Origin of the sequence: Vibrio coralliilyticus, assembly GCF_024449095.1 — a bacterium.
In the GTDB taxonomy this organism is placed as follows: Bacteria; Pseudomonadota; Gammaproteobacteria; order Enterobacterales; family Vibrionaceae; genus Vibrio; species Vibrio coralliilyticus_A.
In genome coordinates this window covers 230,687-288,357 of sequence record NZ_CP024628.1, presented here as the reverse complement: position 1 = coordinate 288,357, position 57,671 = coordinate 230,687, and the positions used below count along the sequence as shown (strand labels likewise).

Here is a 57,671-nt window from a genome sequence, read left to right as displayed (position 1 = left end):
AACATTCCAGTGTTCTCGAATTATTCCTACGTTTGTCTTCCAACATATGAAAATAGGCCTTAAGAATGACAGGATCATAATGAATCTTTGATTTCTCTTTCATCACACTCTCAGCAACTGCTGGCAAACAAAGCTTTGTTCTATCACCATGATTCACTGTGAGATAATGATAATCCTTAACTACTCTTATGAGCCTTGCTAAAACAGGTATTTGCTCTCCTATTAATCCTTTGGCAAACCCTGAGCCATCAACATTTTCATCTTGATACTGTATACCTGAGAGAAGCGGCTCAAAGAAAGCATTAGAGGAAAACAGTTCCGCAGCTTTGGGGCCAAAACTACAAGGTCCGATATGATGTGCTTCGTATACCGGTGACGACTGCTGGTTCAATTGGCAAAACACCAATCCAATCGGGTGAAGTAAGGCCGCTCTATAGGCCTGATCACTAGAGACATCAGAAGATGACATGTAGCTGACCAACTCCTTGGCATGATTCGCTATGCGCAATAGATCTGGCTTTTGAAGATAGCCGCTATCTACAATAACGTTCACCAACAAGTTTAATGTGCTGTGCATTAACTCGTTATACTTATGGTTTACGCCTTTAGATTTCAGCTCTAGCCCATTAATATACTGACTCTTTTCCGCAAGTTGCCTTTTTAAACTCTCATTATCTTGCTGAAGCTTTGTATTAACGACTTCTTGATGCTTCACATACTTCTCAATCCCCCCCATCATCTCAAACTGGGACTTGAGTCGAGATAATGTCTTCTTTACCGCTTCGTTTTCCCAAGGTTTAGACAGTACATAACTGATACTTCCTTCGTTGATTAAAGCCATGAAATCATTATTAGCAACACGACTTGCCAAAGCGACTCGTACCGCACTAGGTTGAACGTGCTTAGCCTGAGAGAAGAATTTAGGTCCATTCATAGAAACCATATTCAAATCTGCAACAATGAGAGAAACTTCGTGATCATTAAGGTATGCAAGAGCATCGACTGGATTATTGAATGCCACAACACAGAAATCTTTTCTCAATAAACGTGAAAGCGCACGAGTTATCTGTACTTCGTCATCCACAATAACCAGTTTTACTAAACTCTCCTTATCCATACGGACTTCCCTTTCAATTGGTAGTTAGTTTGATATTGGCAAATGTACGGTGAACTTAGTCCCTTTACCGACTTTGCTCACAACATCAATTTTACCTCCATGGTTGTTCACGACACCATGACAAATAGATAACCCTAGCCCTGTATTGCTTGTCTCTGCTCGCGTACTAAAAAAAGGTTCAAATATCTGAGATATATTTTCTTCGGGAATACCAATACCACTGTCAACTATATGAATGATTAACTCTTTTTCTGAGTTACTTGTTATTACCTTAATTGCCCCCAGTTCATTGCCAATAGCCTGTAAAGAGTTCACAAGTAGATTCACGAAAAGCTGTTCAAGTTGATGAGAACTGCATGAAACCAGTGCATTTTCAGCGCCATAAGACTCAATAATCTGACAGTTAGACTCGATGCGTTCTGACAGGCTCTCAATCGCAGATGATAAAATGACATGAACATCTTTCAAATCAAACGGCTCATCACTGTAATCTGAAAACGTCTTGATATTGGAAAGGATACTATCAATTTTCAAAGCCCCTTCAGATGTCGCTTTAATCAGCTCATCACTATCTTCAAAGACAAAGTCCAGATCTTCCTCCGCACAAATTCGGTCTATCCGATTCAACACTTCCTTGGCGACTACAGGATGCGCAGATGCCGCAGCAGCAAACGTTTTGTATTCCGTCACTAAAGTTTTAAAAAAACGATTGTAATCTTTAAGCGTATTAATATTACTCAAGACATAACTGATAGGCCCATTGATTTCCCTCAAAAGTCCAGAGCTGACTTGACCTAAATTCGACAACTTTTCATCTCTCTCTAACCTCGCTTCCATCTCTTTAATACGCTGATTTGACTCAACAAGAGAATGGTGTTTTTTCGTCACTTTGACTAATGCATCTTCGAAGCGCGTTAACACTCGATTGTACTGGCGTGCAATCATTCCAACCTCTGACGTTGGGTCGTAGCTAATTCGTTGGGTAAAATCACCACTCGCTTCTTGATGCTGCATGACCGTCACTAAATCATAGAGCTCGCTACTGGCTTCGTGCGAAGAGATATTCAGCCCAACTACCTCTTCATCCTGCGGCACTCTCAAAGGAATCAACTTATTAATTAAGTAGAAAGCCAAATAACTGAGAGGAAAAACAAATGCACTGGTTACGCTAATGCCAAATATCTGAATCACGATTTGGCTGAGTCTGTCTTCAGCGACCAATAATCCTGAAAAAGCGTCTTGAGGAGCAAAAAAGGCGACAGCCAAAGTGCCCCAGATCCCATTCGCCAAATGAACCGGTATCGCACCTACTACATCATCGATCTTTTTGCGGATTAAAAAATGGTGGGCAAAGGTATAAATCACAGCCGCAATCATACCTATTGCCACCGCACTAGGGGCATTGACTAAATCACAGTTGGCAGTGATCGCCACTAAGCCCGACAAAATACCGTTGCAGAAATGGGGGACGTGTACTCGCTTAACCAAATACAATGAAACTAACGCTGATGTCAGCCCCCCCATCGCCCCGGCAAGAATAGTATTGAGGATGATATTAAAAGTATTGGCACTAAACGCGAGTGAGCTGCCAGCATTAAACCCTAACCACCCAATCCATAAGAACACGACCCCTGTGACGGTCTGTACTAAGCTACTGTGGTGGAAGGTTTTACCGTCCTTAAAACGATCTAATCTAGGGCCTATCACAATCACGGCAGCAAGTGCTGCCCAGCCACCCACTGCGTGAACAGCGGTTGAACCCGCGAAATCTACAAAACCGTATTGAGCTAACCATCCGTCGTCTGCCCAAATCCAGTGACCGACAGTCGGATAAATAAAAGTTGCAATTAAGACAGAAATCGCAATATAGCCCTTCAAGCTACCTCGCTCTGCAATCGCTCCAGAAATAATGGTGACTGATGTGGCACAAAAGACCATCTGATAGAAAAAAAATGCACCTTCATCGACAGTGTTAAATGCTGGGAGCATGAACTGACTGGTCCCAAGTAATCCTTGCCAAGAATCACCAAACATAATGCCGTAGCCAAGCAGCCAATACAGCCCCAAGACCACCGCTAGGTCGATTAAGTTTTTTGCAGCAACATTGACTGTATTTTTTCTGCGCACCGTTCCCGCTTCTAACAGCAAAAAGCCAACCTGCATCAATAAGACAAGTAACGTACACAAAAATACGAACAATGAATTCATAATACTTATATGTTTCCAGCTATTAAATTAGAAAGCTGAATCTACACCCATGTGATTGCATATAAATATTAATATAGTCGTAAATTCAACATATTGGCTCAGAATAGCGATTTAGAGTGGCTGGAGACAGAGAGAGATTAAGTCGTGGTATAAAAGCGTGTTATCTATATCAAATATCTTCTGAGCACATGGGAAGCTTGTGAGCGTTGGGCGAGTATGATTGCCCTGAAAGCAATCGTATCATTGCTCCTACCAAGGTGCTCGTAACAGAAATCAATAAGCTCATCCAGTAAGCGTTCAACCCAAACCATGTGGCTTTGAGTGTGAAATTCATATCCTCGGTGGTATCGATGATATAAGGCAGACTTCCGACTCACCTAACCATTTTCATAAGCGAAATAACTACTTGAAAGAACTTTTGTAGTAGGTATTTCAAACTCATTGGTGCCCCGAAATGAGCTAGAACTTATATGCTACAAATTCGGAGGCATTCGTTTACCCTACAAAAAGTACCAGATGGAATGCAAATCAAAACGTTTTTAACCTTCACTATGGTTATTTTTGCTGTCAAAGCAACCATTTGAGCAGTGAAATTATCACTGCTCATTACTGGTGATTATAAATCATTGAAAACATTGTTATAATCCTATTTATTTATCAGTCAAGCCAACTCCCATGAGATATGAATCCGCTCCTGTAGCGCCAGGAGTCAGACAAGAAACCACAAGAGAGCGTGCAGCACGTCAACATCTAGAACGTAAGGCTGAATTAACGTACTCAGAAAGTGATGAACAACGATGGGCAGAGAACCGAAAAAGAGTCATTTCTGAACGTGAAAAAGCAGCACAAGTCTTTGAACTTGGTTGGATGCAATCGCCTGTAACACAATCCCAAGAGGCGTTGTGGGCGAGCCTATTTACGGCAGAAACCAAAGAAGAACAAAAGCTGTATATCAAGCAGTGCAATACTCATTTGAATGAGCCAGTGCGTCAGGGGGAGATTGTTTTATTACCCACGGGAGAGCCAAAAACTTCTGATGATCAAAGCTTATTTGATGAATGGCTGGAACAAGCGAAAACTGCCAGTACTGAGCTAACCAAGCTAGCGGATGAAGAAGTCGCCACGCTCAATCGTCACTTTGATTTATTTTCTCATCAGTTGGATGAACGGATCCGTAATGATGGGTTGCCTACAGATTACTATGCACAAGTGGCAACAGGGGTGGGAGCCACATCAGCGTTGGTCGAGCAGAATCTGAAGAATATTCAGAATGTGCTGTTAGAAATTAATGAGCTGCATGTGAAGCATCTCGAAACCAAACGTAAAGAAGGCTATGTCAACAATAATCGATTTTTTGAACAGCGTGCCGCCTTGTTTAAAAAGCTGGATGGCTCCTTTGTGAGGTTGTCTAAACGAAGTGTTCAGCTTCCTATTCACACGCAAGTGAAGCGCAATCTCAATCTCTCCTCTAGGTCAATGATCCATAATGCCGATGAAATTCTCAAGACAGGGTTTGTCAAAGATTTAGGGAAACGGATCGGCAATATTGCACTTGGGATTTCAGCGTCGAGAGGCTTAGGTTACATCGGTCTCACTGTTGGAGCGGTAAGCGGAGTCGATAACATCTATAAAGCCTGTAAGGTGGATGGCTCAGGGAATTGTGGTAAAACCGCAACTCGTGAGATAGGCGGATTTATCGGTGGTGTGTACGGTGGAATTCAAGGTGGCAGTGTTGGCACTGGACTAGCCGTATCAGCCGTGTCAGGTATCGCTTTAGTAATTGGTGTGACTGTATCAGCTCCTGTCCTCGCGATTGCTGCAATTGGCGGAGCGGTTGCCGGTGGTGTAGTCGGTGGTGTTGCTGGTTCTACGGCTAGTAAATGGTTTGTGGATGAAATGTATGCGTGGGGCTCCGAATAGTGATTAAGGATATTGCATTTGTTTTTTTTTACTATGCAGTAGTGTGGTCTGTACCTGCTGTGGTAATGAATGCGGTTGTGTCTTTAGGTAGCTTTAGACATATTATTTTCATGGATAAGCAGCTTGCGAAAGATCTAAGCAAATATTATGACGAAAAAGGCTATATGCGCCCTAAATATCAACTATCTTGGGAGATAGGACGTCGGTGCTTTGATTACTGGGTTAAATATCCATTTATTCGTCATCGAGCGACAACCAAATCTACAAAGTTCAAATTGTTTATGTGGGTTAACGCATTAGGTATGTGGAGCTACATTTTCTCTTTTGGGTTGATGATCATTGGGAAGTATTTTATTTAACTATCCCCATCGCTTCTTTGCAATCATCGGTGGTGGGTATGCAGGTGTTTATCTATTCGAACTTGCTGTTGGTGGTGCGGCTGGCTCAACCACTGGTAAGTGGAGTGCAGACTTTGCGTATGAGTGGGCTACTGAATGATAGAGTTTATTGAAGCAATATTGTTTTTTTCTCGAAAGATTATAGCTATTTATGCCATAGTTTGGTGCTTTCCATCAGTGTTTGTATTGCCTGTGATCTCGTTAGGTAGTTTTAAACACATTATTTTCATAGATAAGCAATTAGCTAAAGATTTAAATAAGTATTACGACGATAAAGGTTATATGCGACCAAAGTATCAAGCATCTTGGGATGTCGGAAGTCGGTTTATTAATTATTGCATTGCTTATCCTTTTATTCGGCATCGTGAAACAACGGATTCTAAAAAGTTTAAGGCTTTTATGTGGTGGAATGCTTTGGGATTTTGGAGTTGGATAATGGTTTTCTTTCTGGCTTTCCTCGAGAAAGGTCTAGGTATTGGGCTCTGACTGAACATAACTACATTATCCGCACCCCAACCAAGCCTGTTCGATAGTGCGATTTAATTCGTCGCACTAACTCGTCACAACTAGCTTTGCCATACCAATAGTGATTAGTTTTTGTAATTTACTGAAGGGGGCTGGCGCGTTTTTGTCCAAAAACCTATCACAAGCTGTGGTCAAGAAAATCATAAATACCTTGCGAGTAGTGAGCTTTACGAGCATCAGGAGTGGCTTTATGGTTTTATCATCATTTCCTTTTAACTGGATGGTAGTTTAACGCAGTAAGTCCATCGTCTTGCTAAGCCTTAGGGATCAAAAAAACGTACACACCATGATACCTAGTATGTACGTTTTGAAGAGCCACAATAAGCATTGTGAGTAAAGGCTATCAATCACACGCGAATGATATATTCTTTATTCCCAATGGATAGACTTTTAGATAGTTACTTGTCTTGATCTTGTGCATTTTCAGGGCTAAAGCTAGCCACAATATCGACTTCATCAAAGTTGCGGTAACCACGAATCATAATGTTGAACTCACCAGCTGGTTTGTTAAACACACACTGTTCGTTGCTGCCATTCTGGAACGGACGACAGTCATATTCTGTTTTCGAAACAGGACCTTCATAGGTCACGTATAGATCCGCATCGCCACTGCGTGGGCCTGTAATGGAAATCGTTACTTCGCCCGGCTCTGTAGTGCGGAAAACAAAGAACTGTTCATCGAAATAACCGGATGTTAAGTTCTCCACTGGTGTACCGTTTTCCAGCTCCTTCACTGGCGACTCTACGTCATCCAAACTGGTTTCCACCAAGTACGCAATAGCTAACTTAGCAAACTTAGTCGCATGGCTTGCGGTTGGATCGGAGTTCTCCAGCGTGTCGTGCTCAGTGTGAATATGCGGGTTGTAATCATTGAACATGGTTTCAAACGGCATCGCTGACGGGTAACCCGCGTTATGCCAAGAAGCGTGATCCGAACAAGCGTAACCACAGCGGTCAAAATCATAAGTAATTTCACTCGCATAGGTATCAATCAACTCGCTGAGAAATTCGGTTAAATTCGCATCTGTGTAATCGCTGATGAAAGTAATATCATGAGCCGAACCGTTATAGTTGGTCATATCCAGTTGCAAGGCAGAGACCACATCCGCCTGCTCGCCTTTCAGCGTTTGAGCGATGTCCTGAGAACCTCGCAAGCCCACTTCTTCTGCAGCATAGCCGTAAAACTTGATGGTGCGATCTGGCTGGATACCACTAGCAATCATAAGACGCAACGCTTCTGTCACGGTTGCAATACCCGAAGCGTCATCATCGGCTCCCGGTGATATTGTACCTTCGGTTGTCCATGACCCAACTGTTGAATCTAGGTGACCACCCACCACAACAATCTCGTCTGGATGCTTGGCACCGACTAAAGTTACTTCAACCGATTTCTGTGGGTAATCACTGTGTGAGATTTGCTGAGCTGAAGCATAAGGTACATCCTTAATCTCTTCTTGCCAGCGCTCTAGCAACCAGTCCGATGCAGCGATACCCGTAGAAGTGGTATAAAAACGGTTAGTAAAGCTGGTTAGGTTTTCAATGGTAGTCACCATGTTGTTTGGCTCGACCTGTGCAATCAACGACTCGACCGTGTCGTGGTGGCTGATCACCGGCTTCTCAAACGTACTCATCGACAGTGGCATACCCGCCGCTTTCATTGCGCTTGCCTTGTCTGCATGCACCATATAACCACCACAACGGTGCTTTGCTTCATGCATATGGCTGGAGAGTGCCGCTAACTGTTTTTGATCAATTTGAGCGACTACGGCATTTGAATTAGCAGCAAATCCGCTGTACACGGCTGCACCATGCTGCGTGATCAAATGCTGAGCATCTGCATCCGTGGTAATCCATACTTCACCATCTTTAAGTACGTTAGCATCTGATGCTGCAAAGGCTGAAGCGCTCCCAAATAGAGCTAAAGCTAATAATGTCTTTTTCATAGCAGAACTGAGTTCCTTGTAAATTCTGTAGACGTGATACAAAGCAGGGCTCCATTCGGAGCCCTGTCGTTTTTAGAATGGATTAGTTGGCTTTGATGAAGCGGTAGCGCTTCGTCTCAGAACAAACGTCACCTGAGGTACATACTTGGTACTCAACATCAATCGTGCCGTTGTGACGGAACTTATCGACGTAAGAAGTAAATTCAGTTGCACCCACCACTTTGCCGTTACGCTTCACAACAAAGTAGTCGTCTGTTAGGTATTCCCAAGCCAGCTTAACGCGTGCCTTGCCATTAGGCTGCTTGTTACCAAATTGCAGTTTGAGTGGGAACGCGTCTGTTGCCGTATCTTCAATTGTGATGGTCTTGTTGGCCGTCGTTGCAGCACCTGCATTATCCGTTACCGTCAGAGTCACAACGTAATCACCAGCTGCCGCGTAAGTGTGGCTAACCACTGCACCTGACTGAGAGTTACCATCACCAAGGTTCCACTGGTAAGAAACAATGTCACCATCGCTATCACTACTTGTGCTGGTTAGGTCAACTTTCTTGCCTGTGACAACATGGTCGAATGAAGCGACTGGTGGAACGTTAGTGCTACCAGAGTCAAACGATGCTTTCAGGTTTGCATCGGCATATTCTGAGTAACCGAACACGTTGACGGTATAGCGTCCTGCCACTGGATTTTCAATGACACAGATTTCATCAGTTACCGACTCACTCTTACAGATGTTTTCCTGCGAGTTTGGCGCATAATCAAGGCCAACATAGATGTCTGGATCACCCGTTGAAACACCAAGTTCTACCGTTAGCTTATCTTTACCTTCAGGCACTTCGATGTCGAAGTAGGTCTTCGAACCTGTACCACCAGCAACAGTCACGGCTTGGCCATTTTCTAGACGTTGGTACTCTGGCTCTGGCGGAAGCGGTGGCTCTGCACATGGTTCTACGCCTACAATATCAAATGCTGCGACAACATCGTCAGAGTTGTAGCCTAGGTCATTTGCGGCATTTTTCACGCCACATGCACCTTGCCAGAAGTCGCTGTCTTCTGCCCAGTAGATCTGGTTCGCCAGAACAAACAGTTCGAACGCTTTTTTCGTATCCCAGCCTTGAGTAGTAGCGATGTGATAGAAAGCTTTATTGAATACACCAGAACTGTAGTGAACGTTCAGTCCGTCGTAGTAATCAGAAGCGTGGTTGATAGAAGATCCATCACGTGAAGGATCGTCCATATAACGCAGTGCACCGTCTGCTTTGAAGATGTCACGACCGACCATCCAGTCGTTCGTCCCTTTCATGTAGTATTCAGCAGCTTCACCAGCGATATCAGAGAAGGCTTCATTCATACCACCAGACTGATTCGCGTAGATAAGACCTGAGTTTTGCTCAGTGAAACCATGGCTGACTTCGTGCGCAGATACATCCAGGCTCACCAATGGATAGAAGTAACTTTCACCGTCACCGAAGGTCATCGCCTGACCATCCCAGAAGGCGTTTTCGTAGCCGTTTCCGTAGTGAACACGCATCATCAGTTTGAATGTCAGCGGCGCTGTATCAAACCAATCTTTGTACATGTCGAATACAACGTTACCGAAGTAATGTGCATCGTTCAGTGGTGAAAAAGCACCGTTGATTTCTTTGTGCTCGTTGCGCGGACATTCGTAGGAATAAGGCGTTGTACCTGATGTCGCACCGTTTAGATCCACAGTGACAACGTTATCGGACTCCATCACACACTCGGTGCCGTTTTCCGTCACATCAAGATAGTGGTAATCGGTACCGTATTCGTACTGACCTGTTTTCTCGTTACCACCAGGGCCGGTACCGATTTGGGCATGGGCAATACCTTCCCAACGGTCGATGATTTCACCGCTGTGCGCATCCAACATAGTAAACGGACGCGATGGGTGTGCTTGACCTTCAATCAGGTAAGAGATTACGTAAATCAGACGAGTTTTATCACCGTCTTGATACACGTAAAGATCGTCTTTGGCGTTCGCTAAAGATGGGCTCGCAGCGACACCTGCTTTAAGATCTTTGCTTGCCAACTCAAGTGCTTGTGCGCGATTTAAAGAAGGCTTTACGAACTTGCGATCAACGCCTGCCATCTTCACGTATTTGCCCTGAACGGCTTTTAGGGCACCACCTTGGGCACTTTGCGTTGCGTTTAGGTAGTGGCCCCAAACAGGCACTCCCCAGATGTTTTGCTGGACTTTAACTTTGTAGATGCCACGCTTCTTCAGATTCACTTCTTTTACCATTTTGAAGCTGGAAGCATTGTCGACACCAAGCTGAGAATTCAGCCCAGAAAATGATGTAAAGTTGATTGGTTTGCTTAAATAAACTGACTCACCGGCATGTGCAGATAGTGACATCGCACTGGCTACGGCTACTGCCAAAAAATGCTTGGCTATTTTCATTATGATTCTCCTTATCGTGGCATTTTATAAATGCCGAGGAGAAACATATCATTAACAATTAAAATTAATACTCACCATTCTTAATAATTATTTAATAAACCAAACAAGCGCACAATATAATTAGCATTTATTTTATAAATCATAAAATAAATCAATTAAATTCAACCTAAAATCAAATATTGTTAAATATGTAAATTAAAACCTCACAGTAAAAATAACGGTTATTTGTATAATACAAATAACCGTTATTGACTTAATTATTTAATTCCAATTTAATCAATTAAATTAGCAAATTATTGAATGCATCAAGAAATTAAAATGACAAACAGACATTTATTTAAATAGCAAACTTATTAAAAATAAGTGAGTAAAATAATATTTATAAGCACGTAATTAGAAGACTGCATTCAAAATATAAAAATCAAAAATATTGATGTTCACCTAATAAATCGAACTCGGCTGAATAATAATATTAGCGCGACCAAAAGCTGAAGTGTAAAGCATGAAACGAACACCGCTTGCTCACCAAAACTAGCAACCATATACCCTGACGCTGCTAAACCAAACGGCATGAGCAACTTAAACAACGAACCCGTAATTCCCGTCAGCCTGCCGAGGCATTGCTCATCGAACGCTTCCTGGCGGTAACTCCAGATGCAGATCGAGCTGTATAAGCCAATGGCAGAGATCCACAAGAAGGCAAAGACCAGACTCCACACTCCGGGAAGCACCAGAGGAATGAGGAAACCAAACGCCTCCAACGCAATTGAGGCAATCAATAACTGGCCTAAACCAAACTTGGTACGTATTTTATCTGCGGTAAATGAACCCAATAAGCCACCCACACCCGAAGCGGCAATCAAGTAGCTCACTTCAACAGAATTCAGACTGAGAGTGGATTTCGCATAGAAGATCGACTGAATCCAGAATATTGCACCTGTAGTGTTAATCACCATCACGGCCAAGGTGATGTACCACATATTGGTTTCAGCACGCAGTATCGCCCACCCTTCCGCCAATGCTTTTAGCACGGGTGGGTGCGGTTTCGGCTCTGGCTTCACTACAGCTAACTTTTCCAGTTGCCAATAAGCCAGCACCAACATTGCCGCGACACCAAGAAAGACATGATGAATAGCCGACAATAGCATCAGCGCACCAGAAAGTACCGGTCCGACCGTTTCCATAAAACTGCTCAACGAACTCATGCGTGCAATAGCGGTATTTTGCAGTTCATGAGGAATACCGTTTTTCATCATCGCTATACGTGCATTGTGATAGCCGTAATTACACGCCATCATGAAAAACGCCGATGGGAAAAGAACCCAAAACGGATTATCCAACCATTCCACCGCAAAATAACAACTCAATACCATCAGCAACTGGCCTAACAACATCACTTGAGACCAGCGCTTTTTGTCGACTCTATCGACCCACACACCAATAAACAGCGCCAGCAATAAGTTAGGTAGGAATTCAACTGCTCGCATCAAGCCCATCATCTGAGATGACTGAGTCAATTCATACACTAACAAAGGCAATGCCAAATTATAAATCTGGGCACTAAACGCCACGAACAATGCACTGGAAAAGAGCACCACAAACGATCTATTTTTCCACACTGAATTTTGAGGGTGAGATAACGTCTCCATCGAATAATCCTTTCTTCCTGATAAGAATCCACTATTATCCGAATAAAAAGATGAAGAAAAATAGAAATAGAAAAAAGGAATTTCACCTTTATGCGTTACTGGAAATCCCTCGCGTTCTGCCGTGATAATCTGCAGCTTGAGCAGTGGCGGCCAATGTCCTTGGATAATTTCAGCCAATCACTGGACTGCACAAGACGCAATGCCCAATTGCTCATTAAGCGATTGATTAAAGAACGCTTCCTGGAGTGGCAGCCGGGGGTAGGCCGAGGTAATTTACCCAATGCAAAGCTATTGAAGTGCCCAAACGAACGATTGGAGCAACAAGCTTTTCGTCTATTAGAAGAAGGAAAAGTCGCGCAGGCTCTATTGCTGGTCAAGGATTCACATCGTGATAATTTTTTGGAAAACTATCTCGCTCAGTTTCAGCCGAAAGATGCGTCAAAACATATACTAAAGATCCCTTTCTACCGCGGCACCCATTGCCTAGATCCCGTCTTTATCACGCGGCGAACAGAAATCCACCTTGCACGCTATCTTTATGCCAATCTGCTTATCATCAATACCGATAATCTCGGCGTACAAGCAGATCTGGCACACTCATGGAAACTGAGCGGCCACACACTTGAAATAACCTTACGCAAAGGGCTTAAATTTCAAGACGGCAGTCCTTTGCTGGCTCAGAATATCAAAGCTCACTTTGAGCGCTTGATGAGCTCAGACGCTGGCTGCAAAGTTCTGTTCGAATTTATTGATGACATCGTCGTAATCGATGACCTATCTATTCACTTTGTCAGCCATTCAATGCCGAACCTACTGCCTAAACTGCTAGCACACTCTGCTATGGGCATCACCAAAACAACCAAAGATGCAATAGTTGGTACTGGCCCATTCTGCTTAGAAGAGCAATCTGAGTGGCGAACACTGATGACCGTTAACCCGCACTATCACGGATTCAGACCTTGGATAGACGGTATCGAGATCTGGAACATGGGCGATAAAGCTAAGAACTTTGACCTTAACAGTCATGTCGTACACGGCAGCCATATACGTGAAGAACACGCATCTGGCTTCCGTGCACAAAATCAATGGGAGGAAGGTTGTGTCTACGCAACATTCAACGTGAATCGTAATGGATGGATGGCCAAACGAGCTCATCGGGCTGCGCTGCAAGAGGTTTTATCTCATATGGGCGCACCGCATTCACAACAGTGTGAAGCGCTCGCTGGAGCGAGCGGTATGATGTCTTATCCCGAGTCACTCAGACCATTAGCGTTAGATTTAATTGCAGAACATATTCGTTCGCTCCCTAAGCCGGAAGCGCCTCTCTCTGTCGTCACCTACCAACTTGCAACCCATATAGAAACCGCTCAGCTAGTTGTCGAATCGCTAGAAAAGTTAGGCATAAATGCCAAACTGATCGTTCATGAATACCCCGTGTTTGACCAACTCAGCACCTTATCTCAAGCGGATGTCATCATTTGTGGCGAAGTGTTCGGTGAAGATACTGAAATGTCTTGGTTAGGATGGCTATGTAACACCAGTGCCCTTACCGCCTGCCTGACCGATAAAGAACAACATTGGATCAAGCAGAAATGTACTCAAGCAATGGCACAACCCAAGCTAGCTACGAGACTCAAACAGTTTGAAAAGATTGAGAAAAGCTTAATCAGTAAAGGAATTTATCAACCACTCTTTCATGTAGAACAGGACCTCAATATCTCAGACACAGTGACAGCGCCCGCGCTGCTCGCTAACGGCTGGATAGACTTCAATCAGGTAGTGATGAAATAGGTGACTCGCTGAAGGTTATGAATCATTTGATAGCGATACAAAACATTAGAAAGTTTAGTTGTGCGCCAACCAGTCAGATAACGCTTTGACCGAGTCATTCGGCTCTTGATTTGCCGAAAGCAAAAAGTAACTATTGCCAGAGCGGATACGTTTATCAAATGGGCAGAGCAAGCGGTTTGACTTAATATCCTGATCCGCCAAGGTCACATCCCCCACGGTCATCCCAAACCCCTGCTGTGCCGCATTCATTGCTTGATCTAAAGTTGCAAATGTCTGATTGCCCGTTCCTTTCAATGCCGATTCATTGCTGCTGTCGCACCACAAAGCCCAGTCTGATTGCTCTTGATTTGCATGTAACCACATAAAACGATTAACCAAGGTATCTTGTACTGGTTCATCCTCCTCAACACACTGCGACCACAATTGAGGCGAGCAAACGGGCGCTAAAATTTCATCAAACAACAAGGTTTGCGAAACCTGCTTGCTTCGAGCTGGTTTACCATAAACGATCACCATATCGAAGCTATCAAAATCAGGGTGCAATTGATGTTTAGTAGTTGAAGTCAACTCGACATTCACATCTAGGTTAGCTTGCTGAAAGTTTGCCAAGCGAGCCAGTAACCAGGTGGTAATACAACTCGGGGCAAGTAATTTGACCCGGTTGGCACTTTCGGACACTTCCCTAACTGAGCGTTGTAAGCGCTTAATGATGTCTTGCGCCAGCGGAAGGAATAGACTCCCTTCAGGCGTCAAAGCAAGTCCCCTAGAGCGTCGATAAAACAGGCTAACTCCCATAAGAGATTCCAGTGATTGGATCTGTCGGCTGACCGCACCCTGTGTCATGTTGAGCGACTCGGCGGCATGGGTGAGATTGAGGTACTCAGCGGTAGCCAAAAATGCCTGCAAATTTTTCGTCGAAGGTAATCTCATTTTTCACCACCCCATAAGCCATGCATTTATTGCATAGCAAGTATGCCTTTATTTCGATTCTCCTCAAACAAAACTTTGACTACCTTTTTATAAAATAAGAAATTCTAGTTATAGATCTAACTTTAACTAGATTAGTTATGCAGTAAAGGAATAGAAACATGATGTCGCTGGCAGATAAAATTGCACCCGATAATATAAAAAAATTAATACCTTATCAGTCAGCAAGACGAATTGGTGGTTCTGGTCGACTGTGGCTCAACGCCAATGAGTTAGAACAACCACTTCATTTTAACGAACAGCAAAATGCGTATCACCGCTACCCTGATTTTCTACCTCATGATATCGCCTCCGCCTATCAGGATTACTGCCAAACCCGAAACCCTGCTCTTGCTGTCAGAGGCGCTGATGAAGCCATCGATCTACTTGTGCGTACGTTCTGCCAACCGGGTAAAAGCCGTATTGCTATCTGTAGTCCGACTTATGCAATGTATGAGTTTTGTGCAGATTCACTGGCCGTTGAAACGATCGACATCCCTTTGCTTGCACCAGACTTTGCTCTGGATGTTGAGGGGGTAGTTAAGGCTGCCGAGTCAGCGAGTTTAATTTTTCTCTGTTCACCAAATAATCCAACCGGACAATTACTGAAACGACACGATATTTTATCCATTCTTGAGCAGACACAAGAACACGCTCTGATCGTCGTTGACGAAGCATATATTGAGTTTGAGCTTGAAGAAAGCGTTGTCAGCTTAATCGAGCAATACCCTAATCTGGTTGTTATTCGTACTCTCTCTAAAGCCTTTGGCCTTGCAGCCGTGCGCTGTGGTTTCATCATCGCTGATACATCCGTGATGAACTACCTCAATAAAATGCTACCACCTTACCCAATGCCGGATAGCTCAGCAGAAATCGTATTAAACGCACTAAGCTCAGAGGGTTTGGCCCAAGTCAGGGCGAATACCAAGAAGCTAATCGCTACCAAAGAGTGGTTTGTAGAACAGATTCAGTCATTTGAATGGATTGAGAAAGTGTACCCTTCTGCTACCAACTTTATTTTAATCCGTACGCGACCTGATGTTGACCTTTTCAACTATTTGCTTAATGCCGGAGTTGTGACCCGTAATCAAGCCCATGAACCGAGCTTGAAACACTGTGTACGGATCACGATTGGTTCACAAGAATCTATGCAAGAAGTCGCTACCATCATTAGCCACTTATCAAACCCAGTATCAACGAAAAACAAAGACAAGGATTTCAACCATGAACAAAGTGCTTAGTGTGATTGCCTGTGCAGCCACTCTTCTGTCTACACCCTCTTTTGCAAAACAAGTGCGCTTGGCCTCTGATTTCACTTACCCACCGTTTAACTACAAAGATCCAAACGGTAATCCAGCAGGGTTCGATATCGAAATTGCCGATGCATTGTGTGCTGAAGCAAAATTAGACTGTACTTGGGTTGCTCAAAGCTGGGACTCGCTCATCCCGAGTCTGCTGGCGAGAAAGTCGGATGTGATCATGGCTTCGATGCGCATCACAGAAGAACGTAAAAAGCGGGTGCTATTTACCAACAAGTACTACCAAACACCAGCTCGGTTTGTCACTGCTACGGGCACTAAGATTGATATTTCGGAGAAAGGATTAAAAGACAGAGTTATAGGCGTTCAAGGTGGCACGATTCATGACCGCTATGTGACCGATAAATTCGGCGATGTCGCCGAGATCAAACGCTATACAGGTCAAGATGAAGTCTATATTGATATGGCCACCGGCCGACTTGATCTGACTTTTGGTAACTCTGATCAACTTGCCTTGGCATTTTTGGATAAAGACATTGGGCAGGGGTTTGAATTTGTCGGCAAGCCCGTGACCGACAAAGCTTACATCGGTGAAGGGACTGCTCTGGCACTGCGTCAGAAAGACAAACTGTTAGCCGATAAATTCAATAAAGCGATAGCCGCTATCCGCGCCAACGGTACTTACGACAAGATTGCGCAAAAGTACTTCTCTTTTGACATCTACGGCGAAGAGCTGTAAATCCATTTGGGCCTGTTATCAGGCCCCTTTTTATCACTTTGATGCCAGCTCCTGATAGCGGAGCATAATCGGGTTCTCAGGCTGGTAGGCCTCAATCAATGAAGACAGCTCTCCCTCAGCCTTCAACTTTTCAAAGCTTTGCCTCAGCGCTTCCACTACTTCAGGTGACGTTTGCTTACCTGTGACCAACCACAACGCTTTACACAATGGTTTTACTTTCATCACTTCAACAAAGTTACTCGGATCGAAGCCGTATTGCGCCATTCGGTAAGGATAGCTGACCGTCACTAAAGGGGCGTAGTCAACCCGATTAGCTCGCAACAAACGAATCGCGTCCTTACCGTAGTTCACTGGAATGATCTGCTTAAAGCCCAAAGACCGGATCAACTCTTCAAAAGACCCTTCTGTTTGAGCACCAAAGCGATAATCCTTGAGTGCTTGTAGTTGATCTGTTTTGAGGCTTGGACCATTAATGTGGCGAAAGATACTGACTTCATATGGCGAAACTTCACCAATCCAGTGAAATTTATCTTCTCGTATTGGTGTGCGTGACACAGATACAAGCAAAGCATTCTTACGAGTTTGCGTAATTCGCATTGCCCTTTTCCACGGCGTAAAATGGACCTGATGCAGTGTCATTGGGAGGGTTCGAGCAGCATCTTGTACCACAGCTTCGACAAATTTGATCACGTATCCTTCTGCCACACCATCGACTTCCACTTGTAACGGTGGAAAATCCTGAGTGTAGAGAGCCAACTCCACGGGATGGGGAGCAGCATAACTGGCAGTGGAGACGATCAAGCTTGACGCACTGAGGATAGTTTTCATCTTTGTTATCCAGCGCAGCATTGAGTGTTTATTCTATTATTCAGCAGCAAATCTAGCGCACTACTATAAATGACATTTATATCGGGTCAATGTCATACCAGTGCAATATGTCTGATTAGATTGTCTCTTTTATGGGAGAAGTGAAAGAGTTTCTTACTCGCCATCCAATATTGGGATCAAGAAAGCAGAAAGCCCCATTCGGGGCTTTCTTTATTTAGAATATTTTGCCATTGCAGCTTGCTCTTTAGGTACCACAGTTTTTCCAATTGGCGCCAATGAAATATACGCCAGTTTGAGGTGCTGAATCGCAAATGGGATACCAATGATGGTCACAAAACACGCCACCGCTGACAGGATGTGGCCTATCGCTAACCAGATACCTGCAAACACAAACCAAATGACGTTGCCGACCAAACCGAGCGGGCTGGTTCCAATGTCCATTTCATTGGTCAGTTCATCTCGAGCAATCGCCTCTTGACCAAACGGGAAGAAAGAAAAATTCCCCATCACAAAACACGCCCGCCCCCACGGAATACCCACGATACTAATGAAAGCCAGCAGGCCGAAGAACCACCACATCAGGCCCATGACAATGCCACCAAGCAAAAACCAAATTATATTGCCTATCGTTCTCATAACCTTATTTTCTCCTTTTAGAAAATCTTAGCCGAACACACTCTCATAATGTTCTACGGTCGGGAATGGATCATAAAAGTGATGTAACAGCGCTTTCCATTCCTGATACTCGGCAGATTGTCTGAATCCGACTTCATGGTCTTCCAAGGTTTGCCAATTCACTAACAAAATATAGCGCCTCGGGTTTTCTATGCAACGTTGCAATTGATGAGAAATATAGCCTTGCATGCTGGAAATAATGGCCTGAGCTTTTGAAAAGTTTTGTTCAAAATCTTTCTCCATATCCGGCTTCACATCCAGAATTGCGACTTCTAGTATCATGGTTTTTCCTTAACCTAAGATGAACATCAATAAAAATGGCTTATACCAAACCTTGCCAAACTGCCGTCGCACCACTGACGGTACACAGCATCAATGCTCCAAGACGAATCTTCTCTTTGGGTAGAGATTGAGTCGTTGCTAAAGCGAGTTTATAACCCAACCACGCAGCAGGCAGTAACGGAATACTGATCCACAAGTGGTGCATCGTCAAAAAAACCGCTGGCATTTGGATAATCAATGAAATGATTGAGCTGAAGACAAAAAAGGCCGACAAATTGCCTCTTAATTGATTTGCCTCCTGATGTTGTAACAGTAAAGCCATTGGCGGTCCACCAATCGCTGAGCTGGTGCCAAAAAAGCCAGAGAAGAACCCCGCAATACCCATACGGATTGGGGTCGGTTCGATACGAAAAGGAAGAAGGCTCACCGTAACTGCCAGCAGTACCAACAGACCAAGCCATAATGCCAGCAGATCGGTAGACACCATCACCAGCAACACACCACCCGCTATAGAGCCCGGTACACGACCAATTAAGGCCATCTTAAGCCCACCGATCTCGACATTAGCTCTATGTTTCAACGCGTTAAGAATAGAAATGTAAAGGGCGACTAAACAGATAGGCGCGGGAACATAATCAGGCGAAACAAGGAACAGCAGCGGTGCGGCAACAATCGCTAAGCCAAAACCTATCGCTGTCTGTACGAATGAGCCAAGGAAGATCAGAAAGGCAGCAGTCAATGCCTCTGCCGTTATCCATTCAGCAAACATATTGATAAAAACCATTGTAATCAAAGGCCTTCATCATAATCTAATTTGCGCTCTAGCACGTTTTTATTTTTCACAACACGCTGGCGATAGGGCTACAAAGTTTCAATATGCTCTAAATAATGCTCTGCTTTTTGCAAAATCTCACTTTGTGCCTGTTCCTCCAGATTGTCCCAAGAGCGATAAATAACGCCAATACGCGGATTTTGCGTAAGCATTTCTCTGTGTTTGTGCATGAAACGCCAATACAAGCTATTCAACGGGCATGCATTATCCTGCGTTTTTTCGCTATGGTTATAATGGCAACCTTTGCAGTAATCACTCATTCGATCGATATACGCGCCACTCGCAGCATAAGGTTTAGTTCCTACAATGCCACCATCCGCGAACAGAGCCATACCTCGGGTATTAGGCATTTCTACCCATTCAATCGCATCCACGTAGATACCGAGATACCACTTATCAACCTGGGCTGGGTCAATCTCCGTTAACAAACAGAAGTTGCCCGTCACCATAAGCCTTTGAATATGGTGCGCGTAGGCGAAATCCAACGATTGCCCGATAGCTTCCTTCATACATGCCATTTTTGTTTCCCCAGACCAAAAATACTTCGGCAAGTGGCGCTTAGCGTCGAAATGGTTGTGCTCAGCATAGTCTGGCATATTGGCCCAGTAGACACCTCGAATATATTCCCTCCAACCAAGTATTTGACGTATAAAACCTTCTGCCTGAGAAATATCAATGTCTGGGTTTGACTCATACGCTGACAGCGCACTATCAATCACTTCAAGAGGGTGAAGCATTTTGCTGTTTAAGGCGAAGGACAATCGACTATGGTAAAGCGACCATTTTGATTCATGCACCTGCGTCATTGCATCTTGAAACCGACCAAAGTTAGGTAGGCATACGGAGCAAAAGTGGGCAAGAAGCGTCAGACTTTGATTGCGGTTAATCGGCCATAACAACGGGCCTTCAAGTTGCCCTATGGTGCTGATATTGTGCCGCTCAAGCGACGCTCTAATCTCGGTGACATCATTACCAAACAACAGAGGGGTCGGCAAACGTTTTATATCCGCTGTTTTGAGTTTGTTGCGATTGTTCGCATCGTAATTCCACTTTCCACCTTTAGGTTTTCCATCATCCATTAAGATACTGAAATTTTTCCGCATTTTACGATAGAAGTGCTCCATCATAATGTGCTTTCCTTGAGGAAAGTGCTGCTCAATCTGCTCAAAGGGAAGAAGGAAGTGTTCACTCTCTGTACGTTGAATACGGCAGCCTTGTATCTCTATTTCATTAAGGAGCGTTGCTAAACGAAACTCATCTGGTCTTTGATACTCGAACACTGCTGCACCAGACTCTTTGACATAGTGATGAACAAGTTGCGAGACATCAGAGAATTCCAAAGTTTGGTCCAGATTGAGATGCAACACTTGGTGTCCGTCTTGCTGAAGCTCACGCGCAAACGCTCTCATTGCAGCAAAAAATGCACACACCTTTTGCACGTGATGCCTAACATAAGTAGCTTCTGGGTGAAGTTCCGCAATCAAATACAACACTGACTGGTCAACATCTTGAAACCAAGAGTGACGTGCATTGAGCTGATCACCAAGAATGAGACGGATAGTATTAAAGGTCATTTTACTTACCTCCTGATTTTTCTCTTCTCAGTGTATACGTGAAAAAACAGGAACTAAGACATACGTCGGATAAATTATTGCGCTATTGCAAGCTGTCGAACAGGCTTGTCGTTAATTGGCAGGTGAATAATCGCCGCAGCAAACGCGAGAACAACCGTCGACCACCAAATGGGCTCATAAGAACCGTAGTAATCGTAAATACGGCCACCAGCCCAAGCCCCTAAGAAGCTGCCGACCTGATGAGTGAAAAATACCAGCCCGTAAAGAGTCGATAGATACTTAGCGCCGAAGATCTGCCTCACTAAGCCAGATGTCAACGGCACCGTACCTAGCCAACAAAAGCCAATGGCCGCACCAAATATCGCCGCTGTGTGCTCTGTGACTGGCAACGTCACAAATGCGCCAATCACTATGGTACGCATCAGATACAGCGCAGACATCACATGGCGTTTGCTGAATTTATCGCCCATCACTCCCCAAAAGTAAGAGCCGAAGATATTGAAAACCCCGACGTAGGCGAGTGCCATCGCAGCCGTTGAGGCTGGTAACTGTTTGTCTGCCAAATAGCTAGGCAGGTGCGTCGCAATGAACATCACATGGAAGCCACAAACGAAGAAACCAAGATGGATCAGCCAATAGCCTCTATGAGAAAACGCTTCTTTTAACGCCTGCTTAAGCGTTAAATGATCTTCCTTTGTTTCACTGGCAGAGTTTCCTTGGCTGGCCGCTGTTTTCGGTGCTCGCATAAACAATGCAAATGCGATCATTGTTGAGCAAAGCATAGAAAAGCCCTGCAGTGCCCCTTGCCAACCCAAATCACTCAGCAACAATTGTGCCCCAGGAATCATGGCAAACATACCAAATGAGCCAGCAGCAGTGGTCAAGCCAAATGCTTTTGCTGCGTGCTCCGCTGGGACAACTTTAGCAACGGCGCCAAGAACAATGACATAGCTGGTTGCGCTCAAGCCTAAACCAACGAGAACACCAAGTGTCCAATAAAGTGTTGAAGGCTCGACAGCGATGGAGGTCAAATACAAGCCGACGCCATACGCGATAGCACCTGCAATGATGATGCGTTTAGCACCCAATCGGTCGGCAGCCATACCGACAAACGGCTGAAAGACACCAAAAAGCAAATTTTGCAGTGCAATAGCAAAGCTGAAAAATTCACGTCCTGTTTGAAAATAATCGGAAACCGGCATCATAAAGATACCAAATGATTGCCTGATACCCAGACAGATAACCAAAATGGCGATGCCTAACCAGACCATGGCTGGAAAACGGAAAATGCTCATGAACTTACCTTAATGATGGTGATGATGAGAATGGTCACCGGACATATCATGACTTTGCTGGTGGCAACCGCTATTGATCGCCTGCTCCGCTAACAGTTCCATCAGACGCGGTGACTGATGGACGGTCAACAGAGTTAGGCAAAGCAATATCGTCATTCTCACGAGCTGAGCAAAAAGTGATTGAGAAAACATAATTCATAGTCTCAGCAAGAAAACAAAAGAGCGCGAAGTGTATTGAGCCTCTCGTGATGACTCAAATGACATTTTCACAATGGCTCTATGCATGTTAGTCATAGAGTTATTGTGGATTCCTCAATCACCCGTTACGCCACTGTTTGGCTACTTCAATCGCATCGGTTAACCCGTGCCACTCAAGCAAGCTTCTTTGGTATTCCGCCGCTTTGCCTTGAAGAGAAAGGCCGTAACGTTCGAGGCGATAAGCTAAGATCGCATAGAAGGCGTCAACCATGGTCGGCTCATCGTACATAAACGGCAACCGAGCCTTAGCAAAAATGGTGTTGATACGCGTGAGATCAGAGGACAGCTCTTGCATAGGAAGTGGGTCAACATCCGGTTTATCCAGAGTAAACGCGCAATACGTTCTCAATGCAACAAAACCTGAGTGCATTTCACAGCATAAACTCCGTGCTTCTGATCGTTGAGACTCGCTTTGAGGTAACAATTTCCCTCCCGATAGCTCGTTTAAATACTCACTAATGGCAAGCGAATCATGGATTACACAGTTGTTATCAGTAGTGAGTGCTGGTACGAGCCCTGTCGGAGACATCAGTTTAAGCTGTTCTTTCGCCTCAGGTTTCGTTAGATCGATCACCTGAGTTTCCATCTCTATTCCTGCAATGTAAGCACATATCCAAGCGCGCAAAGACCACGTAGAATCTGTTCCAACCACTAAGCGCATATTTCAACCTCCTGTTTGACCAGATCAAACCCTTCATCAAGCCAGCCTGTGACTCCACCAATCATTTTTTTCACAGGTCTACCAAGTTTTGCCAAACGAATAGCCGCCTTCTCGGTGCCATTACAGTGTGGCCCCGCACAATACACCACAAACTGTGTGTCTGGTGGAAAGGCACTCAGGCTCTTTTCATTCAACCTCGGGTGAGGAATGTTAATCGCTCCCTTCACGTGTCCTTGCGCAAACAGCTCATCTCCTCTGACATCGAGCAACACAAAATCCATACGATCATTGCTGATGGCATGGTGAACATCCCAACAGTCTGTTTCAAACTCCAATAGCCGACTGAAATGCGCCAGCGCACGCTCGCTACTGGCGGCTGGAACTCTAGTTACTGCACTTGTCATAACATCTCCTTGTTTGTCTTTTGAATCATTATTGCGTTCAAATGAGCAACTCAACACTGGCCTAAAAGTCAATATTCGATAATAATCAGCCAAAGACTATCGCTCACTAACGAGTTTTCAGATGATCAAAGTTGCCATTCTTGCCCACTCTCACATCACCTTGTTTGAAATGTCCTGCGCTGCGGAACTGTTTGCCTTGCCTAGACCAGAGTTCGATCCTTGGTATGACTGCGAGATCATTAATATGGAGAATAAAGACTTTGAAAGCACAGGCGGTGTTACGCTCAGGACGAAATTCGTAGAGAGTTTAAAGAGTTACCACACATTGATCATTCCCGGCTGGCCGTCTGGAGACTACGCGATTCCTACCCTGATCCAGCGCGAAATTCGTCAGTTTGTCGCTGATGGTAAACGCGTTTTGTCGCTCTGTTCAGGCTCTTTTTTACTTGGGAAACTCGGACTGCTTAAAGGACGTAAAGCCACCACACACTGGATGTATGAAAACGCATTTCGTGAGCAGTTCCCTGATGTCGAATACCAGAAAGATGTACTTTACGTATTAGATGGACAGATTGGTTGTTCAGCTGGAAGTGCATCTGCCCTCGACCTTGGTCTGGCGATTATCCGTCACGACTACGGCTATCAGATTGCCAATCAGGTCGCGAAAAGGCTGGTCATATCTTCCCACCGAACAGGCGGACAAGCGCAGTTTGTTGAAACACCCATGCTCAAAGTTCCAGGCACATTTTCACAAGCTATCGCCTGGGCGTCTGCGAATCTGGATAAAGCCATCACTGTCGAAGACTGGGCTCAACAAGCCAGCATGTCTCGACGTACTTTTGATCGTAAATTTCGCGCCAGTTTCAGCCTTTCCCCTAAAGAGTGGCTGATCCAACAGCGCATCGAAAGGGCAAAAGGCTTGCTGGAAACTGAATCCCTACCAATCGAACAATTGGCTAACCAAGCAGGGTTTGATAACGCCGTTACTATGCGCCATCATTTTCGCCGCTTGGTGGGCGTTTCGCCGCAGAAGTACAGAGCGCAGTTTGGTCAAAACTGAGAGAGAAATTGACCTTAATCAAACGTATGGCGTTTCTATCCTTTGTGACGATGTGAAAACGACAACGCGCTGATAGCATGGCTGACGTCGTTCACCACCGAAGTCAGCTATGGATGCAAAAATGAATCAGGTGCTATTGGAAATAGCCCTCAACCTGAGCTCTAACCTCAACAGCGAAGCCCAGTATCAGCATTTGATTGATGGAATTGATCGGGTATTTCCATGCGATGCCAGCGCGCTATTCATTTTGGATCAGGATGGATTTCTCACCCCCGTTGCGGTGAAAGGCTTGTCCACCAGCGTCCTCGGTCGACGGTTCTTTCCTCAAGCGCACCCGAGGCTGGAAGCAATCATGGCAAGCAAGCAACCGGTTCGGTTTAGCGCCGATTGTGAGCTACCAGATCCCTTTAGTGGTGTACTACTCAGCGAAGAAGCAGAGCTAGATGTGCATGACTGTCTTGGTTGCAGCTTATACGTGGATGGACAACTGGTCGGCATACTGACACTGGATTCGCTCAACATCGGTGCATTTGACGCCATAGAACCAATGACCATTGAAACGTTTGCAGCACTGGCGGCTGCCACGTTACGCAATATTGGCCAAATTAAAGCGCTCAAAGCACAAAATCGCAAACAGCGCTCTGTCACACAAACCCTGATTCAGCAAGCTCGCTCAAAACAGGGTGAGATGGTCGGTCTTAGCCCTCAAATTCAACAGCTTAGAACCAATATTGCCACCGTCGCTCAATCAGATTATGCCGTTCTGATCACAGGTGAAACGGGTGTAGGGAAAGAGTTAGTGGCTCACAGTGTCCATGCGCAATCAAGCCGCCGAGACAAACCAATGATTTACGTTAATTGCGCCGCTTTACCTGAAGGCTTGGCAGAAAGTGAGTTGTTTGGCCATGTCAAGGGCGCCTTTACCGGAGCCAACAGCTCACGAGCAGGTAAATTCGAGCTGGCCGATGGTGGCACCATTTTTCTTGATGAATTGGGAGAGCTACCTTTAGTTCTGCAAGCAAAACTGCTGCGTGTGATTCAGCAAGGTGAGCTGCAGCGGGTGGGTAGTGACAAGCATTTACTGGTCAATGTCAGAATCATTGCGGCAACGAACCGTTCACTTGAAAATGAAGTCGAACAAGGACAGTTTCGCGCTGACCTGTTCCACCGTCTAAATGTGTTCCCAATTTCCGTTCCAGCGCTACGTAAGCGCGAGGGTGATATCCCTGTTCTTGCTGGTTATCTTCTGGAAAAAGTTCGCAGCCAGTTCAACATCCCTAACTTGCATTTACATCCAAAAGCACTGGTACTTTTGGAAAAACAGAGCTGGCCTGGTAATGTACGAGAGCTGGAGCATACGCTAACCCGCGCAGCGTTAAGAGCTATTCAGGAACAACAGCAGATTATTCACATCAATCACTTTGACGGCGGCTTCGAGAATTCGGATGTAAAAAGCACATCACATTACCTGCCGCAAAGTAGCCAAGGAATGAGAGATCTCGTTGAGTCTTATCAGAAAGACCTCATTGTACACGCACTGAAAAAATCGAATCGTACTTGGTCTAAAGCAGCAGAGTTTCTACAAATGGACCGTGGTAATTTGTACCGAATGGGGAAAAAACTAGGCGTTGACGCCTAAGTTCAATAACACATAGGTAGGCCCGCAGGCCAACCTGATCTCTCACAACCGTCTAACAAGACTAAGCCAAAGAAAGTGTCGCCTTCGAACAGCCCCCTTTCTGGTGTGATTGCCTTAGTTTTTCCTTAGATAAACAATGAGTTCATCAACAGCTACTTGAGTAATTGTCCCGTCCTCACGACATTTTATCGCTAGACTGTTTTCGGCTCGCTCTTTGTCTCTCACTGCAAGCACATATTTCAGCCACGTTGTTGAAATTTCAATCTCCCAACGACTGAGTTGTATCGATCATTTTGAGTGCCTGCTGATAGAACACTTCGATCAAAACTAGAATCGAGTCATGCTCTTGCCATGTAAACCTTGAGATACGACCTTGGTTTTGAATGAGTCCACACTGCTTCGAATATTCAATTGTAGGAAGTGAACACTCAATAAATTGATAAGGGCTACGCTTAACCGATTGATAGGAGAAAAGCAGTTGCTCTCCCAATGATTGACCTTCTAAGCCGCAATACGCAGCGACTGTCTTTTCATGTTTAGAAAACAAAGTTGATTTAGCCCAAACCAAAGGCAAAGCACCATCACAAAGTATCACTTCCCGAGTGTAAACCGGGCTTTGTCTAACCATACGTATTGGTTGAATCTGGAAATCTTCACTCGCAGAACGTAAAACCTGTGTCAGTGAGCCCAAGCCTTTCATTGCTTGAGGCACTACTGTTGAGTCAATCACGCGGAAATTCATGCGACGTCCTCCACAACCTTGTCTCTGAGGTCAGGGACTAACTTGAAGCACAATAGGCTTACTACACCAATTAAACTAGCCAGCAATAGGAAAAAACGCTCTGTGCCAAACAGGTTTTGCAAATCGAGCACGAAGGCGCTCAACGCCTGCCCGAGAAAATAGAACATCACAAAACCGCTCAGCACGGATGTTCTCAGCGCTGATATGCTCGTCTGAATAACTAGGTGAGTGAGCACTGGCAGCAATAATCCAAACCCAATACCTGTGCTGACTAATACTATGTACGCGCGCCAATCATATTGTGTTTGCGACAACGCCCAAAATGAGGTGGTGAAACACATGAAACAAAGTGCCATGACCAGTTTCTCACCATAGTTGATGACGCCATGTCTAAAGAAATACGCTACGAAGGCTGACAACAAACTCATTGCCCCCATCGCCAACCCCGTTTCAGAGCTGTTGAAACTTTGAGACGTTTTCAATAGATAAGGTAAGCCAAGCAATACTAGGTAGTATGACAACATACCCACACACCCAAGTAGATAAAACGGCAAGACCGACCTAAAGCCCAACCAGCCTAGTTTAGGCCGAAATTGAGTACGCACTTTTTTACTTGGGGGAATTCCTTTTAACGACAGTGCGAGTGTCAGCAAAGCAATCAGGTAAATAGTAAAAGGCAATCGCCAATGCAAAGAGGCTAACCAACCGCTGGCAACGACAAAAGCAATCCCTCCAAGGTTGACTGCAATGGCCTGTTGAGAGATGAAATGCACTCTTTCCTGACCTGAAAAGTAGTCGCTAATCAACTGGTTGATCACCGTCATGCAGATGACGATACTTGCCCCGAAAATGACTCTTCCAACAAGCAGCGCTGCTAATGAATCCAGCCACAAGCCACTACTACCCGCTACTCCATAAAATCCAAGCCCTAACATTAAGCTTTTCTTCTCCCCCAAGTGGTCAATCATACGACTCACAAATGGCGCAAAGCCAATGACCGCAATAGCGGGAAGCGTCATTAACAGTGAAACGCCGAACGGGTCATCAAACACATGGTTTAGTTCAGTCAAAGACGGCGCAATCGCAGCATTGGCCATAACGAGTAAACTGCTACCAAGTAGTAAACAGGCTCGGGTTAAGCTAGGAACTGATGAGGTTTTCATTATTGGACTTAAGTAGGGCTGACATAGGCCAAAGGTTAGAAGTTTTCACTCAAGCCAAATAGCGCAAAATTGGCAACACAGCGTTGCTTTGGATATAGGTTTCAATATGTTATTAAAGAATCAAACTGAGAGAAAAAGCGGATAACATGGACTGGAACCTAAACGATCTTCCGATATTTATTGCCGTCATCGAAACTGGCAGCGTTTCAAAAGCAGCAAAAAGGCTTGGCATTCAAAAATCCAGTGTCAGCCGAGGCATAAACAGATTAGAAGAATCGTTGAATATTAAACTGCTTGAGAGAAACAGCCGGCATCTGAACCTGACCTCAGACGGAGAACAGCTATACAATCAACTTAAGCCGCTGATGCAGAACCTGTCTGCAATCAAAGAGCAAGTTCCATCGCAAAGTCTATGCGGCAATCTCCGCATCGCAACTACGTTCGCCTTTTCTCGGGAAATATTGTCACCTAACCTTAAGGTCTTCACCGAACGTTACCCCGATATACAGCTATCTATTCGCAGCATGTCGCACCGTGCTCACTTACTGGAAGACAAACTTGATCTCGCGATTCAGCTCGGTGATTTAGCCCCTTCTGGTTTTTATGCCAAAAGGCTCACTGTTGTGAAATTACTCTGGTTCTGCACACCTGAATACTTGCTGGAGAATCCAGAGCTCCAATCGGCTACGTTGGACACTTTGCAGCAGCACGTCAGCTTTTATCACGATCAGGAAAACAATCAGTCGATGCTGTACTCAACAATGCCTGATGGCAGTAAACAAACCATAGAGTTTAAACATGCTAACCAACTGGATGATGTTCTTCTGGTACGAGATATGGTCGCATCTGGTAGTGGCGTTTCCCTGCTACCTGACATTTACTGCCGTCAATTATGTCGTGAAGGCAAGCTAGTACAAATCGCCCGTGAACTTAACGTTTTACCGCATGTGAATATTTCAGCCGTTTACGCTAGCAAAACCACCCATTCCCCTCGATTAAAAGCCATGCTCAACTTTATGGAGGAAATCACCGCACAGTACGCTGGCGAGTGTTAAACGTAAACTCGCTAAGAGCTAGGTATTGAGAAAACATCAAAAACGCCGACTATGTAACTAATTTCATTATATAAATCATGCCATAATAGTGCTTCACACCACCATTTTATGGACTGAAATGACTGCAACTCAATACCTCAAAGATCTTAACCAGCGTTACCTAGACGTTCATCGTACCAAAGAAGATTTGTTCTGGGACACCTACATGGGGATCAGCAACGAACATGATCGTTTTGCCACTGCGCAAACCGCATGGACTCACTTCCTGAGTAATGCCGATCAGATTTCTGACATCGAACAACAGCTCAGCACGCTCAATGAAATAGCCGACTTAGAAGAGCGTAAACAAACTCAAATAGGGCTTGAAGGCTGGCTAGCCACTTTCCGCTCACACGCTATCGAAGGAGATAAAGCTCAAGCACTCAAGACAGAACTGATAGCATTTGAAACGGAACTATTTGAGAAAAAACAAAATCATGCACTGGTTTACGTCAACGAAGGAGGAGAACAAGTTGACGCCTCTTTACCAGCACTACGCTCAACCATAATGGCAAACGATAATGAAGCCGTGCGCCAGTCAGCACATCAAGCATTGTTAGATCTTGAGCAATGGCTACTTGGCAATGGCTTTATCGATTTAGTCAAGCTGCGCAACCAGTTTGCCCGCTCGTTGGGGTACGACAATTTCTTCGATTACTCAGTACTGAAAAACGAAAAAATGACCACCGCTGAGTTGTTTGCCATTCTGGATGATTTCGAGCAGCGGACCAGGCAAGTTAATCTCACCAGCTTAGATAAACTCGCCAGTGAGAAAGGCCAAAATGCGCTCACAGGTTACAACTTCAATTACTCTTTTTCTGGCGATTCGATGCGTGAGTTGGATCCATACGTTCCGTTTTCCAAATCACTTAGGCGCTGGGTAGAATCTTTCGGTCGGCTGAACATTGATTACTCTGGTGCAGAACTCACTCTGGACTTGCTGGATCGTCAAGGTAAGTACCAAAACGGTTTTTGCCACGGCCCGATACCTTCGTTTTATGACGACGGGCGATGGATAGCAGCCAAGGTCAATTTCACCAGTAACGCAAAACCCGATCAGATTGGCAGCGGTTATGATGGCATCAACACCCTTTTCCATGAAGGGGGACATGCCGCCCACTTTGCTAACGTCAAGATGAACTCACCTTGTTTTTCTCAGGAGTTTGCACCGACGTCCATGGCTTATGCCGAAACTCAATCCATGTTCTGTGACAGCCTGCTGAATGATGCTGACTGGCTGAAACAATACGCTTTGGATGCGAATGGAAATCCAGTTCCAGACGAGCTCATCCAATCGATGATCAATAGCAGCCAGCCGTTTAAAGCGTATCAGGAACGCAGTATTTTGGTGGTGCCTTACTTTGAGCGAGCCTTGTATCAGCTTAGCGATGAGGAACTGACGGCACAGCGCATTACAGCATTGGCTCGTCAGTGTGAAAAGCAGATTCTGGGACTAGAATGCAGCCCTCGCCCATTGATAGCGATTCCACATTTGCTTTCTGATGAAGCGTCCTGTGCTTATCACGGTTACTTGCTTGCCAACATGGCCGTCTATCAGACACGCGCTTACTTCCTCGACAGATTTGGCTACCTGACTGACAACCCTGAAATCGGCCCTTTGCTGGCAGAGCATTATTGGCGTGCAGGCAATCACTTATCCCACAATGACACCATCAAGAGCCTGACGGGTGAAGGCTTCAATGCCAAGTATCTTGCCGAGGCATGTAGCCTCACCGCCGATCAAGCGTGGGAAATTCAGAAACAAAAGATTGCTGATTTAAACTCCCGTGAACGAACCGATACCAAACCGTTGAACGCAAAGATCAATATTGTTGATGGTGCTGATTGCTTAGCTGACAACGCTACCTCCGATGAGCTGATGTGTAAGCAGTTTGAGGACTACATAACAAAAACATACGGCTGTTAATCTTCCCCATGAGCCAGATTCAAGTCTGGCTCATCTCCCATTCAATGGAGTTGATGTTAAAAGCACATCGCACGCTCCAGCTCACCCCATCATGACAATTACCGTCTAACTATCTGTTTTACTCGCTTATCCTCAGCTCAAAATTCATACATTTTACTGACTATCTTATTTACTATTTGGCTCTTCTCGGCATTTATTGATGTATTATTTACATCACCACCGTTGTCATCTAGACAACAAATCCATATCCAAACAAGGGTAAACTCATTAAATATCAACTAGTTAAATAGTGGCACGCTCTCTGCAGTTATAGCGCTAAACAAATCCAAGCGGCGTGACCGCATAAAGACTATTACTGGAGAAGCGCAATGTTCTGTATTCAATGTGAACAGACTATTCAAACCCCAACTGTTAAAGGTTGTTCTTTCGCCCAAGGCATGTGTGGCAAAACATCTGAAGTTTCGGATCTACAAGATGTACTGGTCTATACCCTTGAAGGTGTCTCGTACTGGGCAGAACAAGCTCGTCGCTTTGACATTATTGATGACGAAGTTAATCAATGGGCGCCAAAAGCCTTCTTCTCGACCTTAACCAATGTGAATTTCGATCCTGAACGTATTCTTGAACTCGCTGCACAGGCTGCGCAGTTTAAATCCCGACTTAAAGAGCAGACACTCGCTGCGGCAAAACTGGCTGACGTTGAACTTGAGCCCGCACCTAAAGTCGCTAATTTCGAGTTACCAGCAAGTGCTGAAGCGATCCTCGAATTTGCTCCTCAGGTTGCGGTCAACCGTGGCTATCAGGAGATCAGTGAAGATGTGATTGGTCTACGTCTGCTGTGCCTTTACGGCCTGAAAGGTGCTGCCGCTTACATGGAACACGCACGCGTCTTGGAGCAAACCAATAACGATATTTACGCTGAGTATCATGAAATCATGGCGTGGCTAGGCACTGATCCAGAAGATCTTAACGCTTTGCTTGAATGTTCAATGCGTATTGGTCTGATGAACTACAAAGTTATGGAAATGCTGGACCTTGGTGAAACCACTGCTTTCGGCCACCCAGAGCCAACTCAGGTCAACGTTAAACCAGTTAAAGGCAAATGTATTTTGGTTTCGGGGCATGACCTGCATGACCTAGAGAAAATTCTTCAGCAAACCGAAGGAACCGGAATCAACGTTTACACCAACGGTGAAATGCTCCCTGCACACGGTTACCCTGAACTGAAAAAATACCCGCACCTGGTCGGCAACTACGGCAGCGCATGGCAAAACCAGCAGAAAGAATTTGCTAACTTCCCTGGCGCGATTGTCATGACGTCTAACTGTCTGTTGAACCCGAACATGGGCCAGTACTCAGATCGTTTGTTCACGCGTAGCATCGTTGGCTGGCCGGGCGTTGCACACATTGAAGGTGATGATTTCAGTCAGGTGATTGAGTGTGCACTGGCGCAAGACGGTTTCCAACACGATGAAATTGAACACATGATCACCGTAGGCTTTGGTCGCAATGCGTTGATGAGTGCAGCCCCAGCAGTGGTTGAGCAGGTCAAAGAAGGGAACATTAAACACTTCTTCTTAGTTGGTGGTTGTGACGGCGACAAAGCAGAACGTAGCTACTACACCGATTTCACCGCCAGCGCGCCTGAAGATACTCTGATCCTGACACTGGCCTGTGGTAAGTTCCGCTTCAACAAAAATCAGTTTGGCGACATCAACGGTATCCCTCGCTTACTGGATGTTGGTCAGTGTAATGACGCCTATTCAGCCATTCAGCTTGCCCTAGCATTGTCGAAAGAGTTTGACTGCGACATCAACGAACTGCCGCTAACACTCGTGCTGTCTTGGTTTGAGCAGAAAGCCATCGTGATTTTGCTCACTCTGTTCGCACTAGGTGTAAAAGGCATCTACACAGGCCCAAGCGCACCTGCATTCCTGACCGATAATCTCATCCAAATCATTCAGGATAAATTCGACATGCGCAGTATCGGCAATGTTGAAGACGATCTGAAAACTATCCTAGCAGCTTAATCCCTGCCTTTTGATAGCCCAGTCAGTTTGTATGGCTGGGCTCTTTTACTTGTGAGGAATTATGATTCGCGAATGGCAAAACAACCAACCCGCCCGACTTCGTTGTGTTGATAAATGGCAGGAAACATCAGATACCGTCAGCTTGACGCTGACCTCTGACACTCCCTTACCAAATGGATTTGATTTCAAACCGGGTCAGTTTATTTCGTTAGGTTTTGAGTTCGATGGCAAGGTGGAATACCGCGCGTATTCTGTTTCTTCGTTACCGGGGGAATCGCATCTTAAATTGACCGTCAAACGAGTCGAGAATGGCTTGGTATCCAACTACATCATTGACCACTTCAATTCCGGAGACAGCGTCTTGGCACTGGCGCCGACTGGACCATTCAACAGCATCGATTGCCCACCGAAACATAAAGTGGCTTTGCTCAGTGCAGGTTGTGGCATCACACCTGTCATGTCGATGGCAAAACATTGGCTGAAAACCAAAGCAGACGTCGAGATAACCTTTATTCACATGGCGAAAAGCGCTGCTCAGACTATCTACTTTGATGAGCTGGAGTCCATGGATGCGCAATACCCAAATTTCCACCTAAAGTTACTGCTTAAAGACAATACAGGCACACGCCACCCGCAAGGGCGGCTCGACAGAGAGTGGTTAGCCAAACTCTGCCCGGACCTTAACCAGCGCACAGTTTATCTCTGCGGACCAACTCTGTTTATGCAGGATATGGAGAGCAACGCGTTGGCACTGGGGGTTGAGGCGGCACAATTCCATCAGGAAAGTTTTACCCCTATCGAAGCTCATAATGAAAGCTCGTCGGATGGTGTTGTTCAGTTCGAAGTGCCAGCGTTTGGCGTATCAACAGAAGTCAGCCAAGGCGCTACCTTAGCTGACGTGCTGGAAGAAAACGGGGTGCCAATTATTATCGCCTGTCGCAGCGGCATGTGTGGATCCTGCAAATGTAAAGTGACTAAGGGCGAAGTCAGCCGCACCAGCACAGAAACGCTGACTGAAGAAGATCTCGCCAATGGTTATACCTTAGCGTGTTCTAGCCAAATTCAGTCAGATGTTGAAGTGGAACTGTGCTAGGAGCCATCAGCTTTGCTAGAGACAAAAAAACAGCCCGCTAAGTTAGACTTAGCGGGCTAATTCATCAAGCAATGTCAATCAAGGTATCAGAAGATCCAATGTGCGACCAATACAATGATTGGCAGCGTAACTAGAGTTCTTAGCAGGAAGATAGCTACCAACTCCAAAAAGTTCACAGGGACTTTACTGCTTAGAATCACAGAACCCGTTTCTGACATGAAAATCAGCTGAGTTACAGACAACGCTGCCACAACAAACTTGGTCAGATCAGCATTAATCGTCGACGCTGCGATGATCGAAGGTACATACATATCAGCAAAACCAACAAGCATAGTTTCTGCCGCCGCAGCCGCTTCCGGAACATTCAACGCGTTGAGCAGTGGAATGAACGGTGCACCCAGTAATGAGAATAATGGCGTCGTTTCAGCGACAACCAGACCTAAAGTACCGATCGCCATAACCACAGGCAGAACGCTGATTACCATATCCAGTGCATTGTGCACACCTTCTTTAGCAACCGCCCCAAGGCTTTTCACTTTGCTTGCTCTGTGCAGTGCCAACTTCAAGCCAAAGCCCATAACCGACTGACCCGCAGGCACCAATTCGTCATTACGATTAGGCTTAGTACCATCAATGTACAGGTCTTTCTTATACGATAACGGTGGCAGATACTGGATCACCATCGCGGCAATCACGCCAGACAAACAGATAGAGAAATAGAACGGGACAAAGAAATTCTCTAAACCAACCTGGGTTAATACCACCAGCGAGAAAGAAATCCCAACCGGAGAAAACATAGTCGCGACAACCGCTGCTTCACGCGCAGTGTATTTTTTATCTTCATATTGTTTACTGGTCAGAATCACCCCAACGGTGCCATCACCTAGCCAAGAAGACATACAGTCAATCGCAGCACGACCTGGCAAACGGAAAACCGGACGCATAAAACGGCTCAGAACAGTACCGAGCAACTCAAGCAAACCAAAGTTGAGTAACAGTGGCAACAGCAAACCGGCCAGGAAGAAAGTCACCAGTAAAGAAGGCAGAAGATCATTAAGAACCAGCCCACCCGTGTTGCCGTTCCAAATCACTTCAGGCCCGATCTGATGCAATGCCATCAGAGTGAACACCGCACCTAGAACTCGAACGACTAGCCAAACTGGCGTCAGAACAAACAGTCTTGTCATCAATGCAGATTGAGTCACAAAAGTTGGCTTGATAAGACTGGCAAGAATAGAAGCGACCGCAGAGAAGCAAATCACAGCGGTGACGGTTGGTAAAATCGCATCCCCAAGGACCGCTTTGACGCCTTTCGCCATCAGCGCTAGCGGAAAGGTGAAGTTGCCATCAATGGTTAACGGTGCAAGGAAAAAGAAAAGACCCAACAAAGACGGAATTGCAAACATCAATATGTTGCGACTGTTTTTGTGGTTCTCTTCGGCTAAAAGTGTATCGCTCATCTGACTGCTCCCTAGATGATTATATTTTCACAATTAGTGAATAAGTTCTCTTTGCCGTAATTATAACGACAAAGATTTCACACTCAAGCAAATAATGAAAAATAATTCACTAAAAACGCATAATAATATAAATCAATACGTTATGGAGCTAAGATAATTGGTGGCATTTTGTACGCACGTGCTTAACAATAACCACAAACTCTTTAATTACCCCCTTTTATATCGAGTGTGAATATGATTATTTATGCAACAACCATAAGAGAAGTTATTCGAGTAAGCTCGATAAATAGAGTTAGCGGATAATAGGTATCTGAAATGAAAACGTTGCCCCCCCTGTTAAGGTCAACTCAATATCGCGAACCATTTCAATCAAAAAAGCACTGCCATCAATTTCCAACTTCTGTTCGTCTACGATCTCAAACAGCGCTTCTAAAGCCGCACTGTAAGCAACATCAGAAATCAGATACACCTCAGCGCACAGGTAGTACCCTTCAGGAATCACAAAATCATAGAGAGCTTCATCGACTTGCCAATCACCAATGAAAGTCTCAATTTGGTCCCATACTTTTTCAAGTTGGTTAGTCGGCGTTGCGCCGAGTAGATTGACAGTTTTTTTGCCATAGATTTCGATCACTGAATCCCAGTCAGGATCTTCCAGAGCTATCTTTTTCATCCCTCGCTGAGGGTACCAAATCAACTCAGTCGGCATAGACTTGGCCAGCTCATTCTCAATCGACTGCTGAGCACCGGGATGAGCAAGCTTAGCGATAAAATCAGCGGTCTCTCGCGGTGTGGACTCATAACCCATTTTGCGAATTTGTTTCGCCGTCACTCCAAGCTCTCTCTTTAAAGCCTTGCCTAAGGCTTGTGAAGAAGAGAAACCACAATAGTGAGCAATCTCCATCACACTCCAGGGTTCATCATTGAGCAGCAGATTCACCGCGACTTGCAATCGTAATCGGCTAAGATACTGCCCCGGCGTCTCATGAAACAATTCGCTAAACTGACGATGGAAATGATAAGGAGATATAGCGCTCTCTGTAGCAATTTGCTCCCACGATCTGTGTTCTGCCAGTTCGTCATGCATCAACTTCAATGCGTGAGCAAAGCGCTTTCTAAGATGCTCTGGTAGTGGTTCTAATAACGAAATTTCGGGCACCAGTTTAAATGCTGGTTTCTCTTGCTGTGACATAGATACGGGCCTCACTGGGGCGACCAGATCACTATCGCCCGTCAACCGGATAAAATCAATCACGCTCAGCATTAGGCTCCCTTTAATGCTACTTCATCTTCGACAGGCTTTGCCGCTTTACGACTGGTCATCCCCAACAGTATTGGGATCAGAAGCAGGGTTACCGCCGTGGCAAATAGCTCACCAAACACCAATGAAACCGCCGCAGGTTTTAAGTACTGCGCTTGCTCAGCGGTCTCACTGAGTAGCGGCAGCAAACCACATACCGTCGTAATAGTCGTAAGGAAAATCGCCCTCAATCGACTGGTTCCAGCCGTCACTAAAGCCTGTTTAAGCGGCACACCGCTGCGATACTCAGCGTTAAAGCGCGTGATCAGTACCAATGAGTCATTGATCACTATGCCCGTCATTGCCATCATGCCAAACATAGACAGCAAACTGATTGGCAGATCCACCAAGTAGTGACCGAAGATAGCGCCAGCAAAACCAAATGGAATTACTGCCATGATGATGAACGGCTGCCAATAAGACTTCAGCGGAACCGCCAACAAGATGTAAATCAGCAGAAGGGTCAAAATCATTGCTGAGCGGAAGCCATCTGAGACTTCACCAATCTCTTCAAATTCGCCGCCTGCTTTGATCCGAACTCCTGGATACTGCTGATGCAGCGTTTTGATCTCAGAGCTGAGCTGAGCCATTGTCTGCTCAGGCGCCTGAACGTCTCGGTTCTGCTTCCAATAGAGGTTTACCACTTGCTCACGATTACGTCGGTAGAGTATCTGAGGCTCCTGCTCATGACGAAATTCAGCAATATCACCGAGTAAGACACTCTTTCCTTCAGACAGTAACACCATCGTCTGCTCAAGCTGAGCGAGGGTTCTACGTTCTAAACGAGGATACTGCAACAGCACCTTGGTTTCTTGGCCTTGTTCCAACAAGCGATGAATTTCTCGCTCACCAAATGCCTCACCCGCCAATCGCGCCAACTTGTCTTGCGTCAATCCGAGCTGCTGACCGTATTCATTCAACACTAGCCGCACCTGAGGCTGGCCGCTTTTACCGTCATCATATATATCCGCTACGCCAGGCAAAGCAGCCAGTTTGTCCTCCAATTGACTACTGACGCGCTTAGCAAGTTCACGGTCACTGGATGATATCGAGATGAATGTTCCACCAGCAGGCGCTTCAGCCGCACTAAACTGAACTGAATACGCTCCTTCAATGCTCCCAGTATGAGTACGCCAACTATCGGTCAGTAAATTACCCGGCAAGAGGCTCAGGGCTTCACTGGTTAGCTCGGCGGTCACTTCCACCTCTCCATAACCATCCGACCACGCAAGCAGGTTTACCACGGGTGGCAGGCTCAACGGGTAGTCTTGCATCAGCTCGTCTTCGACGTTGATCATCGCCTGTTCGATTTGATCTAAGGCTTTCTTTTGTAACGGCAAAGGGGCACCGTCTTCTAGCTCGACTTTCGCGGTAATGTATCGACCGGGGATTTCAGGGAAAATGGCACTTCGAATCGTCCCAGTCGACCACATGCCATACGCCAGTACGATCGCGGCGACAAAGCCTAGCAGTGATGCCAGTTTGTAATCCAACACCTTTTCCAAGGTGGGCTTGTACACTCTGAAATTGAACCACTCCAAACCGCCTTGAGCGACAGACTGAATGCGAGAGAAAATGCCATTAGATTTTTTACTCACGGACAACTGCGCTAGGTGCGATGGCAGAATGAACTTACTTTCAATCAGAGAGAAGATCAGCGCAAATATCACCACAGCTGAGAACCCAGCCAGAATCTTGGCAAAATCGTTGTTAATCCAAAGCATTGGCGAAAATGCCGCAATAGTGGTCAAAACACCAAATACCGTTGCAACGGAAACCGAGTGCACGCCGTGCCATGCCGCTTTGCGCCCGCTCGAATGTTTGCCTCGCTGCTCGTGAATGGCCTCGCCTACGACCACGGCATCGTCGACTAGGATCCCCAATACCAGAATAAAGCCAAACAACGTGATGTCATTGAGGCTGTAGTTAGCCAGTTGCATCGCCCCTAAGGTACCCGCGATGGCGACCGGTATACCTATAGCCACCCAGAATGCCAGTTTCAGCTCAAGAAAAATGCCCAGTAACACCACCACAATCAAAAGGCCTTGCCACGCATTATCACCGAGCCTGAACAGTTGCTCTTCAATATAGGGCGCCATATCTGCCATAGTGCTCAGCTCAATGTCTGAAGGCAGGATTTTGCGTTGCTCCGTCAAGGTATCCTTAATTGCATCGCTCACTTTGAGCAGGTTGTCGGTCTGGCTGGTGCTGATCAGTAGAGCGATTGCGTTGATGCCATTATTACGGACGATTGAGCCACTACGCTCATAGCCACGACTCAGCTTAGCGATGTCACCTAAATAGATGGTACCGGATGGACGAGAGACGATCGCCAGACGACGCAGCTTTTGTACGTCATCGGCGTAGCCATCACCACGGATGACCATTCGGCCCTTATCACTAATCAGCTCACCGGTGCGAGACTCGAGCGACATCTGTCCGATGGTGTTGGCTAAATCTTCCAGACTCAAACCCAGTTTCTTGAGCTGCGCTGGATCTGGCTCAATGATAAGTTGTGGCTTGCGACTTCCCCAGTTGGATACTTTAGAAATCTTGGGATTACTTTTTAGCGCTTGCTCGACCTGTCTTGCGATGGGTTGAAGCTGCTCATCGCTGCGTGGCCCCGAAACGACAACAAAGGCGGCCAAGTTAGTAAATTCATTTCTAACCACCTGCGGCTTTTCAGCTTGAGCAGGAAAACCATTGATCGCATTCACTCGATTACGTACATCATCCAGCAGCTTATTGAGGTCGGCGCTGCTGGTTTTGCGTACAACAACGCTCGACATACCAGCGCTAGACTGGCTGGTCACCTGTTTAATACCAGAAATGCCACTGATCGACTCTTCAATTCGCTGTGTAACACTCTCATCAATCTGTTTAGCTGTACCTCCTGGGTAGGCAACATTGATCACAATTGATGACGGCGCAATTTGCGGAAAGGACTCCACACGGAGTTGACCAAACGCCATAACACCACTGGCGATGATCGCGAGCATCAACAGATTCGTCCCTACCGGGTTGTTGATAAACCACTTAGTCAGCCAGCTCATTGATTACCCTCCTGCTTCGCGACTAATATCTGCGCAGCTTGAGGGGCGACTTTCTTCCCCGGTAGCATCGACAGCAGTGGGTATACCACCACCTTACGAGCCTTAGCGCTGTCCTGATCAAAGCGGGCATAAACCTGATTACGCGCTTGTCCTATTTGCGTAATCCACTCTTTCTGCAATCGGGTCTGCTCATCAATTGTCCAGACGTATCCATCTCGTGTGATCGCACTGAGTGGCAAGGTCACAATTTCAGGCCGTAAGCCGAGACTAACGATGACTTTCACCTGTTGATTAGGCAGTAAACGAGTCATTCCTTGATAAGGTTCGCGAACAGACAAAACCACTTGTCGCTGACGTGTGGTTGGATCAGCCTGCGGCGAGACATATCGAACCTGTGCCTGCCACTCGCTGCCATCTCGATTCACAATTTTAATCTCAGGTTGATTCAACGCGGATTGCACCTGTTGCCAGTGAAGTTCCGAAACAGGCAGCTCGACATCCAGTGAGTCGCTGGCGGCAAGTTCAAAAGTCACCTGCCCAGCTTCCAACCATTCACCGGGGCTGATGTTACGACGCATGATCACAGCATCAAACGGCGCTGCAATACTTGCTTCCTCAAGCAACTTTGCTGCACTGGTGTAAGCCTGTTTGGCCTGCGCCAGCTCTGCCTTGGCTGCCAACACCTGTGGCTCACGGCGAGCAAACGGTGAGCTTTTGGTCGGTGATAACATTTTTAACGCGACCGTTTGTTCGTGCTGTGCCTGTTTAAGGTTTAGCTCTGCCTGCCTAACGCTGCTGTTCGCCTGAGCCAGATTAGACTCTAAAGCGCTGGTGTTGAGCTTCGCCAACAAGGTCCCTTTTTTCACCAGTACACCCGGTTCGATATCGGGGTTGAACCACGCTAACTGAGCGCTGCTTGAAGCCTTAAGTTGAATCGGCCAACGCGCAGTCGTGGTTGCCAGCAAAGTCAAACTGGAATCGTGATCTTCCGGCGTCACTTGCAGTACTGAAACAGGGACTTTGATCGGCGCTTTTTGCTCAATCACAACTGGCTGAGGCTCTAAAACATCCACAATCACCAATGCCGCGAAAATTGCCCCGCAGCCAGCTAATATTGCAAGCGTCTTTTTAAATTTCATAGGGCTTCTCCTCTACAGCCAATTGAGCGGGGGTTTGATTTAATCGTTGACTGATCTCCATCAGGCGCGACAAGGTTTGCAGTGTGATAGGCAACATCACTGCCGTTTCCACGAATTCCAGTGAGTAAGTTACGATGGAAAAAACCTGACCCACAGTAGGATCAGTAAGAATGCTCACCATCCAAAGATTGGTTAGGACTGCGGCAAATAAGACAATAAAGATCAGCCCATACATCAGCGCTTCAGTGTCGGACAGCTTGATTTCACAGCGTTTCAAGCGTTCAAAGTGTGTTCTAAGCGCCGCGAAAGGCTGGCCGCTGAGTACGCGAACCTGTTGCTCTAACTGATCGTTTAACGCGCTGTTAAGTCGCGTAAAGGTTTGATGGAACAGACCACAAATCAGCAGCATGATCAGCCCCGCGACCAATACGCATAATGCAAGTTTGATATGAAAAGTGGCGAGAATGACAACGGTAGCAACCAACTGCACAACGGCCGTGATAAGAGATGGTAAATCGTCCTCTAGAAAATCTACCAGCTCGCGGGACATGGACAGTCTGGCATCTTTGACCGACACCGATTGGCCGCGTAAATTACGCTCAACCAAATTGGACAACCGCACTCGGATCCCGCCATAAACGCGAGTATCGTAAAAACGACGAGCGACACTGATGACCACCAGTACAAACAAGATCGCTGCGAACATAAGCAACGGCTGCAAATTTTGCTTAAGCACACCATCAATCGCAAAACCGATAAACAGCGGCAGCAAAATCATAAATACGTTCTCAGCCAGAACCATCAGCCAAGTAAACATGACTTTAATGGGACTCAGCCGGATAACGGACCGAAGTGTGATGGGTTGATTGAACAGCATTATTGACCCCACAAATGAATGTGGCGCCAGTATTACCAATTATTAACCAGAAAAAGTGTCCCAGATTGCTGTTTTGGGCAGCAAGCTTTTTTGTTTTATTTAATCATCCGCACAATCAATGATCCCGGAGCGCGCAAAGCTTCAAGGTTATAGCTAAGAACCGTGCCTGATTCTGGGGCGTGATAATGTGCGACGTCGAAACCCAAACTATTGTACTGAACCGCCAGAAGCTGACCTTTCTCAACTTGTTGCAGTAAAGATACCTGCGGCTCAACAAAACCGCCTTGCTCAGTCCGAATGCTGATGGTCTGGCAGCCTTCAATGCAAGGTGTTGCTTCAACGACTTTCCCAGACAGCACTTCGTAGTAACGCAATATGTTCAGCACTCCTTCAACTGCTCGTTCGACCATGTCTGCATCATGATATCGACCTGAACCCACTTCGACCGTAATACTTGGCACTTCATGTTCGTTCCATGTCGTTTCCAGCACACCAGACTCACCGGGATCATTGAGAATCACATCAGGATTCATGAGCTTTGCTAGCTTCATCGCTTGGTCAACCCGATAGTCAGCAAATACATAGAGAGGGTAACTGGTTCCTGTAGTCTGGGTGTGTAGATCTATCGCCACCTCTGCGTTTGGCTTTAGTAAGTTTTGCCATAAGTTATCAAGGTAACGTGCGGCTTCATTCCCAGCTTTGTCACCGGGGAAAAAACGGTTAAGGTTAGAAGAAGAGACATCCGGATCCACTGCCTGAAAGTCACGGCTGTGATGAAGAATACCACTCAGATTTATCGCAGGAACGATAGTGACGCACCCTATCAAAGGTTTGCCGGCCAAAGCTTTTGCCACTTTCAACGCCGTCACAATACCGTTTTGCTCATCACCGTGAACACCAGCAGTGATCATGATTTTACGACCCGGCCTATCACCTTTAAAAACTCGTACAGGCATTTTCTGCCAAAGCCCTAATGCATCCGTGGCAACCGAAAAAAGGAATGAATGTTCTCCAGCAGCTAAAGTGTCAACGTCAAGTGAATGAATAGTGGGGCAGTGTTCCATAAGAGAGGCAATTTCAGACATACTCAGAATTCCTTATACAACAGAAGCGAGTACCTGCTCGCCTTGAAAAACAGCTCACTCTAATCTTTGTTAGCAACCATGGATAGTAACAAGGTGGATTTTTGTTAGGTAAGTAGCGCTACCTGACCAGAGAAATAGGTCACGAAGAGATTACAAAAATAAAAGTAAGTTACTATTTAATATTAGGTTTAAATACTGTTCCGCTTCTGGTCAACCAAAAGATATAATCTATTCCTAACCGAAAATTATAACTAATCAATCAACCGGACAACCAATGATCCAGGCGCTCGTACCGACTCAACATTATGACTAATCACTGTAGCTTTGACTGGGGAGTAGTAGGTTTGAATTTGATCTCCGAAACTGTTGTACTGAGTCGCTAAGATCTGGCCCTTGTTGACAAGTTCCATCAATTCAACGTGACAAATGACAAACCCTCCCTGCTCAGCACGAACACTGGTAATCCGCTCTCCTTCAACACAAGGATGAGCCACCTTTACTACTTCACCTACAATGAACCGATAATCTTTGAAAATATTCAATACCCCAGTAACGGCGCGTTGCACCATGTCTAAGTCCGTATAGCGACCTACCCCTACTTCAATTGTGATAGAGGGAATACCAGCACGGTTATAGACCGTTTCCAAAATACCCGGATCTCCCGGATCGTTGAGGATAACATCTGGATTGATCAGTCTTGCCATTCGAATGGAATCATCCAGTCGATAGTCAGCAAATGCATAAAGAGGGTATACTGAACCACTGGTTTGAGAGTGAAGGTCAACCGCGAGATCGGCATTTGGTTTGAGTAAGTTTTCCCACAGGCTGTTGGCGTAGCGACTGGCGTCATCTCCATTCGGATTACCGGGAAATACGCGATTAAGGTTTGTCGATGAACTATCAGGAGCCGCAGAATGAAAGTCTCGACTATGTCTTACAATACCTGATAAATTGACCGCTGGTACGATAGTAATACAACCTGAAATGGCTTTGCCTTCCAGCTCTCGAGCCAACATTTGCGCAGTTAGAATACCATTTTGCTCGTCACCATGAACACCCGCAGTGATCATAATACGCTTCCCTGGCTTTGCACCTTTAAATACTCGTACGGGAAGCGTTTGAGGGTGACCAATCGCGTCCGTCGCAACCGCAAACCAAAACTTATGTTCTCCCTGTTCAAGTGTATCCACATCCAACGCTTGTATAGTCGGATACATAGGCACAATGCACTCATTCAACGGCTTCGTCATTGATCTTCTTTCCTTAAATAGCAGCGACCATCTTTTATAACAAACGAATGATTTCTCGTCTCGTTACGTTAGCGCATGCTTCTTAATTATGTATCAAAGGCTTGGGGTTAATCATTCACTATTACGTTGAAGATGGTAACCGATGTTGCCATAACTAGCACTAGTAAAACTCGAAGCTTAAGACCATTGAAGATAATCCCTATCGCATAGGGGGGAGGTAACGTTTAGCCCTTTTACTCTTTGAGCAAAGATGCTCAGCATGCTCGTGAGCTCAGTTACCAGTTTGAGGCAGTCACACTTGGCTATGCCACCATAGATATCCAGCATTTAGGTCACAAAATTAGCCTTAACCGATAATCAAAAAAGCGGACTGATAAGTCCGCTCTCTTCTAAGACTCTCGGGTAGATGTCACTACCACACTAAACAAAATTAGCGCCCCACCTATAACTTGTACTGGGGTTAATGATTCCTGTAACCAAGCCATGGCAAATATAGCACCAAATAATGGCTCGCTACCCATCAGCAAAGAAACCCGTGTTGGCGACGTTCGACGCACGGCATAATTCTGAACATAAAACGCAAATAGTGTACAAAACAGAACCAGATAACTGACCGTTAACCAAAACTCCATCGAAGTGGGAATCGAAAACTCCGCAGCGGGAAGATAGGCAACTGCAAATATAATCCCGATCAAAGCTACAACTAAAGACTGGAGAGAAGTTAAGGTCGATGTAGTGATTTCTTTGCCTTCCGTAAACCTCTTGGTCATAGTGACCATTAGGGCCCTCAAAACTGCAGCGATGAGGATAAAATAGTCACCACTGTTAAGTGAAAGCTCAAAGCCTTTGTTGCTGGTCAATAATAACACTCCAACAACACTACAAACCGTCAATATCCACAACGTGTTGCTGACCTTTTTCTTATTGATGAATAATTCGGCAAAAGCGGTAAAAATGACCGATAAACTGATCAGAAACGCAGCATTGGATGCAGAGGTTTGGGATACACCAAACACCTCACAGAAAAAAATCGCCGATAGAATAAAACCGGTGGGAATCGCTATTTTCCAATCCTTATTCAATCCTCGGCGAAAGTCTCGAATCACCACAGGTAGCATGCATAAAAAGGTGATCGAAAATCTTATGGAAATAAAAAGCAAAACACTGGTATAAGCCAACGCACTTTTGGTCAGGCCATAACTTGTCCCCCAAAAAATCGCTACCAGTAGTAGCAGCGATTCCGTAATAGGAAACCTTATATTTCCTTTCTTTAACGAATCAGCAGCCGTTGTCATTTCAATCCTCCATCCGTGTAAACGCTATGACGAGTACGTCCCTGTACGCGCATTTTTCCGAGCAAACTGGTGTAATCGGCGTAACTTCGTGCATTGTCTGCTCATCGTCCGCCATAACTAAATCAAAGGTTTTATCCAACATGATCTGTTCACGAAAACCCCCTTTAGCGTCAGTAATACTGGTTACACCACCAGCGATGTTGACTCGATTGATCATCAAAGACGCAATGAAAGTCACACCATCACGATGAAGCCCTTCCGGTGTGGGTTGCCCCTGCTGCGAGCTATTCGCGATGATCCGATACGGGTGCAGCCGTATATTCCAATTCACAGGGGTCCCCAGGGCATCGTCGTAGATGTCACTCATCATAAATAGCAACTTTGCTAGCAAATCTGATGTGACAAACTTATCGCTCAGTGGGGAAAAATGACGTTCAACATCACCGTTCAATGTATTAATGAAAGCCGGCTGAACATAAGGCTCATGCGGTAACAGGGTTATTTCACGCTGAGCAGCCAGCTTAGTGAATTGACCATAGCGCCGGTACCGATAGGTCCCGCCATCCGCCATATAATTGTCTCGTTCAAGTGAGCTCCAACACTGCTTAAAACGGATCACTTCATCGACATTGGTATCCAGCAGAGCGGTCATTTTTCGCCCCGACACAAAGACATAGTCTTCTTTGATAAGTGTGTGGCTGATGTCTGCCAGAGTCTTGGTGGCTGCGTCCTGAATAGAAGTCATCGGCGGTAGTTCCTATACCCACTGACGATTTGGTCTAGATTGACTATTGAACTTGAGCGCTCGTTGTGACCTTTGCTGAGCAATCTCAATTTCCCACTCGTCCCTATCACGTAGATACTTCGGCTCATCAGCCACTATCCCAGAGGGGATAAAGCTTCCTCTGGATAAGTTGAAAGAGACACTGCCAGAGATGGACTCGGCAGTGTGAGCGATGAACGCATAGCTTGCACACTGCAACATACTTCCCCAACGGCCTTCAACAGCCTCCTGAGTCCACATATCGTTATGCAATGCCTTCGCTTTGAGAACATCTGTAGGTAAAGTTGCTGTCTCCAGTAACTTATAAGCCTTTATCAGAACTAAGGCGGCGGGCGCTTCTCGCACCTCTAGTACCTTTTCATCCTGATCGAGATGATCGAACCCTACAAAACGACCAATCTCATACGCGCCAACGTAGTTGTTAATGAAGGCAATTAACTCTAGTAAATTAATCGGCTTATCATTCAGTGTGACAGGATAGCCCTTTCTGAAGCCGATCGTAATTTGATCATTGTCTAAATGTTTTTCTGGCTGCCACTTTGACCAGGTAAACAACGAATCTGAAACTACAAAATTTTCAGGGTCATCTAAAACCCCAGACTCGAATTCACGGCACCATAGATTTGAATCCCCGCTGACGTTTCGGGTCTTAAATCCCACTAAGCCTGAATGAAACAAAGCCTGTGCCTTATCTTCACGAGACAGTGCTGAGTACTCATAGGGGGAACCGTAATAACCATCAAAACCTGATGCTTCTATCGCACCATTAATACGACGCAAGCTATTTTGGGACTGGTTTGCTGTATGAATGATTGCATCACAATCTAAGCTCCCCGCCAACTCGACCGCCTTTTTCACTATGATAGGCCGTGATAAAGAGGAACTGACCGGATAGTCATTGAGGTACATTGCTTGCGCCTGTATTGCCGAGACTAAACTGTGTTCAACAAATTCCTGCCTTGCGTCGATAATCTTGAGATCAAAACCATAATGATCCGTAATTAACTTGAGTTTCGATTCTTCTATCCCATCGCCGAGGTTAACCGCGACTGCAGTGACTTTTACATCACTGCTTTTTAATAGCTCCAGCACATAGGAGCTGTCTAAGCCACCGCTAAATAAGGTCAAAATATGATTAGCAACTTTCGCGACGGCCTTAACATCACCGACGCTTCTTATTTTTTTCACGCGTCACGTCCTTGGATATTCTGGGATACTGTCAATTGACTTAATTAGTATCCATAAGTAACTTGAACGAAACAATATAGCTGAAATGCAAAGGATAATTGCACTGTGGACACAAATAAATTAATTCCTCTCTTATCTGAGATGGCAATTTTCGTAAATGTGGTCGAATCTGGGAGCTTTTCGAAAACCGCTCAGAGGCTTGGTGTGTCACCTTCATCAGTCAGTCGTTCTATCACTCGGCTGGAAAGTGCATTGCAAGAAAAGCTGTTGGAAAGAACGACGAGACAGATGCGTCTGAGCACCACAGGACAGGAGGTCTACAGCTTGTGCAGTGATATGATGAACTCGGCAAAAATGGCTATCTCTGCTGCCCAAGTAGATAAAACTGATGTATCAGGCGTGCTGCGTGTCGCTGCACCTAAAGCCCTTTCCCGGCAGGTTCTCATGCCAATGATCCTCAGTTTTATTGACCGTTTTCCCAACATTTCATTGCAACTGAAAGTCGCTGATCACTATATCGACCCTATTGGTGATGAAGTAGATGTCATCATTCACATTACGGATAAGCCGACTGAAGGTTTAATTGCAAAGCAGCTCAGTCAATGTCGCTTGGTCATGTGTGCCAGCCCTGCTTACTTTGAGAGGTGTGGTATCCCCACTCACCCCGAAGACATTTCCAATCACAACTGCTTGTGCTTAGGAGAAAATCCCAAGGATAGGGTGTGGGAGTTCACTAACAACAACAAAAAGCTATCAATGAACGTCGGTGGTTCATTCGCGGTCAACCATAGTGAAATTCGACGCGAAGCAGTATTGCGCGGTGTGGGAATATCGGTTTTCCCTGAGTTTGCAATTCAGTCCTATATTGATTCTGGGCAAGTGATTGAAGTATTACCTGACTGGCACGTGGGAGGAAACTATCAAGGAAAAATCATCGCCCAATATGCACAATCTAAGTACATTCCCAGTCAAATCAAAACTTTCATTGAGTATCTGCAAGATTGTTTTAATGAATAAGCCAATTAAAAGCCAGAGGCAAGCTCTGGCTTTGTTCTGTTGCTCGATTTTCAAGCATTAGCACTCATTATCAGTCGGGGAATACTCCAGAATATCTCCGGGTTGGCAATCAAGATGCTTACAGATAGCTTCTAAAGTCGCTAACTTGACCGCTTTCGCCCGACCATTTTTAAGCACTGATAGGTTTTGTTCAGTAATACCAACTAATTTTGCTAACTCATTGGAGCGCATTTTTCGCTTAGCTAACATGACGTCAAGGTTAATTACAATTGCCATAATTTTTCACTTAAATTGTCAGCTCACTTTCTTTTTGAAGCTCTGCCGCTCTTTCCATTACCACTGCAATGACGCGAACAATCAAACCAATAACAAACATTGTGATATCAGCGTCATTGACGTTAAAGGACATGCTCCAGTTTCCGTCATTGTACGACAATGCAAAGCTGAGAAGTATACCCATGATAAATTGAACGAAAGGTGTTGCCATCAGCAAGTAGCTGATCTTTTTGTAACATAGCGTGTTTTGACGCTCAAAGACCTGCCCTCTTTCATATAAGCGGAATAGAACTATTAATTGCCACAATAGAGCCATTGTCAGAAATGTTGTCAGCATACTTGGTAGAAAACCAATCAATGACCGCGTAAAACTCAAAGGCAACTCGACCTCTACTGGAAAGCTCGCCTCGAACCACTCCACATTCCATAGAGTTGCAGAAAACCAAAATACAGTATTCAACACAGCAGTAAAAATCAGAGAGAACCAAAATAGTACTAATAATTTTCGGCTGAATGTGCTTATCGATTGTTGTGTCATAAAACATCCTAGGTAGCATTAATTTGAGTTCACCTTAAAGTAACAAAAATCAATTATCAATAAAAAACCATCGTTTTACGATAATTTTTTATTGTCCTGCATTGTTTTTGCCTCTATTTTATAAAACACAATCTCTCAAACCCTTTTAAACAGGCACAACTGTGATCAAATTTTTATGCATGGCCATTTTGCTGGCCATTTTGCTGGCCTTTTCAACGAGCTTTGTAAATGCAGGAACTTTCCTTGATGAGATAACTGATGTTCTCCCCACCGAAAGTGTCAACCAGTGGCAATCATCTCCATACACGGAAGACGCTGCACCAATACAATCACACTATTCAGGTAGCGAATGTACCAATAAAACGCAGACACAATTAAATCGAGAAACGTCAAAGCAAAACGGCAACTCTAGTGAATGCTATATCAGTGAGTTTCCAGATAGAGGGATCGAAACCCATATTCAATCAACGGAACAAGGGGATTTTAGTGTGGGAGTAAAATGGGAAATAGATTAACCAATACCAAAGGATAGCAACAGGCTCAGGCTTTCAGAATATCAACCTTTTTTCTAAGGGGAAAAGCTCTTCTGTTATTACAGAAGAGCTTAGTAATTTGCTGATGTGAATTATGCCTTTTCTAGATCGGACACCATAGCCTTGGATAGGGCTTCAGCTACTTTGATGCCATCTATACCCGCAGAAAGGATCCCTCCAGCGTAACCTGCGCCTTCACCCGCAGGATAGAAGCCTTTGAGGTTTACACTCTGGAAGTCTTTGCCACGCTTGATACACACTGGTGAAGAAGTACGAGTTTCCACCCCTGTGAGCAAACCATCCTCAGATGCAAAACCCTTAATCTTCTTATCAAACGCCGGAATTGCTTCTCGGATCGCTTCTATAGCGAAATCAGGCAGCGCTTTAGAAATATCCGTAAGGTGAATTCCCGGCGTAAATGATGGTTGAACATCACCGAGCTCACTTGGATCGCGACCTTTTAGAAAATCACCTATCTTCTGTGCTGGTGCATCGTAGTTTTCACCACCCAGAACGTAAGCACCCGATTCAAGCTCACGCTGGAAGCGGATGCCTGCCAGTGGGTCACCTGGATAATCACGTTCTGGATCGATGCCAACGACAATAGCACTGTTCGCGTTGCGCTCTGAGCGCGAGTACTGACTCATGCCATTTGTGACCACGCGGCCTTCTTCAGACGTAGCGGCAACGACAGTACCACCCGGACACATACAGAAGCTGTACACGGTACGACCATTCTTACAATGATGCACCAGCTTGTAGTCGGCGGCGCCAAGAATTGGGTTGCCCGCGTTAGGACCAAAGCGCGCTTCATCGATCATTGACTGCTTGTGCTCAATACGGAAACCAACCGAGAACGGCTTCGCTTCCATGTACACGCCGCGATCGTGCAGCATTTCAAAGGTATCACGCGCACTGTGGCCGACGGCTAGAACAACGTAGCGAGATTTAATCTCTTCGCCGTTTGATAGTGTTAAACCTGTGATTTGCTCGCCATCCATGTGGATATCATCGACGCGCGTACTAAAGCGAATCTCGCCACCCAGTTCGATAATTTTCGCACGCATCTTCTCGATCATGGTGACCAGCTTAAACGTACCAATATGTGGCTTACTGACGTACATGATCTCTTCTGGCGCACCAGCTTCCACAAACTCCGTAATGACTTTTCGACCATAGAAATTTGGATCTTTTACTTGGCTGTAAAGCTTACCGTCAGAGAACGTACCTGCACCACCTTCACCAAACTGTACGTTTGATTCCGTGTTTAGAGTGCGCTTACGCCAGAAACCGAAGGTATCTTTTGTACGCTCACGGACCTCTTTACCACGTTCAACAACGATAGGTTTAAAGCCCGCTTGTGCAAGAATCAGCGCGGCAAATAGACCACATGGGCCAAAACCGATAACTACTGGACGCTCTGTTAGGTTCTCTGGTGCTTTCGCTACGAACTTGTACTCCATGTCTGGAGTCTCTTTTACGTGCGGGTCGCTAACGAACTGCTCAAGAAGCGCAGCTTCGTTTTCAACGATAACGTCTAGCGTGTAGATAAGTAGGATGTTGGCTTTTTTACGAGCATCATAGCCACGTCTGAACACATTGAAAGAGATGACTTGGTCTTCAGAGATGCCAAGCTTCTTGGTAATGGCAGCAGTCAGCGCCTCTTCCTCATGATCGAGAGGAAGTTTAATTTCAGTTAAACGTATCATGTTGATGTCTCGTATAGATAGGTGTCTTAGCCAAAACCGTCTGACAAACGGTCAGCTCACAATGGCGCGCATTTTACGAGAAATTAAATTGTCTGTCATACTAAATCAGACAGCATTAGTAACAATCACCGTGCTGGATATTGAATTTTAGCTTGGGATGAGTATCATCCCCATTCTTCGATTTTGACTAACTAAAAGAGCGGATCACCATGGCGTTCGTCGTAACAGATAACTGCATTCAATGTAAATACACAGACTGTGTCGCTGTATGCCCTGCAGATGCTTTCCACGAAGGGCCAAACTTTATGGTGATCAATCCCATCGAATGCATCGACTGTGGTTTATGTGTTGATGAATGCGACGCTAATGCGATTTTTCAGGAAGATGAAGTACCGGAAGATCAAACCGTTTACATTGAATTGAATGCAGAACTCGCCGAATTATGGCCAGTGCAAACCGAAGTAAAACCAGCTATGGATGGCGCTGAGAAGTGGAATGGCGTACCGGATAAATTAGGGATGTTAGAGAAGTAGATTCTCTATATTCAGATACAAGAAAGCGCAGTGGATCACTGCGCTTTTCTGCATTCAGGACTTTTTATTCACCATGCTGGCGACGTAAGTTATCTAAAATGATCCCCGTTGCCATCGCCACGTTAAGTGACTCAGCACCACCAAAAGCAGGTATGGTGATCTTGTCTGTGACAAACTGAGCGGCTTGCTCACGAATACCGTGAGATTCACTGCCCATCAGCAAAATACCTTCGGCTGCAAACTCGACGTTATGTACACTCTCACCTTCAAGAAATGCCCCATAAACCGGTAAGTTAGCTTGCTCTAAATAGCTAGGTAGGTCTAATTGGCTGACTGTGACACGACCAAAACTGCCCATAGTGGCACTAATGGTTTTCGGGTTATACGGGTCAGCACAATCATTACTGGCAACGATATGCTTAATACCATACCAATCTGCAACACGAATGATCGTCCCCAAATTGCCAGGATCCGAGACACCATCTAAAGCAATCATCAAGCCCTGAGCTTTGGGTTCGTCAACACAAGGGGTGTTCACTACCGCAATCGCCGCGTTATTGCTCACCAACGTACTTGCCTTCGTTAATTCATCTAATGGCGCTTCGATACATTCAAAATCGCTTAATGTTGAATGATGCTCTGCCAGAAACTCCGACGTAGCGAAGATCTGCTGTACCGTTAGTGAACTCTTTGCCAACTCAAGTACATTCTTCTCACCTTGGACCAAAAATAGACCATGCGCCTTACGTTGTTTCTTTTGGCCTAAGGCACGAAGTAATTTAAGTTGGTTTTTCGAAATCATAATGTATCCAAGGTGAAAGAGGGTGATACCCCACACTAAAGCGCGGCAATTATAGAGTAAAGCGCCACATAGCTAAAGGGCTGTCGCTAAACATCTCTTCACGGAAAAACGAAGGCTCTACCCTTGGCTTTTGCCTAACTCCAACGGAGGATACGCACTTCATTACCTTCTTCAGGTTTGGCCGGAATATTAAGCGATAGAAGAAATGATACCCCTGCCATCGCTGCGCCAATATAGAAAACCACTGAAGGCGAGATTAACCAGATCAAACCAAAAGAAACAGGAATGAATACCGCTGCGATGTGGTTAATCGTAAATGACACACCAGCAGTTGAAGCCATATCTGCAGGATCCGCTATTTTCTGGAGGTAGGTTTTGATTGCCAAGGCTAGCGCAAAAAATAGATGATCGATGACGTACAACGCCGCAGCCCATTCAGCGCTTTGTACTAAACCATAGCCTACGAAGATAAGTACCAGCCCAGTGTACTCGAACAACAGCGCCTTACGCTCGCCGACTTTACCAATGAATTTGCCTATTTTTTTAGCAAACAAGAAATTAAATAAATAGTTGATCAGAAACAGCATCGTGATATCAGCTGCTGAATAACCAAACTTTTCCACCATCAGGAAGCCAGCAAAAACGGTAAAGATTTGTCGACGAGCGCCACTCATGAAGGTCAGTGCATAATACAACCAATAACGCTTGCGTAAGACCAGTTTTTTATTTTGTTGGACTTGAGTTTGGAACTGCGGAAATGAAAAAGCCATCCAAACCACTAATAGAAAACCAATGCCACCAAAAGTAAGATAGACCCACTGGAAATCCATTTTCAGCATTTCCAGACAGACCCACAATGCGCCATAAGTCACCAGTGATGCTAACGCACCGACGGAAATAAACTTACCCAACATTTCCGGTGCTTCATCTTTCGAAAGCCATTGTAGTGAAAGAGATTGTTTAAGAGTCTCAAAATAGTGGAACCCTGTAGACATCAATAAGGTCGTCATTAACAATCCAAAAAGTGAAGGGAAAAAACCTGTCATAGCGGTGCCCAGAGTGAGAGCCCCCAATGCCAGCAACATAAACCGTTGTTCACGAATAAACATTAAAACAAACACTGCGGTAAAGGCTAAAAAGCCGGGAATTTCACGTACACTCTGCAAAAGCCCAATATCTGCGCCATCAAACTGTGCCTTTTCAATCACAAAGTTATTGAGTAGTGCCATCCAACTGGAAAATGCAATGGGAACGACGATAGAGATGATGATTAAGAAGTTTTGAGGGGTTTTCCAGCTAGCCGACTGTTCCATTTTGTTATTCCTTTTATTCGCTCAGAGACACCTTAATTCTTCACTAGTGAATAGACAAACTTATTTACAAATTAAACGTCCGTAGTACTCATAGCGTTCAACGTGCATCAGAGTAAAGTTTCACTTAATTAAAATAAGTTAAAACAATACTTTATCTTTAAGTCCTTGCTCGTTATTGTTGAGCTATGTTTAACCAGTCGAGAAGGTAATAATATGGAAATAACAATTCGTCCGACTCAAGTCAGTGATGCCGCCGCAATGTGTGAGATCTACTCTCAACCTAAAGCACAACGCGAAACTCTCCAATTGCCCAAACCCTCTGTGGCAATGTGGACACAAAGACTGGAAAACATGCCTACCGGTATTTATAGCTTTGTCGCGGAATTAGATGGCAAAGTGGTCGGAAACATAGGTTTTGAGCATTCTCAGCGGCCTCGTACCGCTCACAGTGCGACTTTCGGTCTAGGTGTTCATGATGACTATCATGGTATGGGTATAGCTAGTAAGCTGATTGAAACTGTACTTGATTTAGCAGACAACTGGCTGCAAATAAAGCGCGTTCATCTCGAGGTCAATACGGATAACGAAGCGGCGATCGCGTGCTATAAAAAATTTGGCTTTGAAATTGAAGGCGAAGCGAAAAATTCGGTTTTCAGAGAAGGCAAATACCAAAACACTTATTACATGGCAAGGCTCAAACCATAGCCGTGTAACGACATTATGTTAAAGGCTTACTTATAGGTAAGCCTTTAACATATCAATAGCCCGATGAGCCAAAGCTTCCGTATAAGCATTGATTTTCCAATGATCCGGGCTCCATCCTTTAACAAAACGATGGAAATCAGCCCAAGCAATAGCAAATAACGGTCGCCAAGTTTGCTCTACGTCAAACGCATCGGTTTCAGGCATTAAATCACTTATCGCTATTTTCAGGTGAGTAAAATAAGTATCCAAAATCCACTCCTCCATATCATTGCAATCTTCAGGCTGGACAGCACTACTCATAAAGAGAACGACATCCTTCATCGCGCAACCTCTACCCACATACTGGAAATCGACAGCCGCGGCCTTTTGGCCATCAGAAGTAAAACAGAAATTCGCTAACTTCGCGTCACCATGAACTAAGGTTTGATAAGGTGCATTACCAAGCACCTTATCAATATCTTTCGCAGCTTGTTTGAGTGACATATCATCGAGCGCCGCCAGTTCATCAGGACGAGTATCAAGGTGCCAATAGGTGCCTGTTTCCCACAATCCTTCCCCTTTCTCTCCGATATGTGAAGCATGAAACCATGCTAGCCACTTGAGCACCGCTTCCAAATGTACTTTTTCAGCCTTGTGGCACATCTCGTCATAACCAAGCTGATGTAAGTCTTCCATCACCAAAAGGTGCTCCATTCCTTTTTGATCCACAATAATGGGTTGTGGCTGCGGACAATGAACATGCGCACGTGCCGCAAAATGTCGATACCAGTGTAACTCGACATCATAAGACTTAAGTTTCCGCTGATGTGAAAGTGCTGTATTCCAGCCTCTGGGATGTTGATCAGGCTTAGGCAATTGAACATGTTTTATCACGATACTGGTTTGATCGACATACAACCTAACCAACTCACCGTAGCCACCCCACAAAGGTTGTAAAATCTCTCTATGTTCTAATTTTCTGTATCCCAAGCGCTGACATAACGCTTGATAATCATAGATTTGCTTCATGACGGCTCAGCAAGCAAGTGAGACCACTCTGGGTGACGTGACAAGTAATGGACAACATACGTACATATAGGGTTGATTTTCACTCCTTGTCGCTCAATCTCAGGCAAAATAGCTTCCATCATCACCTTACCGTACCCTTTTCCTTGTAACTCTTCTGGCACTTTAGTTGAAGTAATGACATAAACACTACCTTGCACATCAAACTTCATGATGGCGTCATGTTCACCCTCGAGGTGAACACGAAAAAGTGAGTTAGCCCTATCAAATGTGAGTTTATTTGACATATTGCCTTCTAAAAGTGATACATGTGCCGGAATTATTTGCTATTTTGATATTTAAATAGACAATAAATCGCACATAGAATTTTAACTACCCGAGAAATAAGACCCACTTCTCGGAAAGAATTAACCTGCTACTCAACATAACATGGCAGGAGTAATGGAGGCTAGATGAATAACCAAGCGGTTGCCAACCAAGATAAATCTGCACCTGCTGCTTCAAGGGAGAAAAGTGTTTCAACACTCAACAGTACTGATGCTTTGGCAATGCTTGAGCATGGTGGTGAACTCACCATGGGCATTACGACTCCCGTAGGGACCACATTCCGTTGTAAATCAACTTTTATAGGTGCTCACTCTAAAAACTTCGTTTTAGCTGAGTTACCTAAGATTTCTGACAATGATTTAGACTTCTTTTTCCAACCAGGTTTTTGGACCACTATACGAGCTATCTCTCACCGTGGAGAAGGTGCCATCGTTCACTTCAGAAGCCAACTAGAGCACGTTTTAACCGAGCCGATCCCTATGGTAGCGTTAGCCATACCTAATGCAATGCAAGTGACCCAGTTACGTAAAGAGCCGAGATATGACGTAAACCTTCCTGCCAGTGTTAAAGCGACAACTCATAAACTCGATTGTCAAATTCGTGATTTATCCAAAAGTGGTTGTCGCTTTGTTACCGCTCCACTGAGTCGTGCTTTTCAGATTGGCGATGAGATTGCATTGGAAATCCGTCCTAGCATAAAGAAATCTAACCAATTCGAACCTCTATTTGGAAAGATCTGTAACCTACAAAGCTCTCTACACTATGCTCGCTATGGCGTTCAGTTTGATGAAAATGGCACAGAAAACGCCAAGCAACTGCTAGCGAATCTCAAGTTTGACGGCACCAAACTGACACTACGATAACACGCATCAACCTTCGAATATAAAAAGGCTTGGTTCTCACCAAGCCTTTTTATTATCCAATCACATTTTAAGTACGATACTGTTTAAGAATATCAGCGAGAGAAATCGATGCTTTGGTCAGATTT

The 57,671-nt window shown here is 45.3% G+C and carries 53 protein-coding genes (2 of these 53 running past the window's edge); 18 read left to right on the top strand and 35 right to left on the bottom strand.

The features are described from left to right. Positions 1-1,117, bottom strand: the 5' portion of a protein-coding gene (locus CTT30_RS16910; protein WP_252037213.1) for an HD domain-containing phosphohydrolase. It extends 167 nt beyond the left edge of the window; only the first 1,117 of its 1,284 coding nucleotides appear in the window; the start codon lies at positions 1,115-1,117; its stop codon lies beyond the left edge, outside the window. 24 nt (positions 1,118-1,141) lie between these two features. After that, positions 1,142-3,325, bottom strand: coding sequence for an ammonium transporter (gene amt, locus CTT30_RS16905; protein WP_252037212.1), 2,184 nt, complete (start codon positions 3,323-3,325; stop codon positions 1,142-1,144). Positions 3,326-4,000: 675 nt separating this feature from the next. On the opposite strand from amt, the gene CTT30_RS16900 reads away from it, so the two are divergent. From CTT30_RS16900 to CTT30_RS16885, 4 genes are read left to right on the top strand one after another with little or no spacing between them, the layout of a single operon-like run. Then, on the top strand, positions 4,001-5,245 hold the full coding sequence (locus tag CTT30_RS16900; RefSeq protein WP_252037211.1) for a hypothetical protein: 1,245 nt from the start codon (positions 4,001-4,003) through the stop codon (positions 5,243-5,245). Beyond that, positions 5,245-5,604: a hypothetical protein gene (locus CTT30_RS16895; protein ID WP_370689724.1), complete on the top strand. Its 360-nt coding sequence runs from the start codon at positions 5,245-5,247 to the stop codon at positions 5,602-5,604. Before CTT30_RS16900 ends, CTT30_RS16895 begins: the two co-directional genes overlap by 1 nt. Continuing rightward, positions 5,585-5,743: a hypothetical protein gene (locus CTT30_RS16890; RefSeq protein ID WP_252037210.1), complete on the top strand. Its 159-nt coding sequence runs from the start codon at positions 5,585-5,587 to the stop codon at positions 5,741-5,743. Before CTT30_RS16895 ends, CTT30_RS16890 begins: the two co-directional genes overlap by 20 nt. Continuing rightward, entirely contained in the window at positions 5,740-6,129 is a 390-nt protein-coding gene (locus tag CTT30_RS16885) for a hypothetical protein (protein WP_252037209.1), read from the top strand. The genes CTT30_RS16890 and CTT30_RS16885 overlap by 4 nt, the downstream gene beginning before the upstream one ends. Positions 6,130-6,566: 437 nt before the next feature. On the opposite strand, the gene CTT30_RS16880 is transcribed toward CTT30_RS16885, so the two are convergent. The 3 genes from CTT30_RS16880 to CTT30_RS16870 form a co-directional block, all read right to left on the bottom strand. Next, on the bottom strand, positions 6,567-8,111 hold the full coding sequence (locus CTT30_RS16880) for a M28 family metallopeptidase (RefSeq protein WP_252037208.1): 1,545 nt from the start codon (positions 8,109-8,111) through the stop codon (positions 6,567-6,569). 82 nt (positions 8,112-8,193) lie between these two features. Beyond that, positions 8,194-10,533: a M4 family metallopeptidase gene (locus CTT30_RS16875; protein WP_252037207.1), complete on the bottom strand. Its 2,340-nt coding sequence runs from the start codon at positions 10,531-10,533 to the stop codon at positions 8,194-8,196. A gap of 437 nt (positions 10,534-10,970) precedes the next feature. Next, positions 10,971-12,182, bottom strand: coding sequence for an MFS transporter (locus CTT30_RS16870; RefSeq protein ID WP_252037206.1), 1,212 nt, complete (start codon positions 12,180-12,182; stop codon positions 10,971-10,973). 90 nt (positions 12,183-12,272) lie between these two features. Here CTT30_RS16870 and CTT30_RS16865 point away from each other — a divergent pair, with 90 nt between their 5' ends. After that, positions 12,273-13,973, top strand: coding sequence for an ABC transporter substrate-binding protein (locus CTT30_RS16865; RefSeq protein ID WP_252037205.1), 1,701 nt, complete (start codon positions 12,273-12,275; stop codon positions 13,971-13,973). 54 nt (positions 13,974-14,027) lie between these two features. Here CTT30_RS16865 and CTT30_RS16860 read toward each other — a convergent pair whose 3' ends face one another. Beyond that, the gene (locus tag CTT30_RS16860; RefSeq protein ID WP_252037204.1) at positions 14,028-14,903 is read right to left on the bottom strand and encodes a LysR family transcriptional regulator; all 876 of its coding nucleotides are present in this window, start codon (positions 14,901-14,903) and stop codon (positions 14,028-14,030) included. 158 nt (positions 14,904-15,061) lie between these two features. On the opposite strand from CTT30_RS16860, the gene hisC reads away from it, so the two are divergent. Both hisC and CTT30_RS16850 read left to right on the top strand, forming a co-directional pair. Then, positions 15,062-16,180: a histidinol-phosphate transaminase gene (gene hisC / locus CTT30_RS16855; RefSeq protein WP_252037203.1), complete on the top strand. Its 1,119-nt coding sequence runs from the start codon at positions 15,062-15,064 to the stop codon at positions 16,178-16,180. After that, positions 16,164-16,937 (top strand): ABC transporter substrate-binding protein, encoded by a 774-nt coding sequence (locus CTT30_RS16850; RefSeq protein ID WP_252037202.1) that lies wholly within the window; start codon positions 16,164-16,166, stop codon positions 16,935-16,937. The genes hisC and CTT30_RS16850 overlap by 17 nt, the downstream gene beginning before the upstream one ends. 33 nt (positions 16,938-16,970) lie before the next feature. Here CTT30_RS16850 and CTT30_RS16845 read toward each other — a convergent pair whose 3' ends face one another. From CTT30_RS16845 to CTT30_RS16805, 9 genes are all read right to left on the bottom strand, one after another. Continuing rightward, positions 16,971-17,765, bottom strand: a complete 795-nt coding sequence (locus tag CTT30_RS16845) for a substrate-binding periplasmic protein (RefSeq protein WP_239863664.1) — start codon at positions 17,763-17,765, stop codon at positions 16,971-16,973. 210 nt (positions 17,766-17,975) lie between these two features. Beyond that, on the bottom strand, positions 17,976-18,401 hold the full coding sequence (locus CTT30_RS16840; protein WP_252037201.1) for a YccF domain-containing protein: 426 nt from the start codon (positions 18,399-18,401) through the stop codon (positions 17,976-17,978). Positions 18,402-18,428: 27 nt separating this feature from the next. Continuing rightward, positions 18,429-18,722: an antibiotic biosynthesis monooxygenase family protein gene (locus CTT30_RS16835; RefSeq protein WP_252037200.1), complete on the bottom strand. Its 294-nt coding sequence runs from the start codon at positions 18,720-18,722 to the stop codon at positions 18,429-18,431. Positions 18,723-18,762: 40 nt separating this feature from the next. Then, positions 18,763-19,491, bottom strand: a complete 729-nt coding sequence (locus CTT30_RS16830) for a sulfite exporter TauE/SafE family protein (protein ID WP_252037199.1) — start codon at positions 19,489-19,491, stop codon at positions 18,763-18,765. 92 nt (positions 19,492-19,583) lie between these two features. Further along, on the bottom strand, positions 19,584-21,128 hold the full coding sequence (locus tag CTT30_RS16825) for a cryptochrome/photolyase family protein (RefSeq protein WP_252037198.1): 1,545 nt from the start codon (positions 21,126-21,128) through the stop codon (positions 19,584-19,586). Between the two features lie 74 nt (positions 21,129-21,202). Continuing rightward, a complete protein-coding gene (locus CTT30_RS16820) occupies positions 21,203-22,423 on the bottom strand; it encodes an MFS transporter (RefSeq protein WP_252037197.1) in 1,221 nt (406 codons plus the stop codon). A gap of 9 nt (positions 22,424-22,432) precedes the next feature. Then, entirely contained in the window at positions 22,433-22,615 is a 183-nt protein-coding gene (locus tag CTT30_RS16815) for a hypothetical protein (RefSeq protein ID WP_252037196.1), read from the bottom strand. A 124-nt stretch (positions 22,616-22,739) separates the two neighbouring features. Continuing rightward, positions 22,740-23,342, bottom strand: coding sequence for a glutathione S-transferase N-terminal domain-containing protein (locus CTT30_RS16810; protein WP_252037195.1), 603 nt, complete (start codon positions 23,340-23,342; stop codon positions 22,740-22,742). Beyond that, entirely contained in the window at positions 23,333-23,746 is a 414-nt protein-coding gene (locus CTT30_RS16805; protein ID WP_252037194.1) for a rhodanese-like domain-containing protein, read from the bottom strand. The genes CTT30_RS16810 and CTT30_RS16805 overlap by 10 nt, the downstream gene beginning before the upstream one ends. 121 nt (positions 23,747-23,867) lie before the next feature. Between CTT30_RS16805 and CTT30_RS16800 the strand changes: the two genes are divergently transcribed. Beyond that, positions 23,868-24,806, top strand: a complete 939-nt coding sequence (locus tag CTT30_RS16800; RefSeq protein ID WP_252037193.1) for a helix-turn-helix domain-containing protein — start codon at positions 23,868-23,870, stop codon at positions 24,804-24,806. Between the two features lie 109 nt (positions 24,807-24,915). Continuing rightward, positions 24,916-26,445: a nitric oxide reductase transcriptional regulator NorR gene (gene norR / locus CTT30_RS16795; protein WP_252037192.1), complete on the top strand. Its 1,530-nt coding sequence runs from the start codon at positions 24,916-24,918 to the stop codon at positions 26,443-26,445. Between the two features lie 259 nt (positions 26,446-26,704). On the opposite strand, the gene CTT30_RS16790 is transcribed toward norR, so the two are convergent. Both CTT30_RS16790 and CTT30_RS16785 read right to left on the bottom strand, forming a co-directional pair. Next, complete coding sequence (locus tag CTT30_RS16790) at positions 26,705-27,187, bottom strand: chorismate--pyruvate lyase family protein (protein WP_252037191.1); 483 nt, start codon at positions 27,185-27,187, stop codon at positions 26,705-26,707. After that, positions 27,184-28,350 carry an MFS transporter gene (locus tag CTT30_RS16785; protein ID WP_252037190.1) on the bottom strand — a complete coding sequence of 389 codons (1,167 nt, stop codon included), beginning with the start codon at positions 28,348-28,350 and terminating at the stop codon, positions 27,184-27,186. Before CTT30_RS16785 ends, CTT30_RS16790 begins: the two co-directional genes overlap by 4 nt. Before the next feature lie 146 nt (positions 28,351-28,496). On the opposite strand from CTT30_RS16785, the gene CTT30_RS16780 reads away from it, so the two are divergent. The 4 genes from CTT30_RS16780 to CTT30_RS16765 all read left to right on the top strand — a co-directional run bounded on the left by CTT30_RS16780 (position 28,497) and on the right by CTT30_RS16765 (position 34,494). Then, positions 28,497-29,405, top strand: coding sequence for a LysR family transcriptional regulator (locus CTT30_RS16780; RefSeq protein WP_252037189.1), 909 nt, complete (start codon positions 28,497-28,499; stop codon positions 29,403-29,405). A gap of 118 nt (positions 29,406-29,523) precedes the next feature. Next, positions 29,524-31,371: a M3 family metallopeptidase gene (locus CTT30_RS16775; protein WP_252037188.1), complete on the top strand. Its 1,848-nt coding sequence runs from the start codon at positions 29,524-29,526 to the stop codon at positions 31,369-31,371. A gap of 368 nt (positions 31,372-31,739) precedes the next feature. Further along, positions 31,740-33,401, top strand: a complete 1,662-nt coding sequence (hcp, locus tag CTT30_RS16770; protein ID WP_252037187.1) for a hydroxylamine reductase — start codon at positions 31,740-31,742, stop codon at positions 33,399-33,401. A 61-nt stretch (positions 33,402-33,462) separates the two neighbouring features. After that, entirely contained in the window at positions 33,463-34,494 is a 1,032-nt protein-coding gene (locus CTT30_RS16765; protein ID WP_252037186.1) for an FAD-binding oxidoreductase, read from the top strand. 86 nt (positions 34,495-34,580) lie between these two features. Here CTT30_RS16765 and CTT30_RS16760 read toward each other — a convergent pair whose 3' ends face one another. The 10 genes from CTT30_RS16760 to CTT30_RS16715 form a co-directional block, all read right to left on the bottom strand. Further along, positions 34,581-35,954, bottom strand: a complete 1,374-nt coding sequence (locus CTT30_RS16760; protein WP_040121942.1) for a YjiH family protein — start codon at positions 35,952-35,954, stop codon at positions 34,581-34,583. A 292-nt stretch (positions 35,955-36,246) separates the two neighbouring features. Continuing rightward, on the bottom strand, positions 36,247-37,218 hold the full coding sequence (locus CTT30_RS16755) for a helix-turn-helix domain-containing protein (protein ID WP_370689723.1): 972 nt from the start codon (positions 37,216-37,218) through the stop codon (positions 36,247-36,249). Beyond that, positions 37,218-40,307 (bottom strand): efflux RND transporter permease subunit, encoded by a 3,090-nt coding sequence (locus CTT30_RS16750; RefSeq protein WP_252037185.1) that lies wholly within the window; start codon positions 40,305-40,307, stop codon positions 37,218-37,220. Before CTT30_RS16750 ends, CTT30_RS16755 begins: the two co-directional genes overlap by 1 nt. Further along, positions 40,304-41,446, bottom strand: coding sequence for an efflux RND transporter periplasmic adaptor subunit (locus CTT30_RS16745; RefSeq protein WP_252037184.1), 1,143 nt, complete (start codon positions 41,444-41,446; stop codon positions 40,304-40,306). The genes CTT30_RS16750 and CTT30_RS16745 overlap by 4 nt, the downstream gene beginning before the upstream one ends. Continuing rightward, positions 41,436-42,323, bottom strand: coding sequence for an ABC transporter six-transmembrane domain-containing protein (locus CTT30_RS16740; RefSeq protein WP_252037183.1), 888 nt, complete (start codon positions 42,321-42,323; stop codon positions 41,436-41,438). Before CTT30_RS16740 ends, CTT30_RS16745 begins: the two co-directional genes overlap by 11 nt. Before the next feature lie 95 nt (positions 42,324-42,418). Beyond that, on the bottom strand, positions 42,419-43,408 hold the full coding sequence (locus tag CTT30_RS16735) for a succinylglutamate desuccinylase/aspartoacylase family protein (RefSeq protein WP_252037182.1): 990 nt from the start codon (positions 43,406-43,408) through the stop codon (positions 42,419-42,421). A gap of 251 nt (positions 43,409-43,659) precedes the next feature. After that, a complete protein-coding gene (locus tag CTT30_RS16730; protein ID WP_252037181.1) occupies positions 43,660-44,658 on the bottom strand; it encodes a succinylglutamate desuccinylase/aspartoacylase family protein in 999 nt (332 codons plus the stop codon). Positions 44,659-45,047: 389 nt separating this feature from the next. Further along, entirely contained in the window at positions 45,048-45,953 is a 906-nt protein-coding gene (locus CTT30_RS16725) for a DMT family transporter (protein WP_239863641.1), read from the bottom strand. Position 45,954: 1 nt separating this feature from the next. After that, positions 45,955-46,698 (bottom strand): 2OG-Fe dioxygenase family protein, encoded by a 744-nt coding sequence (locus CTT30_RS16720; protein WP_252037180.1) that lies wholly within the window; start codon positions 46,696-46,698, stop codon positions 45,955-45,957. Between the two features lie 12 nt (positions 46,699-46,710). Further along, the gene (locus tag CTT30_RS16715; protein ID WP_252037179.1) at positions 46,711-47,925 is read right to left on the bottom strand and encodes an argininosuccinate synthase-related protein; all 1,215 of its coding nucleotides are present in this window, start codon (positions 47,923-47,925) and stop codon (positions 46,711-46,713) included. A gap of 105 nt (positions 47,926-48,030) precedes the next feature. Here CTT30_RS16715 and CTT30_RS16710 point away from each other — a divergent pair, with 105 nt between their 5' ends. Then, positions 48,031-48,942, top strand: a complete 912-nt coding sequence (locus tag CTT30_RS16710; RefSeq protein WP_239863639.1) for a LysR family transcriptional regulator — start codon at positions 48,031-48,033, stop codon at positions 48,940-48,942. A gap of 57 nt (positions 48,943-48,999) precedes the next feature. Here the strand turns inward: CTT30_RS16710 and CTT30_RS16705 are convergent, their stop codons facing one another. Together CTT30_RS16705 and CTT30_RS16700 are read right to left on the bottom strand one after the other, a co-directional pair. Then, entirely contained in the window at positions 49,000-49,218 is a 219-nt protein-coding gene (locus CTT30_RS16705; protein ID WP_239835947.1) for a helix-turn-helix domain-containing protein, read from the bottom strand. Positions 49,219-49,228: 10 nt separating this feature from the next. Continuing rightward, positions 49,229-49,756 carry a DUF2975 domain-containing protein gene (locus CTT30_RS16700; RefSeq protein ID WP_239863637.1) on the bottom strand — a complete coding sequence of 176 codons (528 nt, stop codon included), beginning with the start codon at positions 49,754-49,756 and terminating at the stop codon, positions 49,229-49,231. Between the two features lie 161 nt (positions 49,757-49,917). On the opposite strand from CTT30_RS16700, the gene CTT30_RS16695 reads away from it, so the two are divergent. Further along, positions 49,918-50,271 carry a hypothetical protein gene (locus tag CTT30_RS16695; RefSeq protein WP_252037178.1) on the top strand — a complete coding sequence of 118 codons (354 nt, stop codon included), beginning with the start codon at positions 49,918-49,920 and terminating at the stop codon, positions 50,269-50,271. Positions 50,272-50,381: 110 nt separating this feature from the next. On the opposite strand, the gene CTT30_RS16690 is transcribed toward CTT30_RS16695, so the two are convergent. After that, the gene (locus CTT30_RS16690) at positions 50,382-51,998 is read right to left on the bottom strand and encodes an NAD(P)/FAD-dependent oxidoreductase (RefSeq protein ID WP_239874944.1); all 1,617 of its coding nucleotides are present in this window, start codon (positions 51,996-51,998) and stop codon (positions 50,382-50,384) included. Positions 51,999-52,207: 209 nt separating this feature from the next. On the opposite strand from CTT30_RS16690, the gene fdxA reads away from it, so the two are divergent. Then, on the top strand, positions 52,208-52,531 hold the full coding sequence (gene fdxA, locus CTT30_RS16685; protein ID WP_239835943.1) for a ferredoxin FdxA: 324 nt from the start codon (positions 52,208-52,210) through the stop codon (positions 52,529-52,531). Between the two features lie 64 nt (positions 52,532-52,595). Here fdxA and CTT30_RS16680 read toward each other — a convergent pair whose 3' ends face one another. Next, a complete protein-coding gene (locus CTT30_RS16680; protein WP_252037177.1) occupies positions 52,596-53,333 on the bottom strand; it encodes an RNA methyltransferase in 738 nt (245 codons plus the stop codon). Between the two features lie 134 nt (positions 53,334-53,467). After that, complete coding sequence (locus CTT30_RS16675) at positions 53,468-54,646, bottom strand: MFS transporter (protein ID WP_239863632.1); 1,179 nt, start codon at positions 54,644-54,646, stop codon at positions 53,468-53,470. Between the two features lie 213 nt (positions 54,647-54,859). Between CTT30_RS16675 and CTT30_RS16670 the strand changes: the two genes are divergently transcribed. Beyond that, the gene (locus tag CTT30_RS16670) at positions 54,860-55,351 is read left to right on the top strand and encodes a GNAT family N-acetyltransferase (protein WP_239863631.1); all 492 of its coding nucleotides are present in this window, start codon (positions 54,860-54,862) and stop codon (positions 55,349-55,351) included. Positions 55,352-55,381: 30 nt separating this feature from the next. Here the strand turns inward: CTT30_RS16670 and CTT30_RS16665 are convergent, their stop codons facing one another. Both CTT30_RS16665 and CTT30_RS16660 read right to left on the bottom strand, forming a co-directional pair. Continuing rightward, a complete protein-coding gene (locus tag CTT30_RS16665) occupies positions 55,382-56,359 on the bottom strand; it encodes a phosphotransferase (RefSeq protein WP_252037176.1) in 978 nt (325 codons plus the stop codon). After that, a complete protein-coding gene (locus tag CTT30_RS16660) occupies positions 56,356-56,643 on the bottom strand; it encodes a GNAT family N-acetyltransferase (protein WP_252037175.1) in 288 nt (95 codons plus the stop codon). Before CTT30_RS16660 ends, CTT30_RS16665 begins: the two co-directional genes overlap by 4 nt. Before the next feature lie 165 nt (positions 56,644-56,808). Here CTT30_RS16660 and CTT30_RS16655 point away from each other — a divergent pair, with 165 nt between their 5' ends. Further along, entirely contained in the window at positions 56,809-57,546 is a 738-nt protein-coding gene (locus tag CTT30_RS16655) for a flagellar brake protein (protein ID WP_252037174.1), read from the top strand. A gap of 67 nt (positions 57,547-57,613) precedes the next feature. Here CTT30_RS16655 and CTT30_RS16650 read toward each other — a convergent pair whose 3' ends face one another. Then, a protein-coding gene (locus CTT30_RS16650; protein WP_252037173.1) for a methyl-accepting chemotaxis protein crosses the window boundary here: on the bottom strand, positions 57,614-57,671 show its 3' portion. It continues 1,373 nt past the right edge of the window; the window shows 58 of its 1,431 coding nt (coding positions 1,374-1,431); its start codon lies off the right edge, out of view; the stop codon is at positions 57,614-57,616.

Coding starts and splice junctions, on each gene's coding strand:
- amt (WP_252037212.1), bottom strand. CDS start 3,325: ATGAATTCATTGTTCGTATTTTTGTGTACGTTACTTGTCTTATTGATG.
- CTT30_RS16900 (WP_252037211.1), top strand. CDS start 4,001: ATGAGATATGAATCCGCTCCTGTAGCGCCAGGAGTCAGACAAGAAACC.
- CTT30_RS16885 (WP_252037209.1), top strand. CDS start 5,740: ATGATAGAGTTTATTGAAGCAATATTGTTTTTTTCTCGAAAGATTATA.
- CTT30_RS16880 (WP_252037208.1), bottom strand. CDS start 8,111: ATGAAAAAGACATTATTAGCTTTAGCTCTATTTGGGAGCGCTTCAGCC.
- CTT30_RS16875 (WP_252037207.1), bottom strand. CDS start 10,533: ATGAAAATAGCCAAGCATTTTTTGGCAGTAGCCGTAGCCAGTGCGATG.
- CTT30_RS16870 (WP_252037206.1), bottom strand. CDS start 12,182: ATGGAGACGTTATCTCACCCTCAAAATTCAGTGTGGAAAAATAGATCG.
- CTT30_RS16865 (WP_252037205.1), top strand. CDS start 12,273: ATGCGTTACTGGAAATCCCTCGCGTTCTGCCGTGATAATCTGCAGCTT.
- CTT30_RS16860 (WP_252037204.1), bottom strand. CDS start 14,903: ATGAGATTACCTTCGACGAAAAATTTGCAGGCATTTTTGGCTACCGCT.
- hisC (WP_252037203.1), top strand. CDS start 15,062: ATGATGTCGCTGGCAGATAAAATTGCACCCGATAATATAAAAAAATTA.
- CTT30_RS16850 (WP_252037202.1), top strand. CDS start 16,164: ATGAACAAAGTGCTTAGTGTGATTGCCTGTGCAGCCACTCTTCTGTCT.
- CTT30_RS16845 (WP_239863664.1), bottom strand. CDS start 17,765: ATGAAAACTATCCTCAGTGCGTCAAGCTTGATCGTCTCCACTGCCAGT.
- CTT30_RS16840 (WP_252037201.1), bottom strand. CDS start 18,401: ATGAGAACGATAGGCAATATAATTTGGTTTTTGCTTGGTGGCATTGTC.
- CTT30_RS16835 (WP_252037200.1), bottom strand. CDS start 18,722: ATGATACTAGAAGTCGCAATTCTGGATGTGAAGCCGGATATGGAGAAA.
- CTT30_RS16830 (WP_252037199.1), bottom strand. CDS start 19,491: ATGTTTGCTGAATGGATAACGGCAGAGGCATTGACTGCTGCCTTTCTG.
- CTT30_RS16825 (WP_252037198.1), bottom strand. CDS start 21,128: ATGACCTTTAATACTATCCGTCTCATTCTTGGTGATCAGCTCAATGCA.
- CTT30_RS16820 (WP_252037197.1), bottom strand. CDS start 22,423: ATGAGCATTTTCCGTTTTCCAGCCATGGTCTGGTTAGGCATCGCCATT.
- CTT30_RS16815 (WP_252037196.1), bottom strand. CDS start 22,615: ATGTTTTCTCAATCACTTTTTGCTCAGCTCGTGAGAATGACGATATTG.
- CTT30_RS16810 (WP_252037195.1), bottom strand. CDS start 23,342: ATGCGCTTAGTGGTTGGAACAGATTCTACGTGGTCTTTGCGCGCTTGG.
- CTT30_RS16805 (WP_252037194.1), bottom strand. CDS start 23,746: ATGACAAGTGCAGTAACTAGAGTTCCAGCCGCCAGTAGCGAGCGTGCG.
- CTT30_RS16800 (WP_252037193.1), top strand. CDS start 23,868: ATGATCAAAGTTGCCATTCTTGCCCACTCTCACATCACCTTGTTTGAA.
- norR (WP_252037192.1), top strand. CDS start 24,916: ATGGATGCAAAAATGAATCAGGTGCTATTGGAAATAGCCCTCAACCTG.
- CTT30_RS16790 (WP_252037191.1), bottom strand. CDS start 27,187: ATGAATTTCCGCGTGATTGACTCAACAGTAGTGCCTCAAGCAATGAAA.
- CTT30_RS16785 (WP_252037190.1), bottom strand. CDS start 28,350: ATGAAAACCTCATCAGTTCCTAGCTTAACCCGAGCCTGTTTACTACTT.
- CTT30_RS16780 (WP_252037189.1), top strand. CDS start 28,497: ATGGACTGGAACCTAAACGATCTTCCGATATTTATTGCCGTCATCGAA.
- CTT30_RS16775 (WP_252037188.1), top strand. CDS start 29,524: ATGACTGCAACTCAATACCTCAAAGATCTTAACCAGCGTTACCTAGAC.
- hcp (WP_252037187.1), top strand. CDS start 31,740: ATGTTCTGTATTCAATGTGAACAGACTATTCAAACCCCAACTGTTAAA.
- CTT30_RS16765 (WP_252037186.1), top strand. CDS start 33,463: ATGATTCGCGAATGGCAAAACAACCAACCCGCCCGACTTCGTTGTGTT.
- CTT30_RS16760 (WP_040121942.1), bottom strand. CDS start 35,954: ATGAGCGATACACTTTTAGCCGAAGAGAACCACAAAAACAGTCGCAAC.
- CTT30_RS16755 (WP_370689723.1), bottom strand. CDS start 37,218: ATGCTGAGCGTGATTGATTTTATCCGGTTGACGGGCGATAGTGATCTG.
- CTT30_RS16750 (WP_252037185.1), bottom strand. CDS start 40,307: ATGAGCTGGCTGACTAAGTGGTTTATCAACAACCCGGTAGGGACGAAT.
- CTT30_RS16745 (WP_252037184.1), bottom strand. CDS start 41,446: ATGAAATTTAAAAAGACGCTTGCAATATTAGCTGGCTGCGGGGCAATT.
- CTT30_RS16740 (WP_252037183.1), bottom strand. CDS start 42,323: ATGCTGTTCAATCAACCCATCACACTTCGGTCCGTTATCCGGCTGAGT.
- CTT30_RS16735 (WP_252037182.1), bottom strand. CDS start 43,408: ATGTCTGAAATTGCCTCTCTTATGGAACACTGCCCCACTATTCATTCA.
- CTT30_RS16730 (WP_252037181.1), bottom strand. CDS start 44,658: ATGACGAAGCCGTTGAATGAGTGCATTGTGCCTATGTATCCGACTATA.
- CTT30_RS16725 (WP_239863641.1), bottom strand. CDS start 45,953: ATGACAACGGCTGCTGATTCGTTAAAGAAAGGAAATATAAGGTTTCCT.
- CTT30_RS16720 (WP_252037180.1), bottom strand. CDS start 46,698: ATGACTTCTATTCAGGACGCAGCCACCAAGACTCTGGCAGACATCAGC.
- CTT30_RS16705 (WP_239835947.1), bottom strand. CDS start 49,218: ATGGCAATTGTAATTAACCTTGACGTCATGTTAGCTAAGCGAAAAATG.
- CTT30_RS16700 (WP_239863637.1), bottom strand. CDS start 49,756: ATGACACAACAATCGATAAGCACATTCAGCCGAAAATTATTAGTACTA.
- CTT30_RS16690 (WP_239874944.1), bottom strand. CDS start 51,998: ATGATACGTTTAACTGAAATTAAACTTCCTCTCGATCATGAGGAAGAG.
- fdxA (WP_239835943.1), top strand. CDS start 52,208: ATGGCGTTCGTCGTAACAGATAACTGCATTCAATGTAAATACACAGAC.
- CTT30_RS16680 (WP_252037177.1), bottom strand. CDS start 53,333: ATGATTTCGAAAAACCAACTTAAATTACTTCGTGCCTTAGGCCAAAAG.
- CTT30_RS16675 (WP_239863632.1), bottom strand. CDS start 54,646: ATGGAACAGTCGGCTAGCTGGAAAACCCCTCAAAACTTCTTAATCATC.
- CTT30_RS16670 (WP_239863631.1), top strand. CDS start 54,860: ATGGAAATAACAATTCGTCCGACTCAAGTCAGTGATGCCGCCGCAATG.
- CTT30_RS16665 (WP_252037176.1), bottom strand. CDS start 56,359: ATGAAGCAAATCTATGATTATCAAGCGTTATGTCAGCGCTTGGGATAC.
- CTT30_RS16660 (WP_252037175.1), bottom strand. CDS start 56,643: ATGTCAAATAAACTCACATTTGATAGGGCTAACTCACTTTTTCGTGTT.
- CTT30_RS16655 (WP_252037174.1), top strand. CDS start 56,809: ATGAATAACCAAGCGGTTGCCAACCAAGATAAATCTGCACCTGCTGCT.